The 55,690-nt window shown below is 72.4% G+C and carries 52 protein-coding genes, 6 pseudogenes and 1 riboswitch (1 of these 59 cut by a window edge); of the genes and pseudogenes, 31 read left to right on the forward strand and 27 right to left on the reverse strand.

What is annotated here, in order from left to right; all coding sequences use genetic code 11:
• Positions 1–89 precede the first annotated feature (89 nt).
• Positions 90–776, forward strand: a pseudogene (locus ACGFIZ_RS20985) (transposase); the annotation flags it as partial.
• A gap of 174 nt (positions 777–950) precedes the next feature.
• Here the strand turns inward: ACGFIZ_RS20985 and ACGFIZ_RS20990 are convergent.
• The 3 genes and pseudogenes from ACGFIZ_RS20990 to ACGFIZ_RS21000 form a co-directional block, all read right to left on the reverse strand.
• Positions 951–1,862 (reverse strand): annotated as a pseudogene (locus ACGFIZ_RS20990) (RNA-guided endonuclease InsQ/TnpB family protein); the annotation flags it as partial.
• A complete protein-coding gene (locus ACGFIZ_RS20995) occupies positions 1,787–1,960 on the reverse strand; it encodes a helix-turn-helix domain-containing protein (protein ID WP_393421738.1) in 174 nt (57 codons plus the stop codon). The pseudogene ACGFIZ_RS20990 and the gene ACGFIZ_RS20995, both read right to left, overlap by 76 nt.
• Positions 1,887–2,315 (reverse strand): annotated as a pseudogene (locus tag ACGFIZ_RS21000) (alpha/beta fold hydrolase); the annotation flags it as partial. The gene ACGFIZ_RS20995 and the pseudogene ACGFIZ_RS21000, both read right to left, overlap by 74 nt.
• 260 nt (positions 2,316–2,575) lie before the next feature.
• On the opposite strand from ACGFIZ_RS21000, the gene ACGFIZ_RS21005 reads away from it, so the two are divergent.
• The gene (locus tag ACGFIZ_RS21005; protein ID WP_393421588.1) at positions 2,576–3,553 is read left to right on the forward strand and encodes a thiamine pyrophosphate-dependent dehydrogenase E1 component subunit alpha; all 978 of its coding nucleotides are present in this window, start codon (positions 2,576–2,578) and stop codon (positions 3,551–3,553) included.
• Positions 3,550–4,542: an alpha-ketoacid dehydrogenase subunit beta gene (locus tag ACGFIZ_RS21010; RefSeq protein WP_393421589.1), complete on the forward strand. Its 993-nt coding sequence runs from the start codon at positions 3,550–3,552 to the stop codon at positions 4,540–4,542. The genes ACGFIZ_RS21005 and ACGFIZ_RS21010 overlap by 4 nt, the downstream gene beginning before the upstream one ends.
• Here ACGFIZ_RS21010 and ACGFIZ_RS21015 read toward each other — a convergent pair.
• From ACGFIZ_RS21015 to ACGFIZ_RS21035, 5 genes are all read right to left on the reverse strand, one after another.
• Positions 4,529–5,884, reverse strand: a complete 1,356-nt coding sequence (locus tag ACGFIZ_RS21015) for an MFS transporter (protein WP_393421591.1) — start codon at positions 5,882–5,884, stop codon at positions 4,529–4,531. The two genes, ACGFIZ_RS21010 and ACGFIZ_RS21015, sit on opposite strands and share 14 nt — an antisense overlap.
• Positions 5,885–5,910: 26 nt before the next feature.
• Complete coding sequence (locus ACGFIZ_RS21020) at positions 5,911–7,113, reverse strand: cytochrome P450 (protein WP_393421593.1); 1,203 nt, start codon at positions 7,111–7,113, stop codon at positions 5,911–5,913.
• Positions 7,114–7,178: 65 nt separating this feature from the next.
• A complete protein-coding gene (locus tag ACGFIZ_RS21025; protein WP_393421595.1) occupies positions 7,179–7,769 on the reverse strand; it encodes a DUF5825 family protein in 591 nt (196 codons plus the stop codon).
• A 1-nt stretch (position 7,770) separates the two neighbouring features.
• Positions 7,771–9,615, reverse strand: coding sequence for a RiPP maturation radical SAM C-methyltransferase (locus ACGFIZ_RS21030; RefSeq protein ID WP_393421597.1), 1,845 nt, complete (start codon positions 9,613–9,615; stop codon positions 7,771–7,773).
• Positions 9,616–9,770: 155 nt separating this feature from the next.
• Positions 9,771–10,529, reverse strand: a complete 759-nt coding sequence (locus tag ACGFIZ_RS21035) for a ferritin-like domain-containing protein (RefSeq protein ID WP_393421599.1) — start codon at positions 10,527–10,529, stop codon at positions 9,771–9,773.
• 361 nt (positions 10,530–10,890) lie between these two features.
• Here ACGFIZ_RS21035 and ACGFIZ_RS21040 point away from each other — a divergent pair, with 361 nt between their 5' ends.
• From ACGFIZ_RS21040 to ACGFIZ_RS21060, 5 genes and pseudogenes are all read left to right on the forward strand, one after another.
• Positions 10,891–13,902, forward strand: a complete 3,012-nt coding sequence (locus tag ACGFIZ_RS21040; protein ID WP_393421601.1) for an ATP-binding protein — start codon at positions 10,891–10,893, stop codon at positions 13,900–13,902.
• Positions 13,903–14,079: 177 nt separating this feature from the next.
• Entirely contained in the window at positions 14,080–14,463 is a 384-nt protein-coding gene (locus ACGFIZ_RS21045) for an SCP2 sterol-binding domain-containing protein (protein WP_393421603.1), read from the forward strand.
• Complete coding sequence (locus ACGFIZ_RS21050; protein ID WP_393421605.1) at positions 14,448–16,526, forward strand: glycogen debranching N-terminal domain-containing protein; 2,079 nt, start codon at positions 14,448–14,450, stop codon at positions 16,524–16,526. Before ACGFIZ_RS21045 ends, ACGFIZ_RS21050 begins: the two co-directional genes overlap by 16 nt.
• Positions 16,527–16,942: 416 nt before the next feature.
• Positions 16,943–18,385 (forward strand): amino acid permease, encoded by a 1,443-nt coding sequence (locus tag ACGFIZ_RS21055; RefSeq protein ID WP_393421607.1) that lies wholly within the window; start codon positions 16,943–16,945, stop codon positions 18,383–18,385.
• A gap of 683 nt (positions 18,386–19,068) precedes the next feature.
• A pseudogene (locus tag ACGFIZ_RS21060) lies at positions 19,069–19,401 on the forward strand (histidine kinase); the annotation flags it as partial.
• A gap of 44 nt (positions 19,402–19,445) precedes the next feature.
• Here ACGFIZ_RS21060 and ACGFIZ_RS21065 read toward each other — a convergent pair.
• Positions 19,446–19,664, reverse strand: a complete 219-nt coding sequence (locus ACGFIZ_RS21065; protein ID WP_393421740.1) for a GNAT family N-acetyltransferase — start codon at positions 19,662–19,664, stop codon at positions 19,446–19,448.
• A 215-nt stretch (positions 19,665–19,879) separates the two neighbouring features.
• On the opposite strand from ACGFIZ_RS21065, the gene ACGFIZ_RS21070 reads away from it, so the two are divergent.
• A complete protein-coding gene (locus tag ACGFIZ_RS21070) occupies positions 19,880–20,842 on the forward strand; it encodes a zinc metalloprotease (RefSeq protein ID WP_393421609.1) in 963 nt (320 codons plus the stop codon).
• Between the two features lie 98 nt (positions 20,843–20,940).
• On the opposite strand, the gene ACGFIZ_RS21075 is transcribed toward ACGFIZ_RS21070, so the two are convergent.
• Positions 20,941–22,776 (reverse strand): glycoside hydrolase family 3 protein, encoded by a 1,836-nt coding sequence (locus tag ACGFIZ_RS21075; protein WP_393421611.1) that lies wholly within the window; start codon positions 22,774–22,776, stop codon positions 20,941–20,943.
• 161 nt (positions 22,777–22,937) lie between these two features.
• Positions 22,938–24,026: a trypsin-like serine peptidase gene (locus tag ACGFIZ_RS21080; RefSeq protein ID WP_393421613.1), complete on the reverse strand. Its 1,089-nt coding sequence runs from the start codon at positions 24,024–24,026 to the stop codon at positions 22,938–22,940.
• A gap of 316 nt (positions 24,027–24,342) precedes the next feature.
• Between ACGFIZ_RS21080 and ACGFIZ_RS21085 the strand changes: the two genes are divergently transcribed.
• Positions 24,343–24,915 (forward strand): SDR family NAD(P)-dependent oxidoreductase, encoded by a 573-nt coding sequence (locus tag ACGFIZ_RS21085; RefSeq protein ID WP_393421742.1) that lies wholly within the window; start codon positions 24,343–24,345, stop codon positions 24,913–24,915.
• Between the two features lie 15 nt (positions 24,916–24,930).
• Here ACGFIZ_RS21085 and ACGFIZ_RS21090 read toward each other — a convergent pair whose 3' ends face one another.
• A complete protein-coding gene (locus ACGFIZ_RS21090) occupies positions 24,931–25,590 on the reverse strand; it encodes a DUF6766 family protein (RefSeq protein WP_393421615.1) in 660 nt (219 codons plus the stop codon).
• Positions 25,591–25,753: 163 nt separating this feature from the next.
• Between ACGFIZ_RS21090 and ACGFIZ_RS21095 the strand changes: the two are divergent.
• Positions 25,754–25,908: pseudogene (locus ACGFIZ_RS21095) on the forward strand (IS5/IS1182 family transposase); the annotation flags it as partial.
• A gap of 32 nt (positions 25,909–25,940) precedes the next feature.
• Here ACGFIZ_RS21095 and ACGFIZ_RS21100 read toward each other — a convergent pair.
• Both ACGFIZ_RS21100 and uppS read right to left on the reverse strand, forming a co-directional pair.
• Entirely contained in the window at positions 25,941–26,480 is a 540-nt protein-coding gene (locus ACGFIZ_RS21100) for a hypothetical protein (RefSeq protein ID WP_393421757.1), read from the reverse strand.
• A complete protein-coding gene (gene uppS / locus ACGFIZ_RS21105; RefSeq protein WP_393421744.1) occupies positions 26,432–27,124 on the reverse strand; it encodes a polyprenyl diphosphate synthase in 693 nt (230 codons plus the stop codon). Before uppS ends, ACGFIZ_RS21100 begins: the two co-directional genes overlap by 49 nt.
• 150 nt (positions 27,125–27,274) lie before the next feature.
• On the opposite strand from uppS, the gene ACGFIZ_RS21110 reads away from it, so the two are divergent.
• The 5 genes and pseudogenes from ACGFIZ_RS21110 (at position 27,275) to ACGFIZ_RS21130 (ending at position 30,042) form a co-directional block, all read left to right on the forward strand.
• The gene (locus ACGFIZ_RS21110; RefSeq protein WP_393421617.1) at positions 27,275–28,465 is read left to right on the forward strand and encodes a helix-turn-helix domain-containing protein; all 1,191 of its coding nucleotides are present in this window, start codon (positions 27,275–27,277) and stop codon (positions 28,463–28,465) included.
• A 370-nt stretch (positions 28,466–28,835) separates the two neighbouring features.
• A pseudogene (locus ACGFIZ_RS21115) lies at positions 28,836–29,159 on the forward strand (hypothetical protein); the annotation flags it as partial.
• Positions 29,156–29,374 (forward strand): hypothetical protein, encoded by a 219-nt coding sequence (locus tag ACGFIZ_RS21120; protein ID WP_393421619.1) that lies wholly within the window; start codon positions 29,156–29,158, stop codon positions 29,372–29,374. The pseudogene ACGFIZ_RS21115 and the gene ACGFIZ_RS21120, both read left to right, overlap by 4 nt.
• A gap of 53 nt (positions 29,375–29,427) precedes the next feature.
• Positions 29,428–29,778 (forward strand): hypothetical protein, encoded by a 351-nt coding sequence (locus ACGFIZ_RS21125; RefSeq protein ID WP_393421621.1) that lies wholly within the window; start codon positions 29,428–29,430, stop codon positions 29,776–29,778.
• A gap of 63 nt (positions 29,779–29,841) precedes the next feature.
• Positions 29,842–30,042 carry a hypothetical protein gene (locus tag ACGFIZ_RS21130; protein WP_393421623.1) on the forward strand — a complete coding sequence of 67 codons (201 nt, stop codon included), beginning with the start codon at positions 29,842–29,844 and terminating at the stop codon, positions 30,040–30,042.
• A gap of 283 nt (positions 30,043–30,325) precedes the next feature.
• On the opposite strand, the gene pgi is transcribed toward ACGFIZ_RS21130, so the two are convergent.
• Positions 30,326–31,963, reverse strand: a complete 1,638-nt coding sequence (gene pgi / locus ACGFIZ_RS21135; RefSeq protein WP_393421625.1) for a glucose-6-phosphate isomerase — start codon at positions 31,961–31,963, stop codon at positions 30,326–30,328.
• 354 nt (positions 31,964–32,317) lie between these two features.
• Here pgi and ACGFIZ_RS21140 point away from each other — a divergent pair, with 354 nt between their 5' ends.
• Positions 32,318–34,057 carry a M28 family peptidase gene (locus ACGFIZ_RS21140; protein WP_393421627.1) on the forward strand — a complete coding sequence of 580 codons (1,740 nt, stop codon included), beginning with the start codon at positions 32,318–32,320 and terminating at the stop codon, positions 34,055–34,057.
• Positions 34,058–34,123: 66 nt separating this feature from the next.
• On the opposite strand, the gene ACGFIZ_RS21145 is transcribed toward ACGFIZ_RS21140, so the two are convergent.
• The 6 genes from ACGFIZ_RS21145 to ACGFIZ_RS21170 all read right to left on the reverse strand — a co-directional run bounded on the left by ACGFIZ_RS21145 (position 34,124) and on the right by ACGFIZ_RS21170 (position 37,938).
• A complete protein-coding gene (locus ACGFIZ_RS21145) occupies positions 34,124–34,678 on the reverse strand; it encodes an SMI1/KNR4 family protein (RefSeq protein WP_393421628.1) in 555 nt (184 codons plus the stop codon).
• Between the two features lie 91 nt (positions 34,679–34,769).
• Positions 34,770–35,285: an NUDIX domain-containing protein gene (locus tag ACGFIZ_RS21150; protein ID WP_393421630.1), complete on the reverse strand. Its 516-nt coding sequence runs from the start codon at positions 35,283–35,285 to the stop codon at positions 34,770–34,772.
• Positions 35,286–35,397: 112 nt separating this feature from the next.
• On the reverse strand, positions 35,398–35,973 hold the full coding sequence (locus ACGFIZ_RS21155; RefSeq protein ID WP_393421632.1) for an NADAR family protein: 576 nt from the start codon (positions 35,971–35,973) through the stop codon (positions 35,398–35,400).
• A 78-nt stretch (positions 35,974–36,051) separates the two neighbouring features.
• Positions 36,052–36,690 (reverse strand): SRPBCC family protein, encoded by a 639-nt coding sequence (locus ACGFIZ_RS21160; protein ID WP_393421634.1) that lies wholly within the window; start codon positions 36,688–36,690, stop codon positions 36,052–36,054.
• A complete protein-coding gene (locus ACGFIZ_RS21165; RefSeq protein ID WP_393421636.1) occupies positions 36,691–37,095 on the reverse strand; it encodes an ArsR/SmtB family transcription factor in 405 nt (134 codons plus the stop codon).
• Positions 37,096–37,191: 96 nt separating this feature from the next.
• Positions 37,192–37,938: a lysozyme gene (locus ACGFIZ_RS21170; RefSeq protein ID WP_393421638.1), complete on the reverse strand. Its 747-nt coding sequence runs from the start codon at positions 37,936–37,938 to the stop codon at positions 37,192–37,194.
• Between the two features lie 319 nt (positions 37,939–38,257).
• Here ACGFIZ_RS21170 and ACGFIZ_RS21175 point away from each other — a divergent pair, with 319 nt between their 5' ends.
• The gene (locus ACGFIZ_RS21175; RefSeq protein ID WP_393421640.1) at positions 38,258–39,202 is read left to right on the forward strand and encodes an endonuclease domain-containing protein; all 945 of its coding nucleotides are present in this window, start codon (positions 38,258–38,260) and stop codon (positions 39,200–39,202) included.
• A 56-nt stretch (positions 39,203–39,258) separates the two neighbouring features.
• Positions 39,259–39,759, forward strand: a complete 501-nt coding sequence (locus ACGFIZ_RS21180) for a GNAT family N-acetyltransferase (protein WP_393421642.1) — start codon at positions 39,259–39,261, stop codon at positions 39,757–39,759.
• Positions 39,760–39,833: 74 nt separating this feature from the next.
• Here ACGFIZ_RS21180 and ACGFIZ_RS21185 read toward each other — a convergent pair whose 3' ends face one another.
• Positions 39,834–40,754, reverse strand: coding sequence for a hypothetical protein (locus ACGFIZ_RS21185; protein WP_393421644.1), 921 nt, complete (start codon positions 40,752–40,754; stop codon positions 39,834–39,836).
• A 429-nt stretch (positions 40,755–41,183) separates the two neighbouring features.
• Between ACGFIZ_RS21185 and ACGFIZ_RS21190 the strand changes: the two genes are divergently transcribed.
• Together ACGFIZ_RS21190 and ACGFIZ_RS21195 are read left to right on the forward strand one after the other, a co-directional pair.
• Complete coding sequence (locus ACGFIZ_RS21190; RefSeq protein ID WP_393421646.1) at positions 41,184–42,173, forward strand: DUF559 domain-containing protein; 990 nt, start codon at positions 41,184–41,186, stop codon at positions 42,171–42,173.
• 318 nt (positions 42,174–42,491) lie between these two features.
• A complete protein-coding gene (locus ACGFIZ_RS21195; RefSeq protein WP_393421648.1) occupies positions 42,492–44,033 on the forward strand; it encodes a plasmid pRiA4b ORF-3 family protein in 1,542 nt (513 codons plus the stop codon).
• 71 nt (positions 44,034–44,104) lie between these two features.
• On the opposite strand, the gene ACGFIZ_RS21200 is transcribed toward ACGFIZ_RS21195, so the two are convergent.
• Entirely contained in the window at positions 44,105–44,314 is a 210-nt protein-coding gene (locus tag ACGFIZ_RS21200) for a hypothetical protein (RefSeq protein WP_393421650.1), read from the reverse strand.
• A gap of 2 nt (positions 44,315–44,316) precedes the next feature.
• Positions 44,317–44,595, reverse strand: coding sequence for a DivIVA domain-containing protein (locus ACGFIZ_RS21205; RefSeq protein WP_393421652.1), 279 nt, complete (start codon positions 44,593–44,595; stop codon positions 44,317–44,319).
• A 298-nt stretch (positions 44,596–44,893) separates the two neighbouring features.
• Between ACGFIZ_RS21205 and ACGFIZ_RS21210 the strand changes: the two genes are divergently transcribed.
• The 4 genes from ACGFIZ_RS21210 (at position 44,894) to ACGFIZ_RS21225 (ending at position 47,574) form a co-directional block, all read left to right on the forward strand.
• Positions 44,894–45,133 (forward strand): winged helix-turn-helix domain-containing protein, encoded by a 240-nt coding sequence (locus tag ACGFIZ_RS21210; RefSeq protein WP_393421654.1) that lies wholly within the window; start codon positions 44,894–44,896, stop codon positions 45,131–45,133.
• Positions 45,134–46,278: 1,145 nt separating this feature from the next.
• Positions 46,279–46,761, forward strand: a complete 483-nt coding sequence (locus ACGFIZ_RS21215; protein WP_393421656.1) for a M36 family metallopeptidase — start codon at positions 46,279–46,281, stop codon at positions 46,759–46,761.
• Entirely contained in the window at positions 46,725–47,096 is a 372-nt protein-coding gene (locus tag ACGFIZ_RS21220; RefSeq protein WP_393421658.1) for a ribonuclease domain-containing protein, read from the forward strand. The genes ACGFIZ_RS21215 and ACGFIZ_RS21220 overlap by 37 nt, the downstream gene beginning before the upstream one ends.
• 61 nt (positions 47,097–47,157) lie before the next feature.
• Positions 47,158–47,574 carry a barstar family protein gene (locus ACGFIZ_RS21225; protein WP_393421660.1) on the forward strand — a complete coding sequence of 139 codons (417 nt, stop codon included), beginning with the start codon at positions 47,158–47,160 and terminating at the stop codon, positions 47,572–47,574.
• Positions 47,575–47,604: 30 nt separating this feature from the next.
• On the opposite strand, the gene ACGFIZ_RS21230 is transcribed toward ACGFIZ_RS21225, so the two are convergent.
• The gene (locus ACGFIZ_RS21230) at positions 47,605–48,357 is read right to left on the reverse strand and encodes an HD domain-containing protein (RefSeq protein WP_393421662.1); all 753 of its coding nucleotides are present in this window, start codon (positions 48,355–48,357) and stop codon (positions 47,605–47,607) included.
• A gap of 125 nt (positions 48,358–48,482) precedes the next feature.
• On the opposite strand from ACGFIZ_RS21230, the gene ACGFIZ_RS21235 reads away from it, so the two are divergent.
• Positions 48,483–49,196: a DedA family protein gene (locus ACGFIZ_RS21235; protein ID WP_393421664.1), complete on the forward strand. Its 714-nt coding sequence runs from the start codon at positions 48,483–48,485 to the stop codon at positions 49,194–49,196.
• 139 nt (positions 49,197–49,335) lie between these two features.
• On the forward strand, positions 49,336–49,668 hold the full coding sequence (locus ACGFIZ_RS21240; RefSeq protein WP_393421666.1) for a nuclear transport factor 2 family protein: 333 nt from the start codon (positions 49,336–49,338) through the stop codon (positions 49,666–49,668).
• 74 nt (positions 49,669–49,742) lie between these two features.
• Here ACGFIZ_RS21240 and ACGFIZ_RS21245 read toward each other — a convergent pair whose 3' ends face one another.
• Positions 49,743–51,056 carry a TIGR04013 family B12-binding domain/radical SAM domain-containing protein gene (locus ACGFIZ_RS21245; protein WP_393421668.1) on the reverse strand — a complete coding sequence of 438 codons (1,314 nt, stop codon included), beginning with the start codon at positions 51,054–51,056 and terminating at the stop codon, positions 49,743–49,745.
• A 119-nt stretch (positions 51,057–51,175) separates the two neighbouring features.
• Between ACGFIZ_RS21245 and ACGFIZ_RS21250 the strand changes: the two genes are divergently transcribed.
• A complete protein-coding gene (locus ACGFIZ_RS21250; protein ID WP_393421670.1) occupies positions 51,176–52,300 on the forward strand; it encodes an aromatic acid exporter family protein in 1,125 nt (374 codons plus the stop codon).
• Between the two features lie 53 nt (positions 52,301–52,353).
• Here ACGFIZ_RS21250 and ACGFIZ_RS21255 read toward each other — a convergent pair whose 3' ends face one another.
• Entirely contained in the window at positions 52,354–53,058 is a 705-nt protein-coding gene (locus tag ACGFIZ_RS21255; protein WP_393421672.1) for an alpha/beta hydrolase, read from the reverse strand.
• Positions 53,059–53,299: 241 nt separating this feature from the next.
• On the opposite strand from ACGFIZ_RS21255, the gene ACGFIZ_RS21260 reads away from it, so the two are divergent.
• The 3 genes from ACGFIZ_RS21260 to cobN all read left to right on the forward strand — a co-directional run.
• Positions 53,300–54,535 carry an MFS transporter gene (locus tag ACGFIZ_RS21260; RefSeq protein ID WP_393421674.1) on the forward strand — a complete coding sequence of 412 codons (1,236 nt, stop codon included), beginning with the start codon at positions 53,300–53,302 and terminating at the stop codon, positions 54,533–54,535.
• Positions 54,536–54,656: 121 nt separating this feature from the next.
• Complete coding sequence (locus ACGFIZ_RS21265; protein WP_393421676.1) at positions 54,657–54,992, forward strand: hypothetical protein; 336 nt, start codon at positions 54,657–54,659, stop codon at positions 54,990–54,992.
• A 170-nt stretch (positions 54,993–55,162) separates the two neighbouring features.
• Positions 55,163–55,292: riboswitch (cobalamin riboswitch) on the forward strand.
• Between the two features lie 357 nt (positions 55,293–55,649).
• On the forward strand, positions 55,650–55,690 hold the 5' portion of the coding sequence (gene cobN, locus ACGFIZ_RS21270; protein ID WP_393421678.1) for a cobaltochelatase subunit CobN. The gene runs 3,628 nt beyond the window's last position; only the first 41 of its 3,669 coding nucleotides appear in the window; the start codon lies at positions 55,650–55,652; the stop codon falls past the right edge of the window.

Here is a 55,690-nt window from a genome sequence, read left to right on the forward strand (position 1 = left end):
ATAGCCATCAACCTGTTCCTATCTGTGCCGACCAGCTTCTACTGGCCATAACGGACTTTCATTGACATCCGTTACACAGATCTCCCTACAGGCCCGACTCGGCGTACTGCGCCGGCAAGATCGTGGCCGCGGTCGTCAAGGCCGGCGCCATGTTCTCGTTCGCCATCGCCCGTAACCCGGCCGTCGACGCCGCCATCGCCAGCATCGACGACAAGAAATGCCAACCGGTGCGCTACCCCGGCGCGGTCATCGACCCCGACACCGGGCAACTGATCTCCGACGCCCACGTGGCCGAAGTGCCGTTCACCGCGTTCGCCGGCACCCGCCACGAGACCACCGGCCGGCTGATCGTGCGCCGCGTCCTGGACGCCAACGCCCAAGACCCCCTGTTCCCGGTCTGGCGTTACCACCCGTTCTTCACCAACAACCCCGAACCCGTGGCCGACGCCGACATCACCCACCGCCGGCACGCCATCTGCGAGACCGTCTGGTCCGACCTCATCGACGGACCCTGGGCCCACCAACCCTCCGGAGTGTTCGGCGCCAACGCAGCCTGGAACATCCTCGCCGCGATCTGCCACAACCTGCTCCGCGCCGCCGGCACGCTGACCGGCGCCGCCCGCTACACGGTGGCCCGAGGCGCCACCCTGCGCACCCACCTGATCAACATCCCAGCCCGGCTCGCCCGCCCTCAACGCCGCCCCGTGCTGCATCTACCCGCCCACTGGCCCCGCGCCAGCGCCTGGCTGGCCTTCTGGAACGCCGTGTTCACCTGACCACAACACCACTGCCACCCGCACCACACCACGCACACCCCACGCGACTGACCCGACGAACAGGAACCGAGCACGCTGGACCCAGAGGCCAGCAGAACAGCCGCACCCTCAAACCACCAAGATCAACTCATTCGGGCCAAAGATCATGCCGGCCACCCGATCCACGGATTCAGGCTAAAGGCGTGGGATTCCGACCCTCGCGGGTTGGGGTTCCTGGTTCACCGCAGACAGCACGGAAGGAGTTCCTTCGTGTCTGACGTCCGCTCCGCAGGCGTTTTGCGTCTCGACCAGCCCGGCCGCGACGGCGATGTTCTTGGCGGCGTTTACGTCCCGGTCATGCCGGGTGCCGCACCCCGGACACCGCCAGTGGCGTGTGCCGAGGGAGAGTGTGGCGAGCAGATGCCCGCACGTCGAGCAGGTTTTCGACGACGGATACCAGCGGTCCACGACGGCGAAGGTGCGGCCGTCGCGGTGGGCCTTGTAGGTGAGCAGGGTGCGAAACTCGGCCCAGCCGGTGCGGGAGATCGCCTTGGCGAGGGACCGGTTGCGGACCATGTTCGCCACGGCCAGGTCCTCTACGGCGATGGCGGCGAACCGGCGTACCAGGGTCGTGGACTGCTGGTGGAGGAAGTCCCGGCGGGCGTCACGCACTCGCGAATGCGCGCGCGCCACTTTCCGTCTGGCTTTGGCGCGGTTGGCGGAGCCCTTCTGTTTTCGGGCCATCATCCGCTGGTACCGCTTGAGTCGGCGTTCGCGGCGCTCCATGTGCCGGGGGTGGGAGATGCGTTCGCCGGTGGACAGCACCGCAAAGTCGGTCAGGCCGAGGTCGACGCCCACCACCTCGCCCGGCGGTTCGGGTGGGGTGGGTGTGGCGATGTCGACGGCGAAGGTGACGAACCAGCGGCCGTCCGGGTCACGCGACACCGTCACCATCGTCGGATCCAACCCGGCCGGGTCGACGTCGGGCCACGACCACACAAACCGCAGCACACCGGGTGTTTTTCCCAACGTCAGATTGCCGTTACGCATTCGGAAGGCCGACCGGGTGTAGGAGGCGGACTGGCGGCCGTGGCGGGACTTATAGCGCGGATACCGTGACGGGCGGCGAGAGTGCGGTTCCATACCACCCTGACGCAGCCGAACGTGCGGTTCAGCACCACCGCCTGCTCCGGGGTCGGGTACACCCGACACCTGTACGCCGTCCGCACAAAACCAGTCATACCAGAAAGGACAGTAACGGCTGACGGCACGTCCGCCATTCCTCCCCGCCCTGAAGGGCGGGGCATCCTGGCGGTGATCCGGTGACCTGACCCGTTCCGGGCGGCGGATGGCGGCCAGCATGGCGACCACTCCGCCGTACGAGTGCCCGACCAGGTGGCTCGGCCTGTCCATCAGTTCGACGATGTCGTCGGCGTCGACGTCGTAGTCGCTTCGTTCGACGTCGGGGCTGGCGCCGAATCCCCTCCGGTCGACGACGAGGATCCGGCGGTGCTCCCCGAGTGGCCGCTGGTGTGCGAACGACGCGAGGCACCAGGTCATGGTGCCGTGGATCAGGACGACCTGCTCGTCACGCGCTTCCCGATCGTCCCACACCGTCACGTGTATCGGCTGCACGGCCCCGAGCGTATCGAGGCGGGCGGGTCCCGCGCTGTCCCTGATCGCCCGGCCGGCGAGAGCCGGGCGGCCTATTGACAGTCTTCGCTGAATCGATCAAGACTACGTCTACCGTCGACACCCTTCATGAAACTTCCGACACGGAACGGGCGTTCCTCGCAGTTCGGCGAAGGTGGGAATCACTGGTGCAGTTGACAGCGGCATACCGGACGATGCTCCGGATCCGGATTCTCGAAGAGAAGATCATCGACTGCGCCAACCGGAACCTCGTCGCGGGGTTCGTCCACCCGTACACCGGTCAGGAGGCGATCGCGGCCGGCGTGCTGGCCGCCCGGCGCCCGGACGAGTGGGTGGTCAGCTTCTACCGCTGCCACGGGCACGCGGTGGCGGCCGGCCTGCCGCTCGACGGGATCGTGCGGGAGGTCCTGGGCCGCGAGGGCGGCGTCTGCGGCGGCAAGGGCGGCTCCATGCACCTCGCCGACCGCGAACGGCGCTTCCTCGGCGCCAGCTCCATCGTCGGCAGCCAGCTCTCCGTCGCGGCCGGGGTGGCCATGGCGGAACGCGGAACCGGCCGGGCCACGGTCGTCTTCTGCGGCGACGGAGCCCTCGGCGCCGGGGTCAGCTACGAGACCCTCACCATCTCCGCGACCCTGGGGCTGCCCCTGCTGCTGGTCTGCGAGGACAACGGCTGGCAGGACCAGACCCGGAGCGAGCTGGTGCGGCACCGGACACCGGCGCAGCTCGTCGACGGCCTCGGGCTGGACCACGTCGAGGTCGACGGCAACGACGTGGCGGCCGTCCACCGGGCGGCGGAGACGCTGCTGACCCGGTGCCGGCGGGAGCGCCGCCCGCAGGTCCTGGTGGCGAGGACGTACCTGCGGCACTACCACGCGCAGGTCGGTGGCGCCCGGCCGCCGGAGTACCGCCCGGCGGAGGAGGTCGCGTACTGGCTGGCGCGCGACCCGCTCGACATCGCCGCGGCGGCGGCGGACGTCCCCGACCCGTGGCTGGCCGAGGCGCGGGCCGAGATCGAGCGGGAGGTCGACGAGGTGTTCGCCGCCGCGCTGGCCGCCCCGCCGCCGGACGTCGCGACCGCGGCGACGAACGTGACGGCCGCGCCGCTGCCCGCCGCCGTCCCCGCCGTAGCGGCGGTGGCGCGGTGAGCCGGCACCCGGTCGGTACGACCGTCCGCGCGGCGCTCACCGAACAGCCCGACCTGCACATGTTCTGCACCTACCAGCAGGACGACCTGATCGAACTCTTCGGCGCCGACCGGATGGTGCGGCTGCCGATCGCCGAGAACGCCATGGTCGGCATGGCCGTCGGAATGGCGCTCGTCGGCCGGCGGGTGCTGGTCAGCATCGCGCGGGTGGCGTTCCTCTTCACCGCCTTCGACCCGCTGGTCAACCAGGCCACCAAGTGGCGCTACATGTCCGACGGGCAGTACCAGGTGCCCCTGGTGATCCGGGGGCTCACCCGCGGCGACGAGCACCTCGGCGCGCAGCACGAGCACAGCGCCCACTCCCTGCTCAGCCAGATTCCCGGTCTGGTGGTGGCCGTGCCGGGTTCGCCGAACTCCGCCGCCGGGCTGCTCGCCACCGCCCTCACCCACCCCGACCCGGTGGTGGTGCTCGAGTCGCCCCGGCTCTACACGCCCGACTGGCAACAGCTGCCCGAACCGGAGCCCACGCCGGCGCCGCTGCCGTTCGGCGTCGCCGGTCGGGCGCTCGCCGGCCGGGACCTGACCCTGGTGGGCATCGGGAACACCGTGGCCCTGTGCCTGCGGTCCGCCCGCCGCCTGGCCGACCACGGCCTGCGCTGCCAGGTCGTGGACCTGCGTACCGCCGCGCCCCTGGACCGGGACGGCGCCGCCGAACTGGTGGCGGCGGCGGGGCCGGTGGTCCTGGTGGACGAGGAGCCCCGTCGGTCCTCCCTGATGTGCGACCTGGGGATGCACCTGGTGCAGGCCGGCGCCGTCGAGCCGGACCGCCTGGCGTTCGTGTTCGGCGCGGCCGTGCCGGCGCCGGCGAGCCCGGTGCTGCTGGCCCCGCTCCTGCCCACCGTCGACGACGTGGTGGCGGCGGCACTGGGGCTCCTGCCCGCCCGTTCGGGCGGCGACGGCGGCCGGGCCGGGCGGCTCAGGCCTGCGTGACCCGTTCCGCGGCCGGCTCTGCCGCCGCCGGCTCCGGGCCGCCGCGCCCGGAGCCCGCGGCGGGAGCGCTGCGCCCGGTGTCCGGGACGGGATCGCGGCGCCGGGAGATCCCCACCGCCACGACGGTGGTGCCGGCGAGGGCGACGACGGCGAACCCGGCCAGGGCCAGCGGCAGCGGCCAGATCCCGGCGGCGACACCACCGACGACGGCCCCGATCGGCACGGCCAGGACGGACACGGTCCGGCTGAACGCGACGACCCGGCCCATCCGTTCGGCCGGTACCAGCCGCTGTTGCAGGGATGCCGACGCGATCGTCCACACCGTCGCGCAGTAGCCGAAGAGCAGTTCGTACACGACGAACAGCGGCATCGGGGCGGCCAGCGAGGCGGCCGGGATGAGCAGCAGCGACCCGGCGGCGACCGGGGCGAACACGCCGATCGACCGGTGCAGGCCGACGCGGCGGATCACCCGGCGCGCGGTGCCCACCGCCGTCATCGCCGCCGCGCTGTTCACCCCCCACAGGACGCCCACCTGCACCGGGTGCAACCCCAGCTCCCGGTAGGCGTAGACGGTGTAGAGGGCGCCGAGGCCGGCGCCGCCGACGTTCAGCGCCGCGGCGGCCAGCGCCAGCCGGGGCAGCAGCGGGACCTCCCGGAACGTGGCCAGGCCCTCGCCGATCGAGGTCCGGAAGTCGCGTACCGAGCGCCGAAGGCCACGGATCCGCGCCGCCGACGCGGGCGCCCGTTCGGGGCGTTCGGCGCCGCGCAGCCGGCCGAGGATCGCGGCGGAGAACAGGTAGCTCACCGCGTCGACGGCGACGGCCGACGCCGCGCCGAGCAGCTGGATCAGCAGGCCGCCGAGGGCCGGCCCGAGGATCTGGCCGGCGGCCCGGGCGCCGGTGAGGGAGGCGTTCGCGCCGACGAGGTGCGCGGCCGGCACCAGCCGGGGCAGCACCGCGTTGACGGAGATGTCGGTGACCCCGGCGAGGACGCCGGAGGCCGCCGCGACCAGCACGAGCACGGGCAGGGACAGCACGTCGAGCAGGTACATGGCGGGCACGGAGGCCACCACGAGGGCGTGGGTCAGGTCGTTGGCCACCAGCAGCCGGCGCGGCGACCGGAGGCCGTCGACGAGCACGCCGACCAGCGGGGCGGTCAGCCCGCGGGCCCCGTACTGCAGCGCGAACAGCAGCGACGCGGCGAGCGGCCCCGCGTCCAGCAGCAGCACGGCCAGCGTCGGCAGGGCCAGCGCGGTGACGTGCGTACCGGTCAGGCTGACCAGCTGGGACAGGACCAGCGGCCGGATCGCCGAGCGGCCGAGCAGGGCCGATGGACGCCGCACCCGACCTCCCGCGGTGCCGGGCCCCGTCACCAGGCAACCGGCAACTCGCGAGGCCCACGCAGGATGGTGCCGGTCTTCCAGCTCACGTTACCCGCGGGGACGGCGAGGCGGAGGGTCGGTATCCGGTCGCGCAGCGCCGCCAGCGCCTCGTGCAGCTCCATGGTGGCCAGTCGGGCCCCGAGGCACCGGTGCGGCCCCCAGCCGAAGGCCAGGTGCGGGGCCGGATCGGCCCGGTCCGGCCGGAAGCTGTCGGCCGCCGGGAAGACCTCATCGTCACGGTTGCCGGAGATGGTGGAGACGAAGACCGCCTCCCCGGCCCGGACGGTCACCCCGTCGAACTCGACGTCCTCGACGGCGACCCGGGCCAGCCCCGTGCCGCCGTTGAGCGGCACGAACCGCAGCAGCTCCTCGACCGTGTGCTCCAGCCCGGAGGGGTCGGCCCGCAGCTGGGACCACTGGCCCGGCCGGGTCAGCAGCAGATAGGTCGAGTTGGCGATGTGGCCGGCGGTGGTCTCGAACCCGGCGGCCAGCAGCGTCACCCCGAAGGAGACCAGCTCCTGCTCGGTGAGGCGGCTGCCCTCGTCCCGGGCGTGGACCAGGGCGCTGAGCAGGTCCTCCGTCGGCTGCTCGCGCCGCTGCCGGATCAGGTCGCGCAGGTACGCCTCCAGCGACTCGACGACCTCCCGGAACTCCTCGGCCGTGATCCTGCGCAGCGCCACCAGCGACTCGGTCCACCGGCGGAACTCGGCCTGGTCCTCCAGCGGTACGCCCAGCGTCCGGCAGAACACGGTCATCGGCAGCGGCAGGGCCAGCGCCCGGATCAGGTCGACCGGCGGCTCCTGCCGGAGCAGGTCGTCGATGAGCCGGTGCGCGACCTGGCGTACGTAGGGCCGGAGGTCGTCGATGCGGCGTTCGGTGAACGCGACGGCCACGAGCCGGCGCAGCCGGCCGTGCTCGGGGCGGTCGACGTCCATGATGGTGCTGACGAACGGCGGGTCCGGCATCTGGCGGGGCACGTCCGGGCCCATCGCCGCGGCCCGGCTGAACCGCGGGTCGGTCAGCACCTTCCGGACGTCGGCGTACCGGGTGGCCAGCCACGCCTCGCCGGCGTACGGCAGCCGGATCCGGGTCAGGGTTCCGGTGCGCCGCGCCTCGTCCAGCCGCGGGTCCAGGGCCAGTTCTCGGTAGTTCAGGAACGGGTAGTCGTGGACCTGGTCCAGCAGACTCACGGAGGTTCTCCTTCTGCGTGCCGGTCGGGGCGTGGGCCGGGTGGGAGGATGCCGGGTACCGGCCGTCAGACGGACAGGTACGGGACGGGCCAGTGCCGGATCCGGTAGGGCAGGACCAGCAGCCGGTCCTCGGCCCGCAGCAGCAGGCCGGCCTCGGCGACGGTGTCGACGAGCTCGCGGGCGGCCGGGCCGAGGTCGTCCACGGTCCGCGCCCGCGCCATCGCGAGGAAGTGCTCGGCGCCCTCGTCGATGGTGAGCCGGGCGTCCTCGCTCTCCGGGCGGACGTCCTTGATCATGACGAAGCCCGGTCCGCGCCGGTAGAAGAAGCTGCCGTACCGGTACCCGGCGGTCCACCGCATGGCGTACGCGGCCGCGTCGGCGTCCACCCCGCCGGAGGGCGCCACCAGGTGGACGTGGGTGTGCGGCGGGAAGGTCGGCGCCCCGGCCAGCCGCCACCGCAGCCGTACCGCGTGACTGGTGACGTCGCGCAGGTAGCGCAGCAGCTCCAGGTCCTCGGCCGGGGACCGCCCGAAGGTCAGGACGGTGTCGACGTCGACGGTCCGGTAGGTCAGCTCCGGCGTGATGACCGGCAGGCCGTCCGGCCGTACGGCGACGGCCTGCGCCGGGCCCGGCAGGGTCTGTTGTGCACTCGGCATGTCAGCCCACCTTGATCGGGATGGTGGAGGTGGCCAGGGCGATCCACTGTCCGTTCTCGACGAAGGCCAGGCCCCGCTCGACGAACCCGGCGAGGACGGCCAGCAGCTCCGCCTCGGGGACGGCGAAGCCGGCGCCGGCCAGCTCCCGGCGCAGGGCCGGCAGCGACCGTCCCGGCTCCACGGCCAGGTACGCCGCGCGGTGCAGCGGGTCGGTGATCCGGTGGTCGGTGGCCGGCCAGCCCACGCGGCGGTCCTCGACGACGATCGCGTCCGGCTCGTCGACGCGGACCAGCGTGCTGTCCGGGTAGCCGGCGCTCCACGCGTCGAGCAGCTCGCGCAGCTCCACCGCCTGCTTGTCGGAGATGCCGGCCGGGTCCGTGTCGAACAGGTAGACCATGTCCCGCAGGTCGGCCTCGGGCAGGGCATAGACGTGCCGGTACGCCTGCGCCGTCCACCGCTGCGGGAAGCCCAGCGCCGGGTTCTCGAAGTACGGGCTGAACCGTTCCAGCAGGATCCGGGCCGCCCCGCCGGGCGGTTGCAGGTGCATCAGGGCCGGCAGCTGGCGCATCACCGGCAGGTAGTCCGCCATCCGCTCCTCGGGGAAGCCGTACAGCCAGTTCCAGGTGACGGTGAGGCCGGCCGACTCGCAGTCGCGCAGCGTGCGGACGTTGCGGACGCCGGACACGCCCTTGTCCATGATCTTCAGTACGGGGGAGACGAGGCTCTCGATGCCGGGCTGTACGTGGCTGACCCGGGCGGCGCGGAAGGACTCGATCTCGGCGGGCTTCAGGTTGGACTTCACCTCGTAGTGCAGCCGCAGGTCCCAGCCGAGCTCGGCGATGCGGGGCAGCACCGTGGTGGGGAAGCTGTTGTCGATGATGTTGTCGACCATGATGACGTCGAGCGTGCGGTGCCGCCCGGTCAACTCCTCGAGCTCGGCGAGCACGGTCTCCGGCGACTTGGCGCGGAACGTCATCAGGGTGCCGTTGAGCCCGCAGAAGGTGCAGTGGTGCTTCTCGCCCCACCAGCAGCCCCGGGCGGTCTCCATCACCAGCTTCGGCTCGATGTGCGCGTTGACCGCGGACGCCTCCAGCTGGGCGAACCAGTCGTCGAAGTCGGGCCGGGGCACCTGCGTCATCGGCAGCGGGGGCGGCTGCGGGTTCTGCCGGGCGGTGCCGTCCTCGTCCCGCCAGCACAGGCCCGGCACGGTGGCCAGGGCGGTGGGGGAGGGGTCCTCGACCAGGACGGCGAGCAGCTTCGGGAAGGCGACCTCCCCCTCGCCGCGGACGACGAAGTCGACGTAGGGGTAGTTGCGGTGCAGCGCGACACCCATCGGTCCGTCGCAGTTGCCGCCGCCGACGACGATCCGGACACCGGGTTCACGTGCCTTGATCCGCTTGGCCACCGCGAGGCTCGGGACGTTCTGCATGAAGGTGGTGCTGAAACCCACCACGGTCGGGCGCAGCGCCAGCACCTCGTCGGTCACGAGGTCCACGAAGTCCTCGGCGTGTTCCCGCATCCGCTCGACGGTGTCGATGTCCTGCTCCCGCTGCCGGGCGTACTCGCGCAGCGTCTGCACGCCGAAGCTGGGGTCGTCGTGCAGGACGCCGGTGAAGACCCAGTCGCCCAGCCCGTCGAAGAGGCCCTCCTCGGCGACGGCCGTGTACTCGCGCGGACCGATCTCCTCGCCGGTACGGGCCATCAGGAACTCGGCCCAGCGCAGGTTCGCGTGGTAGGTGGCCGGCGTTTCCAGACCGGCGCGGGTCACCGCGGCGCGCAGCAGACCGATCGGCAGCGACGGTGACTCCAGCGACTGCCACGGCATGGTGACGAGGCAAACGGACACGTCGTCGTCCCTTCCTGCAGTGGGGACCCGGGATCGCTCCCGGGTCCCGCACCGTCACTTCTCCGACTCGGTCTTGGGCCGGTTGAGCGGCACCAGGTACTTGCAGACACCGTGCGTCGGCGCCTTGACCTTGACGACAGTGATCTTCATCGGGATCACCTCCCCTCCTGGATGTCGATCTCGATCCCGGCGGCGGTGAGCCTCGCCCGGTGCCGCCGGAGGAACCACGCCTGGACGTCCGCGGGGTCGCGGTTCGTGTGGGCGGCCAGCGCCACGCCCACCTCTTCCAGGCCGGTCAGTCCGATGCCGATGTCGTGCCATTCCTGGGCGTGCGCCGCCCAGGCGTCCCGGCCCTCGGGCGTGCGGGTGGCGCGGGCCAGGAAGTTCAGGCCGATCGCGATGTGCCGGATCTCGTCGCGCCGGACGTGGTGGTACAGCCGCCCCAGCGGGTCACCGGCGAAGACCTGGCTGAGCAGGATGAACTCGTCGGCGGCCAGACCCTCCAGCAGGGTGTGCACCAGGGCCCGGCCCATGTAGGGCAGGCTGGCCAGGCCGTCGTCGAGCGGTTGCAGCACCTCGCGGCACTGCTCCGGCTCCCCGCCGACCGCCTTGGCGTACTGGTAGAAGGCGTCGGCGTGGCGGGCCTCGTCGGCGGTGGCCAGCGCGAGACTGAACCGCAGCGGGGCGTCCTCCGTCTCCACGGCGAGGGTCGCCGCCGCCACCAGTCCCGCCTGCTCGGCGTAGTAGCCACGGGAGGCCACCCGCCAGGCGCGTTCGGCCCGCACCGGGTCGTCGCTGAACCGCCCTTCGCGCAGCACGTCCTCGATCCGCCACGGTGACCGGTCCCGGGTGACCCGGAAGATCCGGTACGTCAGTTCGTCCTCGTCGAGTTCGTCGGGGCGCAGCAGCGTCATGAGGGGTCCGATCGTCGCTGGGGGGCGGCGGTCAACATGCCTAGGAGCTTCACCGCACGCGGTCGACGGTGGCAGTGCGGCCGGGTACCCATATTTCGGCCGGGTCGGGGCCGTGGCCGGCCGGGACAACCTCTCCGCCGGCCTCGGCGTCCCGTCGGGACCGACCGATCCCCGGTCAGCGGCGCTCCGGCCGGCGATCGAGGCGCGGACTATCTGGGTAGTGACCACCCAGCGTGCGCCGCTGATGACTGAAAGGTCAGGTGAGTGGCCGCCGGTCGATCGGACAGGGTGGCCGATTGCCGGCCCCCGCTGCGCCGATCGTCGATGGGTGATCCCTCAAATAGTTGATATCAATGAATGTATGCCGGTGCGGGCTTGCGACTTGGTGGGCAGGGACGACGAACTGCGCGCCATCGAGCTGGCCACGGTGGCCGCCCGCGAGGGCCACGGTCAGGCGCTCTTCCTGACCGGGGAGGGCGGCATCGGCAGATCCCGGCTGGCCGCCTCGGCCGGCGGGCTGGCGTCGGCCGCCGGCATGCGACTGCTCCGCGGCCGGGCCGGCGCGATCGGTCCGACGATCCCGCTGCGCGCGTTGACCGAGGCGCTGCTCTCCCTGCGCCACGATCCCGCGCCGGTCGACCTCGCCGCGGTGGGGCCGTACCGGCGGGTGCTGGCCCGGCTGGTACCGGACTGGGCGCCGGCCGCCGCGCCGGACCCCGGCGGGCCCGCCGACCAGGCCGGTGCGCGCCAGAGCCGGGACACCCACTGGTCACCCGGCCACGACCTGCTCATCCTGGCCGAAGGGGTGCTCCGACTCGCCGGGCTGGCGGCGGAGGGCCGCGGTTGCCTGCTCATCCTCGAGGACCTGCACGACGCCGACGCGGAGACCCTGGCCGTGGTCGACTACCTCGTCGATCACCTCGACCGGCAGGCGATCACGCTCCTCGGCACCCTCCGGGCCGATCCGGGCCCGGCACTCGACCTGGCCCGTGCCGCCGCCCGCCGCGGCGCGTGCCGGCTGATCGAACTGCACCGGCTGGACCGGGACGACCTGCGCCGGCTGGCCGCGGCGCGGCTAAACACGCGCCCCGCCGACATCCCGGAAGCCACGCTCGACCTGCTCTGGGCGGCCAGCGGCGGCAATCCCGCGCTCGCCGGGGAGCTGCTCGACGGCATGGTCGTCGGCACCGGCACCGGCACCGGCACCGGCACCGGCGGGCGGCCGACCGGCGGGCACCACGGCACCGAGGCGGTCCTCGTCCGGAGCCTGGCCCGTCAGGTCGGCCTCCTGGACCCGGGTCGACGGGAACTGCTGTCGCTGGCCGCCGTGCTGGGACCGCGCGTCCCGCTGGCCCTGCTGCGGCGGGCCACCGGCCGGCACGACCAGGAACTCGTCGACGACCTGCGCAGCGAACCCCTCGCCCGACTGATCGTCCCGGACGGGCCGGCGGCCGACTCGTACGCCTTCCCGCACCCGCTGCTCGTGACCGGCGTCCGTACCCTGCTCTCCCCGGCCGACCGGAGCCGGCTGGCCCGCCGGGCCGCCGAGGCGGTCGCGGACGTCCACCCGGGACTGCCCGGGCCCTGGTGCCAGACCGCGGCGGGCCTGCGACTCGACGCCGGCGACCGAGAAACCGCGGGCCAGCTGTTCGCCGAGGCCGGTCGACGTGCCGTCGTCCAGGGCGCCGCCGAGTCGGCGGTGGCGCTGCTGGCCCGGGCCACCGACCTGCTCGCCACCGACGCAGACAGCGCGACCCGCGCCGAGGTCCTGGACGACCTGATCGTCGCGCTGACCGAGGCCGGCCTCCCCGACCGGGCCCTCGATCACGCCGCCGCCGCCGACGATCTGGCCGACGCCCTCGACCGGCCCCACCGCGTCCGGCTGCACACCAGCCTGGCCTGGGCGGCGGCCGCCGCCGGCCGACCCGCCGACGGCCTGGCCCACGTCGACGTGGCCCGCGCCCTGCTCCCCGCCCGTCCCGCCGCGGCCGACAGCGCTCCGGTGGACGTCGTCGCCGCCTGCCTGACCTGGCAGGCGAAAGGGCCGGAACAGCTGCGTGCCGCCGAGGCGACGGTTCGCCGCGCCGAGGCGGCGGCCCGGGCGGTACCGCTGCCGATCGTCGCCTGCCGGGCCGCGCTCCTGCTGAGCGTGCTGACCGGATCCCGCGACCCCGACGAGGCGACCGCCAGCCTCGACCGGGCCTGGACGACGGCGGTACGGCACAACCTGCCGAGCTGGGAGATCCTCGCCCTGGTGCGCCGCGGTGAGGACGACGCGCTGCGCGACGGAGACCTGGACCGCCTGGAGCAGGCCGAGCGCGCCGCCGCCCAGGTCGGTGCCGTGGCCGCCCGCCAGCACGCCGAGGCGGCGCGCGCCCTGCACGCCGTCCTGCGCGCCGACTTCGCCGCCGCCGCCATGCTCACCGAGCGGGCCCGCGCCGCCGCCTCCCGGCTGACGCGGCCGCATGCCACCCGGTACGCGCTGCTGCTGCCCGCCGTGCTCGCGGCACACCAGGGCAGGCAGCGCAGGATGAACGACGCGCTGGCCGAGTTCTGCCGGCACGGCGGCGACCAGCGGCGGTATCTGCCCGTGGTCCACGGACTGGCCGGAGTGTTCTGCGCGTTGCTGCAGGAGAACCGGTCCCGCGCGCTGGCCGAGTCCTGGCGGGCGTGCCGCGCCGCCGCCGACGAGCCCACGTGGGGTCGGCTCGCCGGCCGGTACGGCGTGCACGCGCTGCTCCGGGCGCTGGCGGGGGACCTCGACCCGGCCGAGTGTTCCGCCCTCGCGGCGGCCCCGGCCGCCCGGTTCCGCTGGAACCGGCAGTTCATCCTCTTCACCCGTGCCGTCCTGGCCGGCCGCGCCGGCCGCCCGGCGGACGCGGTCGCCGCCGTGGCGGAGGCTCTGCATGCCTCCGCCCCGTACCCGACGGCCCGGCACCTGGGCCTTCGCCTGGTCAGCGAGGCGGCCCTGACCGACGGCTGGGGCCGGCCGGTGGAGTGGCTGCGCACCGCCGAGGAGTACTTCCACGCCGCCGACGCCCCGGCGGTGGTGGCGGCCTGCCGGGCCCTGCTGCGCCGCGCGGGGGCCCGGCCCCTGCAACGCCGGGCCGGGGTCGAGGAGATTCCCCCCTCGCTGCGGTCGGCCGGTGTGACCCTGCGCGAGTACGAGGTGCTGCGGCTGCTGGTCGACCGGCTGAGCAACCGGGAGATCGCCCACCGCCTGCACCTGTCCTCCCGCACCGTGGAGAAGCATGTGGCGAGCCTGATCGCCAAGACCGGTCAGCCGGACCGGATCGCGTTGGGCCAGTTGGCCGCTGCCACGGCGGCGACCTGGACCACCGAGCCGCGACCGCCCGCCCCGCCCGACGGGTGACGCGACGACTGTAGCGATCGGCCTCTTCCACCTCGACACGATCCTGCTGCGGCGCCTGTACACGCTGGTGGTCGTGCAGGTGCCACCCGAAGGGTCGTACAGGGTTTACGTACTTCCCATCCGGGCATCCGTGACGGCGACGCAGCCAGGTCCTATGGAGGGAGGTTAGGAATCCGCATGCAGAAACAGATTGAGCAGTTCTTCAGCGATCTGGGCAACCGCGGGCATGACCCGCGACTCAGGCGAATTAGCGGAGTCGTCCGTTTTGATATCATCAACGGCGCTGAGCGGGAGAGCTGTTTCGTGACAGTCAACGCGGGAGACGTAGCTGTCACGGCCGAGGGCCCCAGTCCTAACGCGGTTCTAGCCGCAACCGAGAGCGTCTTTGCCCAACTCATCAACCGGGGAGAATGGTTCGCGGCCTTTTTGCGGGGCGACCTCGTCACCAAAGGCGATTACCTCCTCATCGACCGTCTCTCCATTGTGATTTTCCCAGGGCCGCCAGACGCACTTGGCCCGCGGAAGTGGCAAGAAAGGAAACGGCAGTGTCCGACGGGGTGAGGCTCCTCGATGGACGCACCTTCGCTGTATCCGATGGCAGCGGCGACATCCGAGAAGATGGTAATGCCGTGCTCGGCCTCTTCTCCCTGGATACACGATTTCTTTCCAGGTGGGTACTGACCATCGACGGCACCCCGCTGGCCCCCCTTTCTCGAGACGAGCTCCAGTATTGGCAGGTTCGTTTTTTCCTCATCCCCGGCCTGGCGACACAATACACCGACTCAAAAGTTTCGGTAATTCGGGAAAGATCGCTAGGCGGCAGCAAGGCCGCCACGCAGGCGGGATCAACCGAAGCGTCCCGCATGACTGAGAAGATTGTCGTCCTCAATCATGGAGAGGAGGCGATCAACCCGAGGATTCGCCTTGACGTGGCGGGGGACTTCGCCGACATCTTCGACGTCAAGGGAGGGACGCCAAGAGAACGACCAGGCACGATCGAGGTGTCGGCAGAACGCGAGCGCCTTAGGCTGGTCTTCCGCCGCGAGAACTTCAGGCGCGAGACCGATATATTGGCAAGTAGCAACCCCCGCATCGACGAGCATGGCCTGGAATACTCGCCGAGAATTGCACCTGGTGGAAGTTGGACTACGGAGATTCAAGTCAACAGCTACCTGGGTGGTTCAGATATCAGAGACTTTAGAGAGGCGATCAACGCGCCGCATGGCGTGGTTCGCATGGCCCTGAAGGATGACCTGAGGGACTGGTTGGACGAGGCACCCAAGGTGGAATGTTTATCGCTCGACATCTCCGAGACATACCTGCGAAGCATGGTTGATCTCGCGGCGCTACGTTTCCCCCCTCTCGCTCTCGCCGGACGCACAGTTCCTGCCGCGGGCCTGCCTTGGTTCATGACGATCTTCGGCCGCGACAGCATCTTTACATCTCTTCAGTCTCTGCCTTTCGTGCCCGAATTGTCACAGAGTACTCTTCGATATCTAGGTCTGGATCAGGGAGTGCATATCAGGGATTTCAGAGAGGAGGAGCCAGGAAAAATCATGCATGAGGTGCGATACGGCGAGACGGCGGCCTTCGAGGAACAGCCGCACGGTCCATACTATGGATCCGTGGACGCAACCCCCCTGTTCGTAATTCTCCTTGATGAATACGAACTCTGGACTGGGGATGAAGCGCTGGTCAAAGAGCTGGAAATGGAAGTGAGAGCCGCCCTGAGCTGGATGGACGACTACGCCGACCTCGTGGGCAACGGGTACCTTTGGTACGAGCGAAGGAATACGGTGACGGGCCTTGAGAACCAGTGCTGGAAGGATTCCTGGGATTCCCTCTCGTACGGCGATGGCAGGATTCCAGGCTACCCACGTGCCACCTGCGAGGCCCAAGGCTATGCGTATGACGCCAAAATTCGCGGCGCACGGCTTGCCCGACGATTCTGGAACGATCCGGCATATGCCGAGAAGCTTGAGCGCGAGGCGAGCGACCTGCGGGAAAGATTCAATCGCGAGTGGTGGGTTGAAGACGGCGGCTACTTCGCTCTTGCCATGGATCCCGACGGACGCCAACTGAGCGTCCTGTCATCGAATATCGGCCACTTATTGTGGAGCGGCATCGTCGATGAGGAGAAGGCTCCGCAACTCGTTCAGCATCTAATGGGAAAACGCCTGTTCAACGGCTGGGGCGTACGAACGTTGGCCGAGGGAGAGGCTCGCTACAATCCCATCGGATACCACGTTGGAACCGTATGGCCGTTCGATAACTCAATAATCGCATGGGGGCTGCGCCGGTACTGCTTCGACGCCGAGGCCGCAGCGATCGCCGAAGGCATGTTTACGGCAGCAAAATACTTTGATGGACGCCTCCCGGAGGCCTTCGCCGGATACGACCGCTCGCTTACCAACTACCCCGTGGAGTATCCCACGGCCTGCAGCCCACAAGCCTGGTCCACGGGCGCACCCTTACTCCTGCTCCGAACGATGCTCGGAATGGAGCCCCGCGACGCTCGCCTGACATTCGCGCCAGTTCTACCCGCCGGAGTCGATCGCCTTGAGATCCATGGTATCAGAGGACGATGGGGGCGGATTGACGCACTGGGTCGCGGTGCCGGCTAAGGAGAGGCTCACGGGGACAGGGGTCTACGGCCTCAACTGTGTGCCGTTGCGGAGAAGGGAGTCAAGCGACCAAGACGAGCAGGAGCACATGCGGGTGTCGAGCACCGCATGCAGCACCGATTGATGGCCCACCGCGCTTGAGATGGGATAGGGCGCCAGGAAATCCGGAAGACACCCGTGCAGCTTATTTGCTCGCTCCTTCCCTCCCGGCTCCAAAGGACTATGAGCCCGGAGGGCAATCGCATGGATAGAACGTTGCCCGCATGGCTAGAAGTGTTCTACGCATCGCATGCGTCGCGTGTCGGCGGGCAGGGGCAACACGCCGCATCCGAATGCAGCTCCTCTCGTTGCTGAGTTGGGGCGTCAACGGCCAACGTGGTAGGTCGTCCGGCTTCAACGCGGGAGAGGAGAGCGGCATGCACCAAAAGGGAGCAGCAAGTGAAGGTCTGCCGCCGATCTTCCGGCGCAAGCCGGTCGAGGAACTCACCGAGGAGACCGAGGAGGGGCTGTCCCGCTCGCTCGGGCTGTGGCAGCTCACCGCGATCGGGATCGGCGGCATCATCGGCGCCGGCATCTTCGCCCTGGCCGGGGCGGTCGCCAACCAGACCGCCGGCCCGGCCGTCCTGGTGTCGTTCCTGATCGCGGGCCTGGCCAGCGCGGCGGCGGCACTGTCGTACGCCGAGTTCGCCGGCATGATCCCGAAGGCCGGCTCGGCCTACACCTACGGCTACGCGGTGCTCGGTGAGCTGGTCGGCTGGTTCATCGGTTGGGATCTGCTGCTGGAGTACACCGCGATCGTGGCCGTGGTAGCCATCGGCATCTCCGGCTACCTCAGCTTCCTCGTCGGGAAGCTGGGCGTCAACCTGCCGGCCTGGATGCTGGGGGCACCGGGCACCGGCGACGGACACGTGGTCGACCTGTTCGCGGTGCTGCTCTGCCTGCTGATCGCGTACCTGTTGAACCGCGGGATCAAGACGGCGGCGCGGATCGAGGCCATCGTGGTCGGGCTGAAGGTCGGCGTGGTGCTGCTGGTGATCGTGGTCGGCTTCTTCTACGTGAAGGCCGGGAACTACTCGCCGTTCTTCCCGTACGGGGTCGGCGGCACGATCACCGGCGCCGCCACGGTCTTCTTCGCCGTCTTCGGGTACGACGCGTTGAGCACCGCCGCGGAGGAGTCCCGGGAGGCACGTCGGCACGTACCACAGGCGATCATCTGGTCGCTGGTCATCTCGATGGTGCTGTACGTGCTGGCCACGCTGGTCCTCACCGGCATGCAGAACTACCGGGACATCGACCCGGAGAGCGGCTTCTCCTCGGCGTTCGCCGCGGTGGGGCTGTCCGGGCTGGCCAGCGTCGTCGCGGTCGGGGCGATCATCGGGATCCTGACGGTGATGTTCACCTACATGCTCGGGGTCAGCCGGGTCTGGCTCTCAATGAGCCGCGACGGCCTGCTACCGGCCTGGTTCGCCAACCTTCACCCAGTCCGCCGAGTCCCGACCCGGATCACCTGGATCGTCGGGACCGGCTCCGCGCTGCTCGCTGGCTTCCTGCCGATCCGGCGGGCCGCCGAGCTGACCAACATCGGCATCCTGCTGGCGTTCGTGGTGGTCTGCATCGCGGTGATCGTGCTGCGCTACCGCCGTCCGGACGCGCCGCGAACGTTCCGGCTGCCCGGGATGCCGGTGGTCCCGGCGCTCGGGGCGCTCTTCTCGATCTGCCTGATCGCCTTCCTCAACCCCGTGACCTGGCTCCGCTTCGCCGCTTGGTTCCTCCTCGGCACAGTCATCTACGCCCTGTACGGCTACCGCCGCTCCAAGCTGAACAGCAGCCCTCGCCATGCTAGAAACGACCTGGGGTAGCCGACGCCGAGCGCCGGCTGACAGAACACCCTGGAGTGGCCCGACAGTGTTGTCCGGCTCCCGTCTTCGGGTGAGCGGTGGGTGGCAGTTCGGGTCTCCTGCAACCGTCGACCAACCACCGGGTCATTCTTGGCAACATCCGTAATCCCTTCTGTGGGCGGCAGGAGAAACCGCAGAGCCCGGACATTGCGGCGGACATTGATCCGGACGTGCACTTCCGCCGCCCGCGGATCCCGGCACGTCGGCGAGCCGGCCAGGCAGAGACGACCGCGCATACCATCGGGCGGGTGGCGACCGCTCCCGACGTTCCCGGCCCCGATTCGCGGCTGCGCCTGCCCCGGCTGGCCACCCTCGCCTACCTGGCCATGAGCGTGCTGACCAGCATGTTCATGCCCGGGATCGGGGTGTTCGGCGAGTCCGACAGCCGCTGGTTCGTGCTCGGCGCGGTCGGTGTCCTCCTGTTCGGTGCCGCCCACGGGGCCGCTCTGTACACGGTGGTCACGCCGTGGCTGACCGAACCGGCCCGGCGCCGCCTGCCGCCCGGCTTCGGGATCGCGTCGGTCGGGTCGGTGCCGTTGGTCGGCCCGGCCGGCAGCGACGACTGGTCCACCTGGGCGTGGCTCGGCGCCTCGATCGTCGGCGCCGTGCCGCTGCTGCTGCGCCGCTGGGCGGCCGGCGCGGCGATGCTGGCGGCCACCGTGGTGTCGGCCGCGGTGGCCTGGTGCACCCGCGGCTCGGTCGCCCACTACGTCGTCGTCACCGCCGGCATCGGGCTGGGCGTCGCCGCGGTGAACTGGTTGCAGGTGTGGTTCTGGGACCTGCTCGTGCAGGCCCAGCAGGGCCGGGCCGCGCAGGCCCGGCTGAGCGCCACCGAGGAGCGGCTGCGCTTCGCGCAGGACGTGCACGACCTGCTCGGCCACAGCCTGTCGGTGATCGCGCTGAAGGCGGAGCTGGCCGCGAGGCTGGCACCGGTGGACGCCGAACGGGCCGGCCGGGAGGCCCGCGAGGTGCAACGGCTGGCGGTGTCCGCGCTCGCCGAGGTACGCGAGGCGGTCCACGGCTACCGCACCAGGCAGTCGCCCTCTGCGCGCAGCGCGTCCTCGCCCGCCATGGCGAGCACCGACGCCCGCGACTGCTCGCGGGTACGCGGCTCGGCGTCGAGCATCCAGCGGACGACGTCGGCTCGGCGCTGGTACGCGTACACGTCGTCGAGGTCGTCCAGGGTGACCGGGCGCAGGGTCAGCCGCGCGGTGCGGATCGGGTACGTCGGCCGGAACATCAGGCGATCCTAGGGAAGCCGGGGCCGGTGTGGCCTTTCCATCTCGGCGATCCGGGAACGGGCACGGGCGACGGCCGGTCGTCGAGGCGTCCCTTGGGGCCTGTTGCAAATGTCAATGGCGTGTTCTCATACGGACGACCATGTGAGCGACTTCCGCGACGGGCCTCGTCCATCCCGCTCCATGGCCCCCAATCCCATGCGTGAAAGGTGCACGGATGCGCAGAAGATCATCATTTCAACTGGCGGCCCTGACCGCTACCGCCGCCACGTTCCTGGCGGCCGGTGGCGCCTCCGGGGCGGTCGCCACGGCGGCGCCCGTGACCGCCTCCCCGGGTGTCGTCGTCTGTGAACCCGGAGCCGAGGGGCACAGCGCGGCGCGGGTGAGCGAGGGCGCCACCGCACAGGAGCCGGAGCTGTATTCCAAGAACGAGGCGAACGCCTACGGCGTGATCAAGGATTCGCCGCGCCTGCCCAACGGCAGCGTCACCGTGCCCACGGTCTTCCACATGATCTCCGACCACCCTCTCGGCGCGGCCGAGAAGGACAGGTGGAACACCCTGATCGCGGCGCAGCTGACGGTGCTCAACGACTCGTTCGCGGGCCGCACGGCGGCGGACGCCTCCGACACGCCGTTCCGGTTCTCGCTGGTCGACACGACGTGGACGGTGAACAGCGACTGGTACACGGTCGTGCCGGGCAAGAACGAGCGGGACATGAAGCAGGCGCTGTACACCGGCGACTCCCGCACCCTCAACGTCTACGCGGCCAACATCGGCGGCGGGCTCCTCGGCTGGGCGTACTTCCCGAAGGGTTACAACAACGGCCGGGACCACATCGACGGCGTGGTGATGCTCGACGAGTCGATGCCGGGCGGGACGGCGGGCAAGTACGCCCTGGGTGACACGCTGACGCACGAGGTCGGGCACTGGCTGATGCTGGAGCACACCTTCGCGCACGGCTGCTCCGCCTCCGGCGACTACGTCGCGGACACCCCGCGCGAGGCGGTGCCACAGTTCAACTGCCCGACGGGCGCGGACACCTGCACCGCACCCGGGCTGGACCCGATCCACAACTTCATGGACTACACGCAGGACTCCTGCATGAACATGTTCACCGCGGGTCAGGCGGACCGGATGAGCGACGCCTGGGTGGCGTTCCGGGCCGGTGGCACCAAGTAACCAGGCACCTTCGGGGTTGACGGGCCGCGACCGGCGGCCCGTCAACCCCGAACACAAGCGCCACCCTCACCGAACCAGCCGTCCTCGACGGCCCGCTTTCAATACGTCAGGCCGAAGCCCTGCGGAAAGAGCGGCACCTGCCCGTCGCCCGCGTTTATGGGCTGCTGGCTGACCGAGTTCATCCAGGTCATCGGCAGCTTGCCGGTCGGCGCGGCGCCGAAGAGCACGTCGGCCACGCCGGCGCCCTCGGTGCCGGGCAACCACGCGGCGAGCAGCGCGTTCCAGTTGGGCAACTCGGCGGCGACGTCGAGCGGGCGGCCCGACACCAGCACCACGATCACGGGCACTCCGCTGTTGCGCAGGGTCGAGATCGTCCGCAGGTCCTCCCTGTCCAGGCTCATGCTGCCGGTCCGGTCGCCCTGCCCCTCCGCGTACGGTGTCTCGCCGACCACGGCGATCGCGGCCCGGTAGCTGCCGTCGATGCCGGTGCCCCGGGCGTTGTAGGTGACCGTCGTGCCCGGACCGGCGGCGGCCCGGATGCCCTGCAGGATCGCGGTTCCCGGGGTGATGTTGCCCGACGAGCCCTGCCAGGAGATGGTCCAGCCGCCGCTCTGGTTGCCGATGTTGTCGGCGTTCTTGCCGGCCACGAAGATCTTGTTGTTGTCCCGGGCCAGCGGCAGCACGTTGCCCGCGTTCTTCAGCAGCACCTGCGACTGGCGGACGGCCTGCCGGGCCAGCGCCCGGTGGGCGGCGCTGCCGACGGTCGGGGTCCAGCCGCGATCGGTGAACGGCCGCTCGAAGAGCCCCAGCTCGAACTTCTTCGTGAGGATGCGCCGGTTGGCGTCGTCGATCCGGCTCAGCGGCACGTGCCCGTTCTGCACCTCGGCCCGCAGGGTGCTGATGAAGGTCTTCCAGGCGGTCGGGACCATCACCATGTCGATGCCGGCGTTGATCGCGGCGGTGACCTCGGCGGCGGTGAACCCGGCGGAGCCGTCGATCTGGTCGATGCCGTTCCAGTCGGAGACGACGAAGCCGCCGAACCCGAGCTCGCCCTTGAGTACCGTGCTGATCAGGTACTGGTGGCCGTGCAGCTTGACGCCGTTCCAGCTGCTGTAGGAGATCATCACCGAGCCGACGCCGCGCTGCACCGCCGCCTGGAACGGTGGCAGGTGGATGGCGCGCAGCTCCGCCTCGGTCAGCGCGGTGTCGCCCTGGTCGTCGCCGCCGGTCGTCCCGCCGTCGCCGAGGTAGTGCTTGGCGGTGGCGAGGACCGAGGTCGGGCCGCCGAGGCTGGTGCCCTGCAGCCCGGTGATCAGCGTGGTCATGTCGGAGGGGATGTCCGGCGTCTCGCCGAACGACTCGTACGTGCGGCCCCACCGGTCGTTGCGGGCCACGCAGAGGCAGGGGGCGAAGTTCCAGTCGACGCCCGTGCCGGAGATCTCCTCGGCGACCGCCTGCCCGACCTGCTGCACCAGGGCCGGGTCGAGGGTCGCGCCGAGCCCGATGTTGTGCGGGAAGATGGTCGCTCCGACCACGTTGTTGTGCCCGTGCACGGCGTCGACGCCGTAGACCATCGGGATGGCCAGCGGCGTCGCGAGGGCGGCGCGCTGGAAGCCGTCGTAAATGTCGGCCCAGCCGGTGGCGGTGTTGGGCGAGGGAGCCGAGCCGCCACCGGACAGGATGGAGCCGAGCCGGTAGGTCGTCAGGTCGGCGTTCGTCACCGAGCCCCGCTCGGCCTGGGCCATCTGGCCGATCTTCTCGTCCAGCGTCATCCGGGACAGCAGGTCGGCGACCCGGGTGGCGACGGGCTGCGTGGGGTCCTGGTAGGGGAGGGGCGCGGCGGTGGCGGGTCCGGGCGCGGCCAGGGCGGTGACCGCGGCGAGGAGCAGGACGAGGCTGAGGGGACGGCGGACGCGGTGGGGGTGGCGGGTCACGGGGCACTCCCTTCGACGGAGCGGGGCGGCCGTTACCGGCACCCCATGGCAGCAGGAGATCGAAGAACACCACTGGATCCTGGCTGGTGCGCGCGGCCGCCCGACCCCCGGCATGGAACGGCGCCGGGTCCGAGGCCGGACCCGGCGCCATTTCATGATCGTCAGGCGGAGATGTTACGGATGGTGTTGTACAGGTTCGCCACCTGGTTGCCGTAGTACGGCGAGTACATGTACTGCGGGAGGGCGTTGTACTTGAAGTCGTTGTGGCCGTTCAGGTAGCCCCAGTTGCCGTCGAACTGCATCAGCCAGCCGCCGCCGGAGGAGCCACCGGTCATGTAGTTGACCATGAAGATGGTGCCGCCACCGCCGTTGTAGGTGGGGCCGTTCTCCGCGGTAAGCAGCTGGCCGTTGAACGGCGACGCCTGCGGGTAGCCGAAGGCGTACACGTACTGACCGATCGCGAAGTTCCAGGCGATGCCCTGGCCGCCCAGGTAGTCGCAGATCCGCCAGCCGTTGACGCGGCCGATCACGGCCGACCCGACGTCGTTGGCGAAGTCGTTGTTGTTGTAGAAGAAGGCCGTGGTGGACCAGAGCTGGATGGCGGGCCACCGGCCGTAGGGGGCAACGCCGTTGTAGTAGTTCGGGACGAAGACCCAGTTGCTCGCGAACACCCCACCGCCGGTCAGGCAGTGCGCCGCGGTCCACACCGAGGACCGGCCCTCGGTGTTCACGATGGTCCCCGAGCAGACGTAGTTACCGCCGTTGAGGGTGAAGAAGACCTTGCCGGCGGTGCGGGCCGTCGGGTGGCCGACCGGGTAGTTCGGGTAGTAGGCCTGCGTCCCCACGTCGGAGGAGTCGACCGTGGACGTGCTCGCCTTCGGCTCGACCGCGGGCGCGGCCGGCGCCACGCTGCCGGACGGCCCCTGCGGCTTGGTGGCGCTCTTCGTGGAGTCGGAGGCGCGGTCGCGCTTGGCGAGCGCCGCCTTCACCGCGGGGATCTCGGTGTCCGGCTTGGCCGCCTTCATGCGCTCCGGGGTCCAGTACGCCGTCAGGGCGTCCTGCCGGGCGTCGGCGCCGGTGCCGGTGACCGTGCGGGTCACCTCGGGGCTGAGCTGGGCGGGGCTGCTGATGACAGCGCTGGTCGAGCTGGCCGGGGCGGCGGAGGCCGCCCCGACGGTGCCCGCGGCGGTGAGCGCCGCCGCGGACATCACCGCGACAGCCGTCAGGCCGCGTAGCAGTCTCGAGGACATCTTCCCTACCTCTCGGATAGTGGATCGGGAGGACGAAATTACTGCACCGAAGCCATGGATTGTTATCGCTTGAAGTTCAAGTAGGCAGATGAAGGGAAATGTAACCAAACTACTGAAGGTTGATTTTATCGATTGACTCTGGTAAATAGTGATCCGAATGCGGAGTTGCCGCTGAACGAAGCGGGCGCATGGGAATTCCATACCCCTCCGGCAAATCCCGTCAAGATGCGTTTCGGTCGCCGGGACTGGCGTCTGCCGCCATTGCGCCGCGCGCTGGTTCGCTCGTCGTCGCGCCCCGGACGTCGCCCCTGATGGGATTGGCGGCCCGATCGAGCAGGCCCCGATGGACCGGGTCCGCGCGCAGTTCGAGACGAACGTCTTCGGGCTGAGCCGGCTGACGCAGCTGGTCCTGCCCGGCATGCGTCGGGCCGGTCGGGGCCGCATCGTCAACATCAGCTCCATGGGCGGCCGGATCGTGTTCCCCGCCGGAGGCTACTACCACGCCAGCAAGTACGCGGTCGGGGCGATCTCCGACGCGCTGCGCCAGGAGGTACGGCCCTTCGGCATCAAGGTGGTCGTCGTCGAACCGGGCCTCATCCGCACCGGCTTCGAGGCCGTCGCCGCCGCGTCCCTCACCGCGGGCGGTCAGGCGTCCGGCCCGTACGTGGGCATGGTCGCCAGCGTGAACGCCGCCATGGCGAAGTCGTACGGCAACGGCCTGCTCACCGCCACGCCGGAGGCGGCGGCCCGCACGATCGAACGGGCCGCCACCGCCCGTGGTCCACGCAGCCGCTACCTGGTCACCCCCGCGGCCTGGGCGATGGTGCACACCCGCCGCCTCTTCGGCGCCCGACTCTTCGACGCGGTCAACCGGATGCAGTTCCGCTGACGAGCCGCCGGCTCCTCAGGCGCCCGTGGTCGCGTGCGACGCGGTCACCGGCTTGGACTCCGGTGAACCGTGCTGACGCAGGAGGATGCTCAGCAGGATGAGCGCGGCAACGGCGAGGAACTCGCTCTGCCAGTTCTGCATCGACTGGAACCAGAAGTCGCTGGTGCCCAGGAACTGCCAGGCGCTGATCGGTGCCGCCCCGCTCTGCAGCATCTGCTCCTCGTTGTATTCCGCCACGCCACCGAACAGGTGCCCGAGGAACGCCCCCGCGAAGATCATCAGTAGGGCGATGGAGAGGCTGTTGCGGTAGACCGTCAACGCGAGGCCGCCGACGTGCACCGGGCGCGGCGACTCCGGGGTCGCGTTCTCGGCCCGGTCCTCGGGCCGGTCGCCCTGGTCCACCGGCTTGGACTCCGAGGAGCCCTTCTGCACCAGGTACGCGGTCAGCAGCACGTACCCGCCCATCTGGAGGAACTCCGACTCCCAGTTCTCGAACGTCGCCTCCGCGAAGTGCCCGCTGTGCAGGTACGCCAGGTACGACAGGGCGTCCTGGCCGTACTGGCTCAACTCCTCGTTGTGTACCTGCCAGCCGAACACGCTCTGCAACAACCAGAAGATCACGAACGCGCCGAGCATGGCGACCGACAGTGCGTGCTCCCGAAGCCACCGGCGCATGCGAACCTCCCGTTTCCAGCATGTTGACCTGCGGAAGGTGCCCAGGGCTCGCCGGCGCGAAACACCACGGCCGGGGGAGGCGGGCGGAACGCGGCGAGCAGACCGGTCACCGGCCGTGGCAGGGGCTCCCGAGGCCTATCGACAGTCAGCGACGCCACCCCGTGACGGGATCCGGCACGTCATCCCTGAGCGCTTGCACCAGGTCGCCCGCCGGGCCGCCGAGGGCAGCGCCGGCGGGCGACCCCGGCCTTCGACAAGGCGGTCCACCGCAAGCGCAACGTCGGGAAGCGCTGCTTCGACCGACTCAGACAGTGGCGGTCACAACGCGGCTCTCACCGGAGCAGCTCGCGTCACGCCGCGGGCACCTTCACCGGAGACGGCGCGTCGGGCAGCACCCGCTCCAGACGCCGCACCGAGGGCCGCAGGAGGGTCGCCGCCACGACGGCGAGCAGCGCCGGACCCAGGAGGAGGAAGACGGCGGCGATGTCGGCGCCGGCGCCGGCCCCTGTCACCCCGTGCAGCGCCCCGCCCTCGGCGGACAACGGCGCGCCGACCAGGGCGACGACCGGTCCGGCGAGGCCGTAGGCGACCGGCTCGGCCGACCAGGCCATCATCCGGCGTACGGCGAAGACCCGTCCCTGCAACTCGCTGGGCGTCTTGAGCTGCCAGATCGTGGCGGTGACCGCGTTGGTCACGGCGTACCCGCCGAGGATCCCGGCCATCGCCGCGCCCACCGTCCACACCGTGTGCTGCATCCCCATCGCGAGCACCAGCACGGCGTGTACGCCGGCCACGAGCGTGATCGCCCGGATCCGGTCGCGGGGTTCCCGGGTCAGGCTGATCAGCCCGCCGACCAGCACCATGCCCGTCCAGCCGACGGCGTCGACCACGCCCAACTCCGCCGGACCGGCGATGCTGAGCACCAGCGGCGACACCAGCACGATCGCCATCTCCATGACGAGGCCTGCCAGAGCAGGAACCCGGACATGCGGCGTTCCCCGCTCGTACGGATGACGAGGTCGGGGTCGGGCCGGCCGCCGGTGTACAGGTGCGTGGCGAGGGCGTCGGCGGTCAGGCGCTGCGCCAGGTCGCCGGGAGTCGCCCCCGCTCGCGCCTCCTGCTCCAGCAGGGAACGCACGGCGCTGACGATCTCCTCGCGGCCGTCGTAGCCGATGGCGACCGTGACATGGAAGTCTCCACGCCGCTCGCGGGTGCCGTCCTCGGCCAGCTTCAGGGCGTGCCGTGTCGAGTCGGGCAGGACGTCCGCCCGGCCGGCCAGGTGCAGCTGCCATGGGCTGTCGGGACGCAGAAGTGGCTTCGTCACCACCTCCTCGATCATCCGCATCAGGTTCTCCACCTCGGCGGACGCGCGTTTGTGCATGTTGTCGACGGAGGCGAGGAACAGGGTCACGTGGTGGATGCCCAGCTCGGCACACCACTCCAGCACCTCGTGCAGGTGCTCCGCGCCGTACCGGTGGCCCACCTTGGGATCGTCGAAGCCCATCTGCCGGGCCCACCGCCGGTTGCCGTCCATCACCTCGGCTCCTGACTCAAGGGTTGTAGGCGGCCGTGGCGCGACGTGACGGCGCTGTCGATGACCGGTGTACCGTCCGAAGCGACGGCTTGCCGGCAGGGGCTGGCGGCCGGCCATCCCGGTCCTCTACCTGGGAAGTAGGCGAAGGGCATGGACAGGAAGGCCGACACCATCGGTGCCCGGATCCGGTACTGGCGGATGCGCCGTGGCGGCATGACCCAAGCCGTTCTCGCCGGGCTCGCGGGCGTCAGCCAGGCTTATGTCTCGCAGGTCGAGTCCGGTCGTAAGACGATCGACCGTCGCTCCACCCTGGTCGCCATCGCCGCCGCGCTCCAGGTTACTGTGGCCGACCTGCTCGGCCAGGGCACGGAATCGGGTGACCCGGCCCGAGAGCGGGCCGCCGAATGCGTGCCGGCGATCTGGTCGGCCCTGATCGAGATCGAGGATGGCGAACGCCGCGCGATGACCCGCACCAGGGATGAGGTGGCCGCCGGTATCGCGCGTGCCGACGAACTTCGCACCCGTTCCAACTATCCGGCGATGGCCCGGTTGCTCCCCGGTCTTCTGCTCGATGCTGCCGCCCTCGGCGGGACCGTGCTGGCCCAGGTGGCCTACCAGGCCTCGACGTGCCTGCGGAACCTCGGGTATCGGCACCTGGCGCTCAACGCGGCGCGGGTGGCAGTTGTCGCCGCGGAGGACGTGGAGGAGTCGGCGTGGATCGGCGCCTCGCGGTTCGCGTACACGCAGAGCCTGCCGATCGAGTCCGCGCTGGTTGCCGCCAGGGCCGCCGACCGGTCGTTGGCCGAACTCCAGGCCAACGCCGCCGACGAGCGGGTCCGGCAGATGCTCGGCCAGCTCCACCTCTCGGCGGCGCTGACCTCGACCGTGAGCGGTCGACCGGACGTTGCTCGTGACCACCTCTCCGAAGCGGCTCGTGAGGCAGCGACCCTCGGGGACCCGTCTGACGGCGCAGGATTCAACGGCTGTGGTTTCGGGCCGACGAACGTGAAGCTGTGGGAGATGTCCATTGCGGCGGAACAGGGTGAGCACGGCCGGGTGATCGAGCTGTCCCGGACGGTACGGCCGCAGGTTCTCGCGGCGTCGATCCGCCAGCAGTCCTACTGGCTCGACCTCGGCCGCGCGCTGGCCGAGTCCGGCCGCCGTGACGCGGAGGCGTTGTCCGCGTTCGTGCGGGCTGAGCAGGCCGCACCGGCACCGTTCGCCCTGAACCCCCTGGCCCGGGACGCCGTCGTGGCCATCGCGCAGCGGGCAAAGCGCCGCGCCATCCCGAACGATCTGCGGTTGCTGGCCGGCCGGATGGGAATCAACCTGGCGTCATAACCGCCGGTAATTCCGCCAGCACCAATCCGCCCTAGTGTCCGGTTCGGCGGAGGCGCTTGCCTCCGTTTGACCGGGTGCCGCGATGTAGCTGCTTCATGGGCTGCCGCCGTGCCCCTACCAGGGAGGTAGGGATGGGCGGTCAGGCCGACGCCGCCAACGAGAGCAGGGGCCAGCGGATCCAGGCGGCCGAGCAGGAGGCGGCGAAGCGGCGGCTCCTGGCGTTGGCCCAGGCGGATCGGATACCGGTCGAGGAGATCACGCGGGCCGTGCCGGAGGGGCGCTGGCGTCGCCTTACCAACAGCGCCACCCGTCATGACCGCTTGGCTCCACCTACCCAGCGCGTCTCGTACGAGGAGTACCTGCTCGCCGCCGCGCTGACCTTCGCCCGTCGGCACCGGCCGGTGTGGTGCTGGCGGAAGTGGCGGCGAGTCTGCCGGTGCGGTGCCGACCTGCCCTGCCGTGCCCGGCACCGGATTCCGATCAACCGTGGTCACTGGCCGGTCGGGGAGACCGAGTGAGCGACGAGCAGGAGCGGGTGGTCCTCGCCGTCCACCTGCGCGGACTCGACGGCATGTGCACCGGCTGCCGGGCGTGGTGGGGGCGACTCACGCCGTACCCGTGCTCGCAGGTGGACTGGGCGATCAGCCGGCAGGCCCGGACGATCATGGCGCGGTTCCTGGGGGTGCGGGCGTGACCGCCCATGGCCCGGTGCTGCCGATCTGGAGCTGCGGCGGCTGCGGCGTGCCCTGGCCCTGCCGGACGCGGCGGCAGGAACTACAGGCTGAGTTCGCGGACGCGCCGATGTCGCTCGCCCTGTACATGGGGGCGCAGTTCGCCCGCGCCGCCGAGGATCTGACGTGGGCACCCGCCGGTACCCTGCACCGCCGCTTCCTGGGCTGGCTGCGGTGAGCATCGCCGGCGTCGGGCGGCAGTACCGGTGGCCCCACGCCTATGGTGGTCGGATGTCCCGGCGCGCGAACCCCACCGTCGAGGCTGACCGGTCCTCGGTGAGTCATGCGTACGGCCCGGCTGTCGAGATTCCCGACCTACTGCGCGCGGTGAGGTCGGACAGCCGGGAGGTTCGCCGGAGCGCGTACAGCGACCTCGCCGACCTGCTCGTGCACCAGGGGTCCCGGTTCGAGGCGAGCGCTGCCGTGGTCCCGTACCTGATCGATGTCGTCGCCGATCCGGCGGCCCCCGACCGGTTCGCCGCCTGCCAGGTGGTGGCGGCGATCGCGGTGGGCGACGAGAGTTCCTGGCTCGACAGCCGGACATGCCCTCTGTCGCGGGTGACTCATCCTGATTCAGCATGATTGACGCATAAAGGGGGGTAATGTCCCCTTCAATCACGACGCCTTCAGATTCAGGATGATCGCATGGACCCTTGGCAGCCGATCGACGAGTTGATCGTGAAGCGCCGCATCCTTCCCGCGATGCAGGCGATCCGCGAGGCCGAGGGATGCAGCCTGCAGCGGGCGATCGAGGTCTTCGACGAGCGGTGCGAGTTGCTCCGGCGGACCAGGCCGGACGCCTTCGCGGTGACTCGCGAGGAGCGCGGCCAGGGCGTCCACACCTGAGGCGCACCGCCTCGATCCGCCGAGCGAGAGACAGAAAAGAGCCGGGGGGCGCCGGGTAGGCGGGGGCCCGGGCGCGGCGCGGGGGGGGGGGGGGCGCCCGGGGGGGGGGCCGGGGGGGCGGGGGGGGGGGGCAGCGCCCGCGGCGGTGCGGGGTCCCGCGCGCGGCGGGCGCCCGGGCCCCCCCCCCCTGCCGCCCCCCCCCCCCACCCCCGGCCCTCTCAACACAAAACCCCCGCCCCCCCCCCCCCCGCCCCCCCCCGGCTCTCGACGAGGTGCGCGCGGGTCAGCCGGCGCGGTGCCGCTGCGCGCGGTAGCGGGCGATCAGCGCCCGGGTCGACGAGTCCAGCCCGGACAGGTCGGCCTCCGCCCCGGTGAGCAGCGGCGCGAGCTGGTTGGCCATGACCTTGCCCAGCTCCACGCCCCACTGGTCGAACGAGTTGATGTCCCAGACGGCGCCCTCGGTGAACACGATGTGCTCGTACAGGGCGACGAGCTGGCCGAGCACGCCCGGGGTCAGCTCCGGGGCGATGATCGAGGTGGTCGGGTGGTTGCCCGGCATCACCTTGTGCGCCACCAGTTCCGCCGGGGTGCCCTCCGCCGCCACCTGCTCGGCGGTGCGGCCGAAGGCCAGCGCGGCGGTCTGCGCGAAGAAGTTCGACATGAACAGGTCGTGCATGTCGGCCAGGTCGTGCCGGGGCCGGCTGAACCCGATGAAGTCCGCCGGCACCAGCCGGGTGCCCTGGTGGATGAGCTGGTAGAAGGCGTGCTGGCCGTTGGTGCCCGGCTCGCCCCAGAAGATCTCCCCGGTGTCGTACGACACCCGCTGTCCGTCGAGGGTCACGGACTTGCCGTTGCTCTCCATCGTCAACTGCTGCAGGTACGCCGGGAACCGGCTCAGGTACTGCGAGTACGGCAGCACCGCGTGGGTCTGCGCGCCGAGGAAGTTGGTGTACCAGACGTTCAGCAGCCCGAGCAGCGCCGGGACGTTGCGCTCCACCGGGGTGGTGCGGAAGTGCTCGTCGACCGCGTGGAACCCGGCCAGCAGCTCGCGGAACCGGTCCGGCCCCACGGCCAGCATCACCGACAGGCCGACGGCCGACGGCAGCGAGTACCGGCCGCCCACCCAGTCCCAGAAGCCGAACATGTTCTCCGGGTCGATGCCGAAGTCGCGGACCCGCTGCTCGTTCGTGCTGACCGCCACGAAGTGCCGGGCGACGGCGGAGTCGTCGCCGTCCAGGCCGGCCAGCAGCCAGGCGCGGGCCTGCCGGGCGTTGGCGAGGGTCTCCTGAGTGGTGAACGACTTCGACACCACGACGAACAGGGTGCTCGCCGGGTCGAGGTCGGCGATCGCCTCGGCGATGTCGGTGGGGTCGACGTTGGAGACGAACCGGCAGGTGATCCCCGCGTCCCGGTACGCCCGCAGCGCCTCGTACGCCATCACCGGCCCGAGGTCGGAGCCGCCGATGCCGAGGTTGACCACCGTGCGGATGCGCTGGCCGGTGTGCCCCACCCACTGTCCCGAGCGGACCCGCTCGGCGAACGCCGCCATCCGGTCCAGCACCGCGTGCACGCCGGCGACCACGTCCCGGCCGTCCACGGTCAGCGAGGCGTCGCGGGGCCGGCGCAGGGCCGTGTGCAGGACCGCCCGGTCCTCCGTGGAGTTGATGTGCGCGCCGGAGAACATGGCGGCGATCCGGTCGGCCAGTCGGGCCCGCCGGGCCAGGGCCGCCAGCAGGTCCAACGTCTCGTCGGTGACGAGGTTCTTGCTCCAGTCGACGTGCAGGTCCGCCACCTCGCCGGCGAGCCGCTCGCCCCGCTCGGGGTCGGCGTCGAACAGGTCGCGCAGGTGCGCGTCCCGCAGCTTCTCCGCGTGCGCCGCCAGCGCCCGCCACTCGTCGGTCGTGGTGATGTCCTCTGCCATTCCCGGCTCTCCTCCCGTGCCTGCTCGCTCGTCCGGCGGCCGTCACCGTACTGTGTCCCGCCGGCCCATCGGGCCAGATTGCCACCAGCCGGGACGCGTCGCAGTCCGGGCGCGCCCGCGCCACCCGGCCGGGTCGCACCCGCCACGGCGCGGGCCGGCGGGCTCTCGGGGGATCGGCGCGGGAGTACGACCGGGACGGATGTTGACCGAGAGATCGACACGTGTAAGTGTTTTCTTCCCTGGAACGAACACGGCGGTGTCCCGTCGGGGTGCCGCCGGCCCCGCCCGGTCACCCCCGCGGGCGGGGCCGGTCACGGCCAGGTGCACAGATCCCACCTGCACCGAGGAGCCCTCATGAGACGCACGACACTGACCACCGGCCTGGCGCTCGCCTCCGTCGCCGCGTTGACGGCGACCCTGGCGACCCAGCCGGCCACCGCGTCCGCGCCGGCCGTAGCCGCCGCCCCGGTCGCCGCGCTGGCCGCCCCCGACATCTCGGTGACCAACGTCCAGGCCCACCTGAGCCAGTTCCAGAGCATCGCCACCAGCAACGGCGGCAACCGACGATCCGGCTCGGCCGGCTACACCGCCTCCCTCAACTACGTCAAGGGCAAGCTCCAGGCGGCCGGGTACACCGTCACCGAGCAGCTCTGCACCACCTGCACGTACCCCGGCAACAACCTCATCGCCGAGTGGCCGGGCGGCCCGGCCGACCAGGTGGTCATGTTCGGCGCCCACCTCGACGGCGTCTCCGCCGGCCCGGGCATCAACGACAACGGCTCCGGCTCGTCCGTCCTGCTGGAGAACGCCCTCGTGCTGGCCCAGCAGAACCCGAGCATGACCAAGCGGGTCCGGTTCGCCTGGTGGAACGGCGAGGAGCAGGGCCTGCAGGGCTCCAGGTTCTACGTCAACTCGCTCAACACCACCCAGCGCGGCTACATCAAGGGGTACTACAACTTCGACATGGTCGCCTCCACCAACGGCGGCTACTTCATCAACCGGCTCACCTCGGCCACGGCGGCGCCCCTGAAGGCGTACTGGGACTCCCTCGGCCTGCAGCCGGAGGAGAACGTCGAGGGCCAGGGCCGCTCCGACGACTACTACTTCCAGCAGGCCGGCATCCAGACCTCCGGGTACGCGACGGGCGCCAGCTACACGAAGACCTCCGCGCAGGCGGCCAAGTGGGGTGGCACGGCCGGCGCGTCGTACGACCCCTGCTACCACCGGTCCTGCGACACCACCAGCAACATCAACGCCACCGGGCTGAACCGCAGCGCCGACGGCGTCGCGTACGCGATCTGGAACCTCGCGGTCGGCACCGGCACCCCGACCAACGACTTCTCCGTCGCGGTGAGCCCCACCTCCGGCAGCGTCGCCCGCGGCGGCTCCGCCACCGCCACCGTCTCCACCGCCACCACCAGCGGCAGCGCCCAGACCGTCGGCCTGTCCGCCTCCGGCGCGCCCAGCGGCGTGACCGTCTCGTTCAGCCCGTCCTCGGTCACCTCCGGCGGCTCGGCCACCATGACCGTCACCGCCTCGTCCACGGCGGCCACCGGCACGTACACGATCACGGTCATCGGCACCGGGTCGGCCACCCGCACCACCACGTACACGCTGACGGTGACCGGCACCGGCGGCTGCTCCGGCGGCCAGGTGGTCGGCAACTCCAGCTTCGAGAGCGGCAGCGCCCCGTGGACGGCCAGCTCGGGCGTGATCACCAACGACAGCGGCCAGGCCGCCCGCACCGGCACCTGGAAGGCGTGGCTCGACGGGTACGGCAGCAGCCACACCGACACGCTGTCCCAGTCGCTGACCATCCCGGCCGGCTGCAACACGTACACCCTGTCGTTCTGGTTGCACGTCGACACCGCCGAGACCACGACCACCACGGCGTACGACCGGCTCACCGTCCAGCTCGGCACCACCACGCTCGCGACGTACTCGAACCTCAACGCCGCCAGCGGCTACACGCAGCGCACGTTCAACGCCGCCGCCTACGCCGGACAGACGGTGACGCTGAAGTTCACCGGCGTCGAGGACGCGTCGCTGCAGACCAGCTTCGTCGTCGACGACGTCACGCTCACGGCCAGCTGACCTGTGAGAAGGGGGACCCTTCTGGAGAAGGGTCCCCGTGCTCGCGCCGGTTCCGGCGGTTCCCGGTCAGCTTGTCGCCCTGTCCCTCGCGTGCGGCCAGGGAGCCATCTCGTCGATGTCCTCGCCCGCCTCCGCCTTGACCCACCAGCCGGTGTCGTCGACGTAGTGCTCGAGCCACGCGGCCAGGCTGGGCGAGTCGATCCACCAGGCGAGGTCCGGATCCCCGGGGTTGGGCTCGAAGAGCAGCACCGTGCCGTCGTCGCTGCGGCAGTCGACGCACGCGTACATGCCGCAGCCCCAGGTGAGGATCGGCAGGACACCCTCCGGCCAGGCCCACTCCGTGTCGGCGTACTCGGCGCGGGCCTCGGCATAGCAGTCGACCGCCTGCTCCGAGGTCGGGCCGTCGACCAGGCTGAGGAGTTGGTACTCAGGGCCGAAGCCGCCGTTGGCGAGGTCCCGGTAGATCGCCGCCAGCAGCGGATGCAGCGCGAAGCCCAGACGCTGCTCCGCCTCGGCGATCCTGGTCGGGGAGAGCGGGGCGGGCAGGCCGTGCGGAGCGGGTGGCTCGTCCGCACCGGCCCGCCGAGCGAGGCGGGACAGCAGCCCCGAATAGTCCGTCATGGCCGCACATCATGCCGCAGCGGTCCGTCGACCACGGGCGGCGCCGTCGGTCGGTCTCCAGTCGATGAAGTAGCGACGGGCAGTACGGGAATCAAGCCCCGGGCTGCTGGGCGAGGAAGTCGGCGAGCACCTGGGTGTGCGTGGAGAACGCCAGCTCGACCGGCTCGGTGAGCACCAGCCACTCGGTGGCCTCCTCGGTGGGCGCGGACGGGGGCAGTTCCCCGGCCGCGCGCTCCGGCAGCGTCCCGAACACCATCATGGTGCCGCCGCTCGGCGCGCCGTGCACCGCGAACAGTTGCGCCTCCCCGGCGGCCGCGACGAGCCCCGTCTCCTCGCGCAGCTCGCGGACCAGGGCGTCGCGCCAGTCCTCGCCGTACTCGATGAAGCCGCCGGGGAGGGCGAGCTGACCGCGGGCCGGCTCGATGTCCCGGCGGACGACGACGACGCCGAGGCCGGCGGCGGTGCGCACGGGCAGCACCGCGACCGCGACGGGCAGCGGGTTGCGCCACACCGTCTGGCCGCAGGCCGCGCAGACGCGGGGCCAGCCGGCCGCCGTCGGGTAGGCGGCGCCGCAGTAGGCGCAGTGGGAGTGGGGGAGGCCGGTCACGCCGAAACCGTACCGGCCCGCCCGCCTCCGCCGTCGACCGCACCGCCGCCGCCGTCACGTTTTACGCGTCGCCGGGCTGCCTCGTTGCCGGCGTGCTGCCGCATGGTCGCCGTCAGCGTTGCGGCGTGGGGGAATCGGCCCCGAGCAGCGCCGCCCGGGCGTCCATCAGGGCGAAGCCGAGCAGGTTGGCGCCCCGCCAGCGGGCCGGGTCCGCCGCGTCGGGATGGTCGGCGGCCAGGCCGATGCCCCACACCCGGTCCACCGGGCTCGCCTCCACCAGCACGCTGTCACCGGTGCCGAGCAGGAACGCTCGCAGGTCGTCGTGCGCGGCGAACTTGGCGACGCTGCCGGCCACCACGATGTCGTACCGCCGGGCGGCCCAGACCGTCTCGTCGAAGCCGCTGACCTGGCGGCCGAGGGACTTGGCGCGCTGCGGGTGCCCGGCGCTCAGGATCCGCTCGGCCACCCCGTGGTCGCCGAAGAGGGTGGCCTTGTGCCACATCATCCAATGCTCGGCGGTGTCGAACGTGCGGCCGTCCACGGTGAACGGCGCCGGCCACCACTGGCTCAGGCAGCCGGGCCCGACGGAGCCGTCCCGCCGCGGCCGGTGGCCCCAGAAGTGCAGATACTTCACCCCGGCGCCCGAGGCGTGCAGGGCGAGCAGGTCGGCGACGGTTCGAACAGGCATGCGCGACAGTCTGCCCCGTACCCCCGACATCCTGCCGCCCGATTTTCGCCCCGGCGGCTCCGGTGGACCGCGACCGGGTCAGGCCGGCGGCGCCCCCGTGTACGCCGCGACGACACGCTCGGTGGCCGCGGTGGCCTCGGCCGGGTCGGTGCCCGCGGCGACGCTCGCCTCATCCCATCGCCGGCCGCTCTCCACGATGAACTCCCGCCCCTCGTCGGACGCCAGCCACGCGTTCGCCTGCTCCGGCGTGACGCCGCCGGTGCCGCCGCCCACGTACGTGGACAGCCCGACCAGCGCCAGGTCCCAGCCGATCCCCATGGCGCCCGGGCCGAACCGGGCCCAGGTCTCGTCGTCGATGTGCGCGACGTGCTCCAGGGTGAACCGGGTACGCCCGTTCGGCTCCGCGGTCAGCCGCACCTCGATCCAGCTGACCTCCCCGCCGTACTCCCACGTGGCGGCGAAGCTCTCCGGCGGGTCGCAGCGCTGCACCACGCCGCCCGCCTGACCCTCCAACTGGTAGCGGCCGTGTAGCCGCAGCTCGCCGCTGACCGGCAGGAACCAGCGGCGGATCCGGTCGGGGTCCGTGCAGGCGTCCCAGACGTCCTCCACCGGCGCGTCGTACGCCTGGGAGATGGTCAGCACGCGGGCCTCGCCGGCCGGCAGCACCCGGCTGCCCACCCGGCGCTCCACCGCGGCGATCTGATGGGTGACGTCCACTCAACCGGTCCTCTCCTCGTGGGCGCTTTGGCCTTCGTCGTCGTGCCGGCGGTGCTCGGCCGCGGCGGCCTCCTCGGCCAGCCGCCGTTGCCGCCGGCCCCGGGCCAGCTCGGTGGCCAGGGCGTCCAGCGGCTGGGCCCAGAACCGGCGGAAGTGACCGAGCCAGTCCTCGACCTCGCGCAGCGGCTCGGGGTTGACCGCGTACAGCCGCCGGGTGCCCTGTGGGCGCACGGTGGCGAAGCCGCTGTCCCGCAGGACCCTCAGGTGCTGGGAGACGGCCGGCTGGGAGATGCCGAACTCCTCCCGGATCACCGCGCAGACCTCGCCGGCGCTGCGCTCGCCGTCGGCGAGGAGCTCCAGGATCCGCCGCCGCACCGGCTCGCCCAGCACATCGAAGGCGTGCATGACTCCTTTATATCACGCACGGCTTATAGAATGCCGCGGCGGTGGACCCGTCCGGGGACAGGACCACCGCCGCGGCGGTACGGGAGGGCGGGTGCCTCAGCAGGGTCCGTTGCAGGCCAGCACCTTCAGCCGGTCCAGGCTGCCGTTCCAGACGTTCTGGTCACCGGGGAAGACGCCGGAGGACGCCCACTGCCAGAAGGAGTACGTCGGCCAGCCGGCGGGCAGGGTGCCGACCGTGCTGGCGTACCGGGCGATCCACAGCGGGTTGTTCGCGGCGAACTGCGAGGTGTTGCCGGTGCAGGTGGTCCACCAGTCGGTGGTGGTGTAGATGGTGGCCCACCGGCCGGTGCGCGCGTAGTACTGGTTGACGAACGAGGCGATCCAGCTGCGCATCGAGGCCTGGGACAGCCCGTAGCAGGTCGCGCCGTACGGGTTGTACTCGATGTCCAGGGCGCCCGGCAGGGTCTTGCCGTCGCGGGACCAGCCGCCGCCGTGGTCGACGAAGTAGTTGGCCTGGGTGGCGCCGCTGGACCGGTCCGGCAGGGCGAAGTGGTACGCCCCGCGGATCATGCCGACGTTGTACGAGCCGTTGTACTGCTGGGCGAAGTACGGGTTGGTGTAGCCGGTGCCCTCGGTCGCCTTGACGTACGCGAACCGGGCGCCGTTGTTCCAGGCGGCCGACCAGTTGACGTTGCCCTGCCAGCTGGAGACGTCCATGCCGGGCAGGCCGGCCGGGGCGGCGCTGGCGGGGGACGGGGCGACGGCGGTCGCGGCGGCCATGGCGACCACGGCGGCCAGGGCGGTGGCGGCGGCGCGGGCCACCGCGCGCAGGGGACTGTTCATCTTTCCTCCCAGGGGGTTGGTCGCCGAGGCGACGCGGGGAGCGACGAAAGGAACTGCCACCATTCTGTTCACGGCCTGAAGCCGGCTTTCAAGCCATTCATTGAAGATTATCTTTCTCTATCTGACCGTGGGTGCGGGCTGCCTTGATCGTCTGCTGCCCAGGGAGACGACGCGCCGGCCGGAGTGCTCCCGACCAGCAGACGATCTCGGCCCTACCAGACGCGGCCGCTCTCGCGCGTCGTCCACAGCAGGTGCCGTGTCCACAGGCGGTGGCCCGGCGGGTTGCGGGGCGGGTACGGCGAGCGACACGGTCGGTGGCGTGAACGACGTACTCCGGTCGCTGCTGGACCGCCACGACGGCGTGCTCACCCGGGCTGCCGCCACCGAGGTGGTGCCCGCCTGGGTGCTGACCCACGCCGCGTCCTCCGGCCAGCTCGTCCGCGCGCTGCCGGGCGTGTACGCCGACGCGCGGCTGGTCGACCCCGGCGCCGCCCCGGTGCTCGCCCGCCTTCCGCACCGGCTGCGTCTGCGGGCCGCGCTGGCGTGGGCGTCCGGCCGGGCCGCGCTCGCGGGGCCCACCGCCCTGCACGTCTGGGCCGTACGCCGGCAACCCGACGACGAGCCGGTGCACCTGGACGTCCCGGCCGCCTCGGGCCTGCGTACCCGGCCGTCGCTGGTGCTGCACCACCGCCGGGGCTTCCGGCCGGAGTCCCCGGATGCGCTGCTCCGCGACGGCCTGCCCGCCGTCCGGCTGGAGCGGGCGCTGGTCGACGCGTGGCCGGCGCTGCCCACCGCCGACCGCCCCGCCACGCTCATCCGGGCGGTCAACGACGGTCTGACCACACCAGGCCGGGTCAGCGTCGCGCTCGCCGCCGCGCCGAGGCTGGCCCACCGCGCCGACCTGCGAGAGCTGCTGGACCGGCTGGCCGCCGGCTGCCGCAGTCCGCTGGAGGTGTGGGGCCACGACCACGTCTTCACCGGCCCGGGGATGCCCCGCTTCCGCCGCCAGTTCCGGGTCGGCGTCGAGGGGCGCATCATGTACCTCGACGTCTACGCCGAGCGGGAACGCGTCGACTTCGAGCTGGACGGGGCCACCACCCACGGCGATCCCCGACAGCGGGAGGTGGACCTCCGCCGGGACGCCCTGCTGGCCACCCGGGGCATCCTCGTCGTCCGCTTCGCGCACCGCCGCCTGGTCCACGAGACCGCGCAGGTGCGCCGCGAGATCCTCGCCATCCTCGCCACGCGCCGAAACCACCACTGAGCCGTCCGCCGTTCGTGTTGGTCGAGGCGCTTCCGGGCTGGCGTACCGTCTCGCCCATGCCCTCGGCCCTGCGCGCCCTTCTCTCCGTGTCCGGGGTGCCGGGCCTGACCTGCCCCCGGGACACCGTGCACGCTGTCCGGACCGCTCGGCTGGACGTCTCCGTCGCCCGGCTACGTGACCTTCGCGAGTGGACCGCGCTGGAGGACGACGAGTCGCGGTACCGCCAGGGCTTCTCGCAGCCGGGCTGGCTGGCGTCGCTCGACGCGGTCGACCCCCGACTGCCGTTGTGGAGTCGGGAGTTGGCGATCTTCGTCGCCCGTGAGCGGGGAAGTGCGGCGCTGGCGGCGCACGTGGCGCTGGCCGTGACACCGGACCGTCAGGCACAGGTGGGCGGATCGGTCGTCGCCGGGTTCCGCCGGCAGGGACTCGGCCGGGAAGCCCTGGACGCCGTCTGCGCGATCGCCCACCGCCACCTCGGCATCCGGGACCTGACCGCCGGCTGTGAGGTCAGCAACGTCGCCAGTCGGCGGTGGCTGGCCGCCTGTGGTTTCGGGTGAGCGGACGTGCTCGTTGATCGTCTGCTCGCCACGCGGACGACACACCGGTAAGACTGCCTCCCACCATCAGACGATCAAGGTGGCGCCTCACGTGAGGTCGTCTCGGTCGTCACCTGTGCGGTGCGGCCCGACGTGTCCCGGGCGGGGCCGGACGCCTGCGGCGGGACGACGTCGATGGCGGTGAGCGGCTCGAAGATCCCGTCGAAGCGCCGCCGGTCCCGCAGGAGGTCCCCGGTCCACCGGGCGGCGGCCCGCTGCTCCGCGGCCATGTGCCGCCGGGCCCGGGACAGCTCCTCGCGGACCGCCCGCGCCTCGTCGCCACCGGCGGGCTCGTCGACCATCCCGTCGAGGATCGTGACCCATCGCCGGTTGAGCTGCTCGGCGTACCGGGCCCGCTTCAGGTAGAACTCGTACTGCTGCTCCAACTCGATCAGGCGTTCCCAGTGCGGCCGCAGCGCCTGCCGGACCCGGTCGTCGTGGCGCACCGACACCTCCAGCCGGCACTCCACCGTCGCGCCGGCGCGCTCGTACCGCCACGGGGCCTGCTCGTCCAGCGCCGCCTGCAGGGCGACCTCGAGGTGACCGGCCCGGTGCGGGGCGACGTGCCGCGCCCGCTCCGCGGCGGCGCGGCGCAACCGCTGGACCGCCGCGGGCATGAAGTGGCGCGCGTACCAGATCAACACGTCGGGTCCGAGGCCGGTCGCCGACCAGGTGAGTACGGCACGGACGGTGAACGTGAAGACGTGCCCCTTCGCCGCGACGCTGATCGGGCCGGACGGCTCCCGGTGCTCGAAGACCTCCTCCGGCGGGGGCGACGACCGGCTCCCCTCCATCGCCCGTCGCACCCTGCGCAGCAGCGGAAGCAGCCGCGCCCACGAGGTACGCAGCGCCGCCAGCACGCGGGGGCCGGCCCGCCGGGCCAGCTTCCGGCCCCGGTCGACCCACCGCGGCGGCCGGTCCTGCGGGCTCGCCTTCCCGCCCGACGCGTCGCTCAATGTCACCCCTCCTGCGCACCGTCAGCCGGTGCCACCGCCGGCGGCGGGTGACTGGTCGAGGGGTGTCGCGCCGTCGGCGCGGACCAGCCGGGACGTGTCGACGGTGACGAACCTCGCCCCACGCTAACAAGGCGGGCACGCGGCGGCCGGCAGCCGCGCGGGCGTACGCTCACGCACTGCCGGTGCCGGCGGTCACCCGGTGGGCGTCTCCGAGCGGAAGCTGTGCTGGCGGCCCCGCGGGCTGGGGGCCCGAAGGTTGGCGGTTGAGCTACTCGACACGCCGTGCACGAAGTAGCTGAGCTGCCAACCTTGACGCCGGCCATAGCAGAGGGCGACGGCTGGCGGGGGGACGTCCACAGGGCGGCCCGGCGTCCACAGGCCGGGCCGGGGGCGTTGCGGGCCGGCGGGGCGGGCGACAGGGTCGGCGGCGTGAACTCGGTGCTGCGGGAGTTGGTGGAGCGCGGCGGCGGGCTGGTGACCCGCGCCGTGGCCGAGCAGGTCGTGCCGGAGTGGACGCTGCGGCGGGCGTGCGACGGCGGTCACCTGGTGCGGGTGCTGCCCGAGGTGTTCGTCGCGGCGCGGCTGCTGAACCGCCGACAGGGGACCGACGGTGCCCCGGCCGTCAGCCGACTGGACCCCGCCCTGGCCCACCGTGCGGCGTGTGCCTGGGCCGAGGGGCGCGGCGCGCTCAGCCACCTCAGCGCGCTCGCGCTGTGGGGACTGCGCGAACCGGTGGCCGGCGACCTGCTGCACCTGAGCGCACCGGCCGGCGCCGGCCTGCGCGGCCGGCCCGGGGTGGCGGTGCACCGACGCCGGGGGCTCACCCTCGGGCCGCCGGACGTGGTGGTCCGGCGGGGGCTGGCGGTCACTTGCCTCGAGCAGACCCTCCTCGACTCGTGGCCGGTGCTGCCACCCGGCGAGCGGCGGGAGCCACTGATCCGGGCGGTCAACGATCGGCTGACCACGCCGGAGCGGCTGTCGGCGGCCCTGGGGAGGGTGCCGACGCTGGAGGACCGGGCAGCGTGCCGGACCCTGCTGACCCGGCTCGCGGAGGGCTGCCGCAGCGAGCTGGAGATCTGGGGCCAGGACCACGTCTTCACCGGCGCGGGAATGCCGGCGTTCCGTCGCCAGGTGCAGGTACGCGTCGGCCGGCGGACCATGTACCTCGACCTGTTCGCCGAGCGGGAACGGGTCGACATCGAACTCGACGGGGCCAGCACGCACGGCGATCCGCGCCAGCGGGAGATCGACCTGCGCCGGGACGCCCTGCTGGCGACCGTCGGCATCCTGGTGGTCCGCTTCGCCCGCCGCCGCCTGGTCCACGAGGCCGACGACGTACGCCGGGAAACCCTCGCCATTCTGGCCAGCCGCCGCGGCGTGCCGAGCCCAGGCCCGAACGGGGTGCTCGCGTCGCGGTGACCGCGGCCGTCAGGGTGCGGGGCAGACTGCGGGACATGGCAGCGACCGGACTTCGGCGAACACGATGTGGCACGCGTACGCGACTGGTGCGCCGAGCGCGTCCCGGAGACCGTCCGACGCCGACCCGCGATGTCGCTGAGCTGCTCGACGAGGTGCAGCGGGACCCCACCGGCATCTTCTGGGGCTGACCGCTGCCGGATGCCCGGGTCGTCGACGCCCACCGCAGCGCGGCCGCCGCCTCCTGGGCCATCCGACACGCCGACGCCTGAGCGTGTGTCGCGTTTCGGTCGGGCCGGTGGAATGGGACAGACTGTCCGGGTGAGTCCAGTGAGCCGTAATCGACGCCGCAATGGGAAGAAGCGATCAGTACGGAGCGGCGCGCCGCTCGTCGTGGTGGGCGCGCCGGAGGAGTGTGACTGCCCGGCCTGCACCGGGGCGCAGCCCGATCCGGAGCAGCTCGTCGACATGCTTACCCAGTCGGTCGACATCGACGCCCTGCAGGATCCGCTCGAGCTGGAGATCGCCGCCTCGATGCTGCTGGCGATGGGAACCGCCCTTGGCGACGACTTCGACCAGGCGTTGCTGCAGCTGTTCGTGCCACGGTTCGAGGCGCAGTCCACGCCGGAGGCGCGGGCGATGCTGGCGGGGATCGCCTCGGTTGCCGAGGGTGAGGTCAGTCGGGCTGCCGCGGAGGCGGCCGGCCGGCTCGCCGCCGCCGGCGTACCCGCGCCGCCCTGGCTCGCCGAGCTGGAAGCCCCGGTCACGGTGCAGGAGTGCCGCCGCTTCACCGGGCCGGAGGGACTGACGTTCCTGCTGGCCGGCAGGTTCCAGCGGGCCGACCGGAGGCACGCTCTCTTCGTTCTCCTGGACGACTGCGACTGCGGTGCCGCCGGTCAGATCCTGCTGATCGAAGCGGACCAGTGGGACGAGGCGATCGAGTCGCTCCTGTCCGACCTGCGCGCCGGCGGCGTCGACGTCACGGAGGAGAAGCTGCGGCCAGCGGACTTCCGTCGCGCCGTGGAGGACGCGCTGGACGCCCGCGCTGAGCACGACGAGGTCGACCCCGAGCCGCTGGACGAACTCGTCGACGAGGACGGCCCCGCCTACCCGCCTCTGGCCGTGCTGCTCCGCAGCCGGATGCGGGCGCTCCCCGCGCCCCGGCGCAGGCGTCAGCCGCAGGGCGCCGAACTGGACATCGCCTCGATGTCCGCGCTGCTCGGCATCCTGGCGCCGCCCCGGCGTGGCGCCGTCCTACCGGCCCAGCGCCGTCCCGCCGGCCTGCCCGCGAAGCGCAAGAAGTCGGACGGCCCGGCGCCGATCTACCAGATCAAGGTGGGCCTGCGGGGCGCCCGTCCGCCGATCTGGCGACGTCTCGAGGTGCCGGCCGACGTCAGCCTCGCCCGACTGCACGAGCTGATCCAGGGCGCCTTCGACTGGTACGACACCCACCTGCACGTCTTCGAGACCGCGTACGGCAGCTTCGGTCGCCCCGACGCCGATCTCGGCCACCGCGCCGCGTCCCGGGTCACCCTGGAACAGGTCGCCCCCGAAGTGGGGGACAAGCTGCGGTACACGTACGACTTCGGCGACAACTGGGAACACGACATCGTCGTGGAGAAGGCCGTCGACCGAGACTCGTCGGTGACGTACCCGCGCTGTGTCGGCGGGCGGCGGGCGGCGCCGCCGGAGGACTGCGGCGGAGTGTGGGGGTACGCGGAACTGGTGGAGATCCTCGGCGACCCCGCACACCCGGAGCACCGGGACAGGCTGGACTGGCTGGGCCTGGACGACCCGACGGACTTCGACCCGGCCCGGTTCGACGCGAAGGTGGTGACCGCGGCCCTCCAGCAGCGCCGGTAGTGCTGGATGCTCGATCGTTGACGGTTGAGCGACTCGACACGCCGACGACGACGCCGCTGAACTGCCAACCTTCAACCGAGCCCCGCGAGCTGGACGTAGATTTCGCGCTTGGCAGTCGCCTGGCCGCGCCGGTCGAGGACGTAGCCGGTCAGCCAGACCCAGCCGGCGTACGTCGGGCGGTCGCAGACCGAGACGATGCGGAAGGTCAGGGCGCGGTCGCCGGCGAACTGCACCGAGGCTCGGCCGTCGATCCGGAGCAGGTCGCCGGGGCGGGGTCGCACCGCTACCAGGGCCCGTCGTTCGGTCGGCGGCACTCGCGGGCGTGCATCGCCTGCCAGTCGCGCAGCGCCCGTTTGAGCCGGTCGTTCTCCTGGCTGAGCATCCGTACCTGCTGGTGCAGGTCGTTCAGCTCGTCGGCGACCCGGGCCGGGAACTCGCGTACCTGATCGGGGTCGACGCCCCGGCGGCGCGGGTCGAACGTGCGGGTCCGCACCTCGTGCGGGGTCAACCGGGCCGGGCGGCCGGTCCCGTAGAGCTGGCCGGATCGGTACACCTGGGCCACGACGATCCTTTCCAGGGCAGGGGAGAGCCGGTGGGGTTGGAAGGGCGGGCCGTCCGCACGCCGGCCGCGGGCGGCCCGCCCGCTCCGCCGCCGCAGCCCTGTTCGGCGGTACGACAGCGGAGCAGTCCGGTGGGTCGGGACGGGCACGCGCACCCGCCCCGACCAGGGGGAAGAGCCGATCTCGTTGCCACGCGAGGAACGACTCAGGAGCAACATATCTAGAATAGCTAGGAGAGTCAACGCTGCTTGTTAGGCGCGTCGCGGTGTGATCGAATCTGATTGCCACGCGAGGAGTGCCATGCCTGAAGTGCCGGATTACTGGCGTATCGCTGACGACGTGATCGCCGATGTCGGAGCCAACAAGCTCAAGCCGGGCGACAAGCTGCCCTCGATCGCCGAACTGCGGCAGCGCTACGGCGTGAGCCACGGAACGATCCAGATGTCCTATGCGCGGCTGGAAGCGCTGCGCGTCATCCGGCGACACCAGGGCAAGGGCATCTTCATCACCGACCCCAAGACCTGGATGCGGGAGCCCTGAACGCATAACGCCGGTCGTTAAGGCCACGAAAGATCAAGGTGCTCGTCCGGGCGCCGAGTTTCCTCGGTCGCTTGCTGCCTGGGCGACGGGAGCACCCCCTGCCGAGTGCTTGAGCCGCCGGCTTGTCTAGATCGTCTGCGCTTGGCGTAGACGACACGCCGTCGGACCTCTCTCTCAACAGCAGACGATCATGGCGAGCGGTACGTGGCAGGGCTGACACGCAGGCCCGCCGCCGCATCGACACCGTGCCATTTGTGGATGTTCGGATGGTGTCGACCGCCCTGTTGAACTGGTCGGATGGCGGGCACGGACCTCACGTTCGACGAACAGGAGACACTGTGCGCACACCACCCGTGCGTTGCGGGGGACCGCGGCGCTGCTGCTGGCAGCCGGGCTGGTCCTGACCGCAGGAGCTGGCGGCCAGGCGGCGCCCAGGGAAGAGCCCCGCACCCAGGCGACGCCCGGCCACCTGCCCGGCGACCGCCACGACAGCAAGACCAGGGACAACCGTACGGGCCGGATCGCGGCCACCGAGCGGCAGCGGGACAGGGCCGCCGCGCTGGGCCTCCGCGCCACCTGGAACGACCTCGGTACGCCCGCCACGCTCGCCTCGACGGGCCGGGCGCTCGCCACGGGCCTGCCCGCCGACCCGGCCGCCGCCGCCCGCGCGTACGTGGCGGCGAACCGGGATCTGCTGGGGCTGACCGCCGACGGCGCCGCGGCCCTGGAGCAGGTGACCGTCGCGCCGATGGGGGAGGGCGTGGCGGTGCTGTTCCGGCAGCGCTTCGGCGACCTGCCCGCCGCGGTGGACGGCATGCTGTCCGTCGCCGTGCGCGACGGGGCGGTCTGGCACGTCAGCTCGTCGATGAGCCGGGACGGCGGCACGCCCGCCCCGGCCACCCTCACCGAGGAGCAGGCGCGGCAGGCGGCCGTCGCCGACTCCGGCCTGACGAACCCGACGATCCTGCGTACGTCGCTGGTGGCGGTGCCGACCGCCGACCGGGGGCCGCGGGAGGCGTACGAGGTGGTGCTCGTCGCGGCCACCGCCGACGGGGACGCGGCGGCGTTCTCGACCTACGTGGACGCCCGGGACGGCGGCGTGCTGGTCCGACAGCCCGCTCAACTACGGCGCGATCGACTACGACTTGGTCGGCCTGCAGGTGCACGCCTCCGGCGAGGTGTGGAGCGCCACCAACGCCGACATCCGCGCCGCCCTGGTCGGCCGGTACGGCGCGGGCGACGCGGCGCTGCAGAAGTCCTGCGCCAACGGGCAGACCCCGGTCACCGCCTGCCCGGGCAACCGGCGCTGGATCCAGATCGTCTTCGACTCGTTCCTGCTCATGGCGAACAGCCGGGTCAGCATGGTCGACGCGCGGGACGTCATGCTCGCCGCCGACCAGGTCCGCTTCGGCGGGGCCAACCAGGACCTGCTCTGGAACGCCTTCGCCGCCCGGGGGCTGGGCGAGGCCGCCGCCAGCAACGGCAACGGCGACGTCGACCCGACGCCGGGCTTCACCTCCCCGTACGCGGACGAGGCGACGCTGACCTTCAAGCCGGAGGGCGACGACGCGCCGGTGCGCTGCTCACCGCTATGGTCGCCGCCGCCCTGGTCGGGCCGTCCGTGGTGACGCCCCGGCTGGCCGACCCGGCCGAGGCCGCCGTCTACAACTCCTGCTCGATGACCCGCTGCGCGGACGCGCGCACCGCCCGCTCCGGCTGGGCCGCGAAGGGCTTCCCGACCACCCGGGGCTGGTACTCGTGGAGCGGCGGGCTCTACAACTTCGCGGGCGGCCGGTTCTACAACTACGAGGGCCAGCTGCCCGCCAACGCCACCTACTACGAGTACGACGTCTACCCGCGCGCCTACGGTGCCCCCCGGGACGCGTACCGGATCGTGGTCAACAAGAGCACCGGCGCCACCTGGTTCTCGCCCAACCACTACACCGACTTCTACCTGCTCTGACGCGGCACCCGGCGGGGTCGGGGCCGCGGCGGGCCCGGGCCCCGCGCCAGGGGAGGTGACCATGACCGAGGGGTACGCCCCGGGCGACCTGCCGCCCTGGCTGACCGTGACACCGGGCCCGCTGGACGTGGGGGAGCACCCCGCCCCGCCCGCGCGGCTGCCGGCCGGGGCCGCCCGCACCCGGGCCGGCCTGCACGCGGCGCTGGTCGACGCCCTCGACCTGCCCGGGTACACCGGGCGCACCTGGGACGCGCTCGCCGACGTCCTGCGCGGCCGGCTCGACGCAGGCCCGCTGACCCTGGTCGTCGACGACGCCGGGGAACTGCTCGCCGACGAGCCCGACGACCAGCTAGCCCTCCTGCTGCGGGTGCTCGGCGACGCGGCGGCCGACGCGGGGTACCCGCTGCGGATGGTGCTGCGCGACGTCCCCGACCGCCTCCCGGCCCTGCGCGCCCGCATGCGAGGCGGGGCCCCATGATGACGCCCACGGCAGAGACGGCGGCGCCCGTCAGGGGGCGCTGACCGGCTGGTCGAGGATGGCGCTGAAGCGTTCCTCGGCGAGGTCGAGCTGGCTGAAGATGTGCTCCTTGACCGCCGGCGAGAGCGGGGTGTCCGGCCGGGCGACCAGCTCCCGCAGGACCGGCACGAGCGGCCGGTACTTGGTCGCCGACTTGAAGACCTTCGGGCCGACGGTGTGGATCACCCCGACCCCGTTGTCCGTGAAGTCGGAGACCTTGATGACCCGCGCCCACGGCTCCCGGTCGAGGCTCGCCGCCACGTGCTCCCGGTACTGGACGTATCGGTCGCGCTCCGGGTCGTACGCCGGGTTGGTGACCGCGGCGACCAGGCGCGCCACCCGCGGGCCGAACCGCGCGGCGAGCGTGGCCAGCGCCGCCGCCGTCACGTCGGCGCCCGCCGCCGTGGCCCCGCCGGCACCCGCCGCCGGCCCGGCCAGCTCCGCCGGGTGGTCCTCGACGGCGTCGTGCAGCAGCCCCGCGACGATCACGTCCACGTCGCGCACCTGGTAGTGGTGCATCATCCGGATCGCCACCCGCAGCAGGTGATTCAGGTACGGCTCGCGCACCCGCCGGTCGTCGCGGTGCAGCTCGGCGGCCAGGTCGAGGGCGGCGGTGAGCCGGGCCCGCGCGTCGTCGTCGAACGCGCGGATCTCCAGCCGGAACCGCTCCAGCAGGCCGGCCTCGCCGTGGATCTCGGTGATCGCGTGCATCGGCATCGAGGCAAGGTACGGCGGGAAGCTCATGGACCACTTATAGCTGATCTTCACCGTCGGCGGGGGCACGCCGTCGGCCTCGCGACGTGACCCTTGCGGACCACGGAATTCCGGCATGCGGGCCGGGCGGCGGTGCGCGGGGGCAGAATCACCAGATGGACCGGGTGGTGGAGGTGCTGCTTGGGCTGTCGCCCGCGCTGGTCCTGGCGCTGGTCCTTGTGCTTCCGGCGCTGGAGGCGTCCACCTTCCTCGGGCTGGTCGTGCCCGGCGAGACGGCCGTGCTGGTGGGCGGGGCCCTCGCGCACGAGGGACGGCTGCCGCTGTGGGCGGTGGTGGTCGCGGCCTTCGCCGGTGCCGTGGCGGGCGACCAGACCGGCTACCTGGTGGGCCGCCGCTACGGCCGCCGGCTGCTGGCCCGCATGCCCCGTCGGCTCGTCCGCTCCGCGGAACTGCGGTGGGCGCTGGACCTGGTACGCCGCCGGGGTGCCGTCGCGGTGGTGGTCGGCCGGTGGGTGGCGGCGCTGCGCGCGCTCGTACCGGGGATCGCCGGGCTGAGCGGGCTGCACCGGCGCACCTTCACGGTGGCCAACATCGCCGGCGGCGCGGTCTGGGCGGTCGCCGTGGCGGTGCTCGGCTACCTCGCCGGAGCGTCGTACCGGCAGCTGGAGCGCCGCCTCGGCCTGGGCGGGAGGTGCTGCTGGCGGTCGTCGCGCTGCCGGTGGCGGTGCGCGTCTGGCGGCTGCGCCGGGCCGCCCGGGGCAAGCAGGGCCCGCCGGCCCGGGCACCGGGCGCCTAGGCTGGCCCGCTTCCTCGCCTCCCCGGAGTACGCCGAGGCGCTCGCCGCCGGGCGCGCCCAACCGGCCGGCTGAACGGGGCGGGTGCGCCCGGCCGGCGCGGCCGGGCGCCGGGTGCGAATCCCGCCCTCCGGGGCGCGGGCACGACGTCTATCGGGGCGCGTTCGTGGTAGTCAGCCCCGACGGACGGACCCCGACCCCGAGGAGAGGCACGATGACCGTCACGGTTCCCAGCGTGATCGTCCGCTACTTCGAGCTGAGCGGCAAAACCGACACGGACGCCTTCGTCGCCCTTTTCACCGACGACGCGATCGTGGCCGACGAGGACCGGACGTACGACGGCCCGGCGGCGATCCGGGCCTGGCGCGAGCGGCAGGTGGCCGAGTTCGACCACAAGGCCGTGCCGGAGGCGATCGAGGAGGAGGCGGGCGGCAACCTGCTGGTCACCGCGATGGTCTCGGGCACCTTTCCGGGCAGCCCGGTCCGCCTGCGCCACCGCTTCACGCTGCGCGACGGCCTGATCGGCGCCCTGGACATCCGGCCGTAGCCGCGACACCCGGATCCTCGCCGCCACCCCGGCCCGCGCTCGCCCTCGGCGTCCGGCGCGTCCGGGGCGACGGGTCAGCGCTCGGCCAGGGGCAGGATCGTCCGGCTCCGGCCGGGACGCGGGTACGCCTCGGCCGCCGCGGCCAGCCGCGTGGCGTGGTCGCGTTGCCGCTGCCAGTGCCCGTAGAGGGCGCCGCGCTGGGAGAGGCGGTCGACCTCGCTGATCGTCTCCGGCGCCACGTCGCCGGGCGGCGCGTCCCGCCACGGGGTGCCCGGCAGCGGCATGAAGGTGTGCGCGTGGATGCGGGCGCCGAGGTCGGCGAGCTCGCGGGCGAGCCGCAGCGACGCGTCGACGTCGGCTCGGTCCTCGCCCGGCATCCCGAAGATCATGTCGACGTTGATCCGGAAGCCCTCCTCGACGCCGAGGCGGACGGCGCGTTTCACCTCGTCGACGCCGTGGCCCCGCTTCGCCGCGTCGAGGATGCGGTCGGAGCCGGACTGGGCGCCCACGATGATGTTGTTGTTGGCGCAGTACTTCTTCACCACCCGCAGCGCCTCCCGCGAGACGTGCTCGGGGCGGATCTCGCTGGGGAACGAGCCGAAGAACACCCGCCCGTCGGGGCCGATCCCCTCCCGGCACGACGCGAGGAGTTCCTCCACCGCGTCCAGGTTCGGCTCGTCGCTCTGGCTGCCGTACGACAGCGCGGTGGGGGTGATGAACCGGACGTCCCGCAGTCCGCGCCGGCGCATGGCGTCGACGTGCCAGCGCACGTTCTCGACGCTGCGGTGCCGGAACCTCGCCGAGAACATGAACGGGGTCTGGCAGAAGCGGCAGGAGAAGACGCAGCCGCGGGTGATCTCCAGGGCGTTGAACCGGTCCCACCTCAGCGAGAAGCCACGGAACTCGTCGAGCGGTCGCCGCTGCGGGCGCCCGGTCCGCACGACCGCCCCGGTGGCGTCGCGGTAGGCGAGGCCGGGGACGCCGGTCGGGTCGCCGACGGCGTCCACCAGGCGCAGCAGGGTGGTCTCGCCCTCCCCGACCGCGGCGACGTCCCAGCCGGCGTCCAGGGTCTGCACCGGCTCGGCGGTCGCGTGCACGCCGCCGGCGACGTGCGTCACGTTCGGCGCGTCGACCAGGGCGCGGACCTGGGCCAGCTCGCCCGCCATCGCCTCGGCGTCCGGCGAGTAGAACGACCACAGCACCAGCACCCGCGTCGTGGAGCCCGCCGCCGCCCGGACGTGCGCCGCGGTCGCCTCCGGGGTCTCGCCGAAGCGCACCTCGTACCGCGTCGGGGTCTGGTGCTGCTCCAGCGCCCCGAGCAGCACGTGCAGGCCGTACGTCACCGCCTTGCGGTACCGCAGCACCAGCACCAGGTCCACCGTCGTCATGGTCACATCGTGCCAGCCGGCCCGCCGGCCACCGGCGGGGGCCGAGCGGGCCCCGGCCGGGCCGCTCGGCGCGCCGACGGGCACCATGGGTGGCGGCGCGACCAGGGGAGGAGGCGGCGATGCCGCGGTGGAGCTGGTTCCGGGAGGCCGCCGGTCGGGTACGGCGGGGCTGGCGCCCGGTGGTGGAGGCGACCCTGGCCGCCACGGTCGCCTGGGTGCTGGCCACCCGGCTGCTCGGGCACCCGCAGCCGTTCTTCGCCCCCGCCGCCGCGCTGATCGTCCTCGGTCAGGCCCGGGGCCAGCGGACGCGGCGGGCGGTGGAGGTGGTGCTCGGCGTCGCCGCCGGCGTGCTCGTCGCCGACGTGGTGGTGCAGGCCCTCGGACCGCACACCAGCTGGACGGTCTTCACGGTCATCCTGCTCACCGTCGCGCTGGCGGTGGCCGTCGGCGCGAGCGGCGTGTCCGTGGTGCAGGCCGCCGTCTCCGCCCTGTACCTGGTGGTGATCGCCCCGCCCACGGAGTCGCTGGTCCCGTTCCGGTTCGTCGACGCGCTGGTCGGCGGCGGGGTCGCCCTCGTCGCCAGCCAGCTCCTCGACGCCCGGCGTCCCCTCGCCCCGCTCGTCGCCGAGTTCCGGCAGACCTTCGAGGACCTGGCGGGGCTGCTGTGCGAGGTCGCCGACGCGCTCGACGCCCGCGACGAGACGGCCGCCCTGGCCGCCCTCCACCGGGCCCGGGGCATGGACGCCGCCGTCGAGCGGCTGCGCGGCGGCGTGCTCGCCGCCGGCGAGGCGCTGACCCTGCACGTACGCCGCCGCCGGGACCTGGGCCGGCTGCGCTCGGTGGACCCGTCGATCGGCCAGATCGACTACGCGGTGCGCAACGTGCGGGTGCTCGCCCGGGCCGGGGTGACCCTCACCCGGCTGGGCAGCCCGGCCCCGGCCGAGCTGGGCGCGGCGGTCCGGTCGCTGGCCGCCGCGGTGCACGCCGCCGGCGAGGCGTTCGCCGCCGACCTCGACGGCCGGGACGCCGCCGCCGACGAGCACGCCGCCCGCGCCGAGGACGCCGCGCTGGAGGCGGTCCGGCTCGCCGGCCGGCTGTTCACCTCCGGTCAGACCCTCCCGGTGGCGATGATCGTCGGGCAGCTCCGGGCCACCGCCATCGACCTGCTGCGCGGGCTCGCGCCCGGCGACGACGCGGCCGTCCTCGGCCGCGTCGACGAGGCGCTCGGCCTGCCCGCCGTCTGAGCCGGTCGAGTTCCGGAGACAGCGGCCCGAACGGGAACCTGGGCACGGAGGGCTCAGCCGGCCGCGAGCCAGTCGAGCGCCTGACGCCGGATCGCCTCGGGCACCTCGTGCCCGCCGTCGAACTCGGCGTACGTCACGTCGTGGCCGAGGCCGCGCAGCCGGGGCGCGAGCCGGCGGCTGCACACGTCCACCGGCAGCACCTGGTCGTCGGCGCCGTGGGAGAGGAACAGCCGGGGCCGACCGTGGCTGACCAGGGGCGCGGCGAAACCGGGGGAGAAGGCCAGCACCGCGTCGGCCAGGTCGCCGTTGGTCAGGCCCAGCGAGAGGGCGTACGAGGCGCCGTCGGAGAAGCCGCCGAACGCCACCCGGGCGACCCGGTAGTTGCTGAACGCGTCGGCGAGCAGCGCGTCGATCCGGCGTACGTCGGTGCCGTACCCCTCGACGATCACGTCCCACGTCGACGCGGTCGCCTTCGGCGCGACCAGCAGCAGGTGGTGCGCGTCGGCCAGCGGCAGCAGCAGGTCCAGCCCCTGCCGCGCCGACCCGCCCGCCCCGTGCAGCAGCAGCACCAGCCGGTACGGCCGGTCGTCGGCGCGCTCCGCCGGGGCGTACAGCAGGGCCGCCGGCTCGCCGCCGGGGCCCGGCACGGTCACCAGGCCGCGCTGGGCACGGGTGACCGGCGGGCCCGGGCGGGCGGTCAGCCGCCCGTGTCGGTGGTCCTGCGCCGGTTCCCGGTGCGCCGGGGCGGGCTCGGTCAACTCGTTCTCACCTCGCGTCGCGGGACGCTTCACCGCCGTCGGTCGGCGGCGACGCCGGTTACCCGCCGGAGCAGCGGTTAACCGGCCGTCGTGCCGCGCCGGTACCGACCGGCGTCACGCCCGGCTCCGGCGGGCCGCCGGCAGGCGATGGAAGACGTGGTGGTGGGAACGCTCTCAGGTGTGCGATCGTCGGCGGGGCCGCGCGTGGGCGGCGCCGGGCACGGGGAGAGGAAACGGCACTGTGAACAGTTCCACCGACGTCACCGAACCGGCGGCCGCTCCGGCCGTCGCCCGGCCGGTGCTGGCGGCGCGCAACGCCGTGGCCGTCGTGTTCGCCCTCAACGGCCTCGCCTCCGCCGCCTGGTTCTCCCGGGTGCCGGCGGTCAAGGAGGCGCTGGAGCTCAGCGCGGGGCGGCTCGGGCTGCTGCTGCTGGCGGCGTCCATCGGGGCGCTGGTGGCGATGCCGACGTCCGGCCTGATCACCCAGCGGTTCGGGGCGGCCCGCACGGTGGCGTACAGCACGGCGCTGCTCACGCTGGCGCTGGCCGTCATCGGGCTGTCCGCCGGCCTCGCCGGCTGGCTGCCCGGGGTCGCGGTCGGCCTGTTCGCCCTCGGCTACGGCTCCGGCACCTGCGACGTGGCGATGAACATCGAGGCGACGGGGGTCGAGCGGCGGCTCGGCCGGACGATCATGCCCCGGTTCCACGCGGCCTGGAGCCTCGGCTCGGTGGCCGGCGCCGGCCTCGGCGCGGGGGCCGCCCGGCTCGGGTTCCCGCTCGCCGCGCACCTGGCGGTGCTCGCGGCGGTGGTGCTGGTCGGGACGCTGCTCGCGGTCCGCGCGTTCCTGGCCGCCGCGCCGGCCCCGTCGACGGACGACGCGAAGCCGGGAGCGGACGCCGCCGCCCGGCGCCGCGCCCAGCTGGCGGCCTGGCGGGAGCCGCGCACCCTGCTCATCGGCCTGCTGGTGCTGGTGGCGGCGTTCACCGAGGGCACCGCCAACGACTGGGTCGCGGTGGCCTTCGTCGAGGGGTACGACCTGAGCGAGGCGGCCGGCGCGGCCGTGTACGGGGTGTTCGTGGCGGGCATGACCCTCGGCCGCACCGCCGGCACGGTGGCGCTGGACCGGTGGGGGCGGGTGCCGGTGCTGCTCGCCACCATCTCGGTCGCCGGGGCCGGTGCGTCCGTCGCGGTGCTCGCCGGGTCCGGGCTCGTGGCGATCGTCGGCGTGGCGCTGTGGGGCATCGGCGCGTCGCTCGGCTTCCCGGTGGGCCTGAGCGCCGCCGCCGACGACGAGGAGCGGGCACCCGCCCGGGTCAGCGTCGTCGCCGTGCTCGGCTACACCGCGTTCCTCGGCGGGCCGCCCCTGCTCGGCTTCCTCGGGGACCACGTGGGCACCCTGCGCGCCCTGCTCGTGGTGCCGTTGGTGCTGCTGCCCACCCTCGCCCTGGTTCCGGCCACCCGCCCGCTGAAGCGCTGAAGGCTCCCCGCCGACGGCGGCGGCCGTCCGGGTCCACGGTCAGCTTCTTCTCACCCGGCTCGCAGCCGGTTGCCAGCCGGCGGTGCTGCACTGGGGGAGACGCCCAGGAAAGGGGTCGGACATGGGCTGGTTCAGCCGGCGTCGGCGCGCCGCCGACGGGACGCCGACGAAGCTCGACCGCGAGGCGAACGCCGACGACCTCGCCGCCCTGGAGGCGTTCGTGCGGACCCGCCGGGGCGTGGAGTTCTATCTGGAGCCCGAGACCACGGCGACCGACACCACGGTGATGGCGATCGCCCACGACGGCGAGTGGATCCGCCGCCGGACGGGCTCGCCCCGGGCGGCGGCGCGGATCGCCCAGCGGCACGCTGTCCCGCTGTACGAGGCGGCGCGCACCGGGTACCCGGAGCGGATGCGGGCCTGGAACCGCGCCCACCCCGAGCGCCGCCTGCGCTGACCCGGCGGGCCCCGGGACCTCGCGGGCGACTCGGCTCCGAAGGGGTCCCTTGGGGCAGGTGGGGACGCGTTCCCGACCGGCCGGACGGGGCCGCCGCGCGGGCCGGCCGTGGGACGCGCCGTTGACCGGCGGCGCGCGGGTGTGGCAGCATTCGCGGCCTGACGGCAGTGAAGGAAGCCGGTGCGATTCCGGCGCGGTCCCGCCACTGTCACCGGGGAGCGATCCCCCCTCGTGAGTCACGGCCGTGTGTCTGCGGTTGGAAGGCCGGGGGTGAGCGTCGATCCGGGAGCCAGGACACTTCGGCCGTCGGGACGACCCCAGGGCGTGGACACCCGAGGAGGACCCGATGACGCACGCCGACGACCACCGTCTGCGCCGGTCAGCGCGTGGCAGCAGGCCCGCGGCCGGCCGCCGACCCGAGCCGCCGCCCGGCCGCGCCCGGCCCGTCGTCCGCCGCTGACGTCCGCATCCCGCACGCCGAGGTCCGTGCCTCGGGACCGCCGACGTCCGCGCCCCCGCCCCGCCGGGTCCTCGCCCGCCCGGCCGGTCGGCCCCCGCTGACCCGGCACCCGGTCCGCCGTACCCGCTGAGCCCGCGCCCATCCCCTGCCCGCCGACGGCCGCTCGCCGCCGGGGGCATCACTCTCCGGAGCCGTTCGTGCGCATCCTGCTGCTGTCCACCGCCGACACCGACCTGCT

The sequence above is a fragment of the Micromonospora sp. NPDC048830 genome, assembly GCF_043198215.1.
In the GTDB taxonomy this organism is placed as follows: domain Bacteria; phylum Actinomycetota; class Actinomycetes; order Mycobacteriales; family Micromonosporaceae; genus Micromonospora.

Bases quoted from the DNA above. Each gene is read 5' to 3' on its own strand.
- ACGFIZ_RS21025 (WP_393421595.1), bottom strand. From the start codon at position 7,769: ATGCCGAGTGCACAACAGACCCTGCCGGGCCCGGCGCAGGCCGTCGCC.
- ACGFIZ_RS21035 (WP_393421599.1), bottom strand. From the start codon at position 10,529: ATGACGCTGCTGCGCCCCGACGAACTCGACGAGGACGAACTGACGTAC.
- ACGFIZ_RS21040 (WP_393421601.1), top strand. From the start codon at position 10,891: ATGCCGGTGCGGGCTTGCGACTTGGTGGGCAGGGACGACGAACTGCGC.
- ACGFIZ_RS21045 (WP_393421603.1), top strand. From the start codon at position 14,080: ATGCAGAAACAGATTGAGCAGTTCTTCAGCGATCTGGGCAACCGCGGG.
- ACGFIZ_RS21055 (WP_393421607.1), top strand. From the start codon at position 16,943: ATGCACCAAAAGGGAGCAGCAAGTGAAGGTCTGCCGCCGATCTTCCGG.
- ACGFIZ_RS21065 (WP_393421740.1), bottom strand. From the start codon at position 19,664: ATGTTCCGGCCGACGTACCCGATCCGCACCGCGCGGCTGACCCTGCGC.
- ACGFIZ_RS21070 (WP_393421609.1), top strand. From the start codon at position 19,880: ATGCGCAGAAGATCATCATTTCAACTGGCGGCCCTGACCGCTACCGCC.
- ACGFIZ_RS21080 (WP_393421613.1), bottom strand. From the start codon at position 24,026: ATGTCCTCGAGACTGCTACGCGGCCTGACGGCTGTCGCGGTGATGTCC.
- ACGFIZ_RS21090 (WP_393421615.1), bottom strand. From the start codon at position 25,590: ATGCGCCGGTGGCTTCGGGAGCACGCACTGTCGGTCGCCATGCTCGGC.
- uppS (WP_393421744.1), bottom strand. From the start codon at position 27,124: ATGGACGGCAACCGGCGGTGGGCCCGGCAGATGGGCTTCGACGATCCC.
- ACGFIZ_RS21110 (WP_393421617.1), top strand. From the start codon at position 27,275: ATGGACAGGAAGGCCGACACCATCGGTGCCCGGATCCGGTACTGGCGG.
- ACGFIZ_RS21125 (WP_393421621.1), top strand. From the start codon at position 29,428: ATGTCCCGGCGCGCGAACCCCACCGTCGAGGCTGACCGGTCCTCGGTG.
- ACGFIZ_RS21130 (WP_393421623.1), top strand. From the start codon at position 29,842: ATGGACCCTTGGCAGCCGATCGACGAGTTGATCGTGAAGCGCCGCATC.
- pgi (WP_393421625.1), bottom strand. From the start codon at position 31,963: ATGGCAGAGGACATCACCACGACCGACGAGTGGCGGGCGCTGGCGGCG.
- ACGFIZ_RS21140 (WP_393421627.1), top strand. From the start codon at position 32,318: ATGAGACGCACGACACTGACCACCGGCCTGGCGCTCGCCTCCGTCGCC.
- ACGFIZ_RS21145 (WP_393421628.1), bottom strand. From the start codon at position 34,678: ATGACGGACTATTCGGGGCTGCTGTCCCGCCTCGCTCGGCGGGCCGGT.
- ACGFIZ_RS21155 (WP_393421632.1), bottom strand. From the start codon at position 35,973: ATGCCTGTTCGAACCGTCGCCGACCTGCTCGCCCTGCACGCCTCGGGC.
- ACGFIZ_RS21165 (WP_393421636.1), bottom strand. From the start codon at position 37,095: ATGCACGCCTTCGATGTGCTGGGCGAGCCGGTGCGGCGGCGGATCCTG.
- ACGFIZ_RS21170 (WP_393421638.1), bottom strand. From the start codon at position 37,938: ATGAACAGTCCCCTGCGCGCGGTGGCCCGCGCCGCCGCCACCGCCCTG.
- ACGFIZ_RS21180 (WP_393421642.1), top strand. From the start codon at position 39,259: ATGCCCTCGGCCCTGCGCGCCCTTCTCTCCGTGTCCGGGGTGCCGGGC.
- ACGFIZ_RS21210 (WP_393421654.1), top strand. From the start codon at position 44,894: ATGCCTGAAGTGCCGGATTACTGGCGTATCGCTGACGACGTGATCGCC.
- ACGFIZ_RS21220 (WP_393421658.1), top strand. From the start codon at position 46,725: ATGGTCGCCGCCGCCCTGGTCGGGCCGTCCGTGGTGACGCCCCGGCTG.
- ACGFIZ_RS21225 (WP_393421660.1), top strand. From the start codon at position 47,158: ATGACCGAGGGGTACGCCCCGGGCGACCTGCCGCCCTGGCTGACCGTG.
- ACGFIZ_RS21230 (WP_393421662.1), bottom strand. From the start codon at position 48,357: ATGAGCTTCCCGCCGTACCTTGCCTCGATGCCGATGCACGCGATCACC.
- ACGFIZ_RS21235 (WP_393421664.1), top strand. From the start codon at position 48,483: ATGGACCGGGTGGTGGAGGTGCTGCTTGGGCTGTCGCCCGCGCTGGTC.
- ACGFIZ_RS21240 (WP_393421666.1), top strand. From the start codon at position 49,336: ATGACCGTCACGGTTCCCAGCGTGATCGTCCGCTACTTCGAGCTGAGC.
- ACGFIZ_RS21245 (WP_393421668.1), bottom strand. From the start codon at position 51,056: ATGACGACGGTGGACCTGGTGCTGGTGCTGCGGTACCGCAAGGCGGTG.
- ACGFIZ_RS21250 (WP_393421670.1), top strand. From the start codon at position 51,176: ATGCCGCGGTGGAGCTGGTTCCGGGAGGCCGCCGGTCGGGTACGGCGG.
- ACGFIZ_RS21265 (WP_393421676.1), top strand. From the start codon at position 54,657: ATGGGCTGGTTCAGCCGGCGTCGGCGCGCCGCCGACGGGACGCCGACG.